Annotated in this window: 54 protein-coding genes; 29 read left to right on the top strand and 25 right to left on the bottom strand. The window is 57.9% G+C overall.

Annotated elements, in window-relative coordinates:
• Positions 1–60 precede the first annotated feature (60 nt).
• Positions 61–1,038 carry a bile acid:sodium symporter family protein gene (locus AACZ86_RS12380; RefSeq protein WP_339693021.1) on the top strand — a complete coding sequence of 326 codons (978 nt, stop codon included), beginning with the start codon at positions 61–63 and terminating at the stop codon, positions 1,036–1,038.
• Here AACZ86_RS12380 and AACZ86_RS12385 read toward each other — a convergent pair.
• Together AACZ86_RS12385 and AACZ86_RS12390 are read right to left on the bottom strand one after the other, a co-directional pair.
• Positions 1,035–1,163, bottom strand: coding sequence for a hypothetical protein (locus AACZ86_RS12385; RefSeq protein ID WP_339693023.1), 129 nt, complete (start codon positions 1,161–1,163; stop codon positions 1,035–1,037). The genes AACZ86_RS12380 and AACZ86_RS12385 overlap by 4 nt on opposite strands.
• Positions 1,160–1,522, bottom strand: coding sequence for a methyltransferase (locus tag AACZ86_RS12390; protein ID WP_339693024.1), 363 nt, complete (start codon positions 1,520–1,522; stop codon positions 1,160–1,162). Before AACZ86_RS12390 ends, AACZ86_RS12385 begins: the two co-directional genes overlap by 4 nt.
• Positions 1,523–1,723: 201 nt before the next feature.
• Between AACZ86_RS12390 and AACZ86_RS12395 the strand changes: the two genes are divergently transcribed.
• From AACZ86_RS12395 to AACZ86_RS12410, 4 genes are all read left to right on the top strand, one after another.
• Positions 1,724–2,545 carry an SDR family NAD(P)-dependent oxidoreductase gene (locus AACZ86_RS12395; protein ID WP_339693025.1) on the top strand — a complete coding sequence of 274 codons (822 nt, stop codon included), beginning with the start codon at positions 1,724–1,726 and terminating at the stop codon, positions 2,543–2,545.
• A 22-nt stretch (positions 2,546–2,567) separates the two neighbouring features.
• Positions 2,568–3,209 (top strand): DUF938 domain-containing protein, encoded by a 642-nt coding sequence (locus AACZ86_RS12400; protein WP_339693027.1) that lies wholly within the window; start codon positions 2,568–2,570, stop codon positions 3,207–3,209.
• Between the two features lie 94 nt (positions 3,210–3,303).
• On the top strand, positions 3,304–4,878 hold the full coding sequence (locus tag AACZ86_RS12405; protein WP_339693029.1) for a long-chain-fatty-acid--CoA ligase: 1,575 nt from the start codon (positions 3,304–3,306) through the stop codon (positions 4,876–4,878).
• A 130-nt stretch (positions 4,879–5,008) separates the two neighbouring features.
• Positions 5,009–5,434: a PaaI family thioesterase gene (locus AACZ86_RS12410; protein WP_339693030.1), complete on the top strand. Its 426-nt coding sequence runs from the start codon at positions 5,009–5,011 to the stop codon at positions 5,432–5,434.
• Between the two features lie 62 nt (positions 5,435–5,496).
• On the opposite strand, the gene AACZ86_RS12415 is transcribed toward AACZ86_RS12410, so the two are convergent.
• A complete protein-coding gene (locus AACZ86_RS12415) occupies positions 5,497–6,408 on the bottom strand; it encodes a LysR substrate-binding domain-containing protein (RefSeq protein WP_339693032.1) in 912 nt (303 codons plus the stop codon).
• A 307-nt stretch (positions 6,409–6,715) separates the two neighbouring features.
• Between AACZ86_RS12415 and AACZ86_RS12420 the strand changes: the two genes are divergently transcribed.
• Positions 6,716–7,045: a UrcA family protein gene (locus AACZ86_RS12420; RefSeq protein ID WP_339693033.1), complete on the top strand. Its 330-nt coding sequence runs from the start codon at positions 6,716–6,718 to the stop codon at positions 7,043–7,045.
• Positions 7,046–7,320: 275 nt separating this feature from the next.
• Here AACZ86_RS12420 and AACZ86_RS12425 read toward each other — a convergent pair whose 3' ends face one another.
• A complete protein-coding gene (locus AACZ86_RS12425) occupies positions 7,321–8,232 on the bottom strand; it encodes a LysR family transcriptional regulator (protein WP_339693035.1) in 912 nt (303 codons plus the stop codon).
• Between the two features lie 518 nt (positions 8,233–8,750).
• Between AACZ86_RS12425 and AACZ86_RS12430 the strand changes: the two genes are divergently transcribed.
• A complete protein-coding gene (locus tag AACZ86_RS12430) occupies positions 8,751–9,113 on the top strand; it encodes a teicoplanin resistance protein VanZ (RefSeq protein WP_339693037.1) in 363 nt (120 codons plus the stop codon).
• 33 nt (positions 9,114–9,146) lie between these two features.
• On the opposite strand, the gene AACZ86_RS12435 is transcribed toward AACZ86_RS12430, so the two are convergent.
• From AACZ86_RS12435 to AACZ86_RS12445, 3 genes are all read right to left on the bottom strand, one after another.
• Complete coding sequence (locus AACZ86_RS12435) at positions 9,147–10,505, bottom strand: MBL fold metallo-hydrolase (protein WP_339693039.1); 1,359 nt, start codon at positions 10,503–10,505, stop codon at positions 9,147–9,149.
• Between the two features lie 108 nt (positions 10,506–10,613).
• Positions 10,614–11,534 (bottom strand): copper resistance protein B, encoded by a 921-nt coding sequence (locus AACZ86_RS12440; RefSeq protein WP_339693041.1) that lies wholly within the window; start codon positions 11,532–11,534, stop codon positions 10,614–10,616.
• Positions 11,531–13,354, bottom strand: coding sequence for a copper resistance system multicopper oxidase (locus tag AACZ86_RS12445; protein WP_339693042.1), 1,824 nt, complete (start codon positions 13,352–13,354; stop codon positions 11,531–11,533). Before AACZ86_RS12445 ends, AACZ86_RS12440 begins: the two co-directional genes overlap by 4 nt.
• 79 nt (positions 13,355–13,433) lie before the next feature.
• Between AACZ86_RS12445 and AACZ86_RS12450 the strand changes: the two genes are divergently transcribed.
• Both AACZ86_RS12450 and AACZ86_RS12455 read left to right on the top strand, forming a co-directional pair.
• Positions 13,434–14,156, top strand: coding sequence for a glutaredoxin (locus AACZ86_RS12450; protein ID WP_339693167.1), 723 nt, complete (start codon positions 13,434–13,436; stop codon positions 14,154–14,156).
• 13 nt (positions 14,157–14,169) lie between these two features.
• On the top strand, positions 14,170–14,445 hold the full coding sequence (locus AACZ86_RS12455) for a metal-sensitive transcriptional regulator (RefSeq protein ID WP_339693044.1): 276 nt from the start codon (positions 14,170–14,172) through the stop codon (positions 14,443–14,445).
• A gap of 36 nt (positions 14,446–14,481) precedes the next feature.
• Here AACZ86_RS12455 and AACZ86_RS12460 read toward each other — a convergent pair whose 3' ends face one another.
• Complete coding sequence (locus AACZ86_RS12460; RefSeq protein ID WP_339693046.1) at positions 14,482–15,732, bottom strand: adenylate/guanylate cyclase domain-containing protein; 1,251 nt, start codon at positions 15,730–15,732, stop codon at positions 14,482–14,484.
• A 501-nt stretch (positions 15,733–16,233) separates the two neighbouring features.
• Here AACZ86_RS12460 and AACZ86_RS12465 point away from each other — a divergent pair.
• On the top strand, positions 16,234–16,818 hold the full coding sequence (locus tag AACZ86_RS12465; protein WP_339693048.1) for a PEPxxWA-CTERM sorting domain-containing protein: 585 nt from the start codon (positions 16,234–16,236) through the stop codon (positions 16,816–16,818).
• A gap of 611 nt (positions 16,819–17,429) precedes the next feature.
• Here AACZ86_RS12465 and AACZ86_RS12470 read toward each other — a convergent pair.
• Positions 17,430–19,169, bottom strand: a complete 1,740-nt coding sequence (locus tag AACZ86_RS12470) for an amidohydrolase family protein (RefSeq protein WP_339693050.1) — start codon at positions 19,167–19,169, stop codon at positions 17,430–17,432.
• 25 nt (positions 19,170–19,194) lie between these two features.
• Positions 19,195–20,118: a DMT family transporter gene (locus AACZ86_RS12475; RefSeq protein ID WP_339693052.1), complete on the bottom strand. Its 924-nt coding sequence runs from the start codon at positions 20,116–20,118 to the stop codon at positions 19,195–19,197.
• A 90-nt stretch (positions 20,119–20,208) separates the two neighbouring features.
• Between AACZ86_RS12475 and AACZ86_RS12480 the strand changes: the two genes are divergently transcribed.
• From AACZ86_RS12480 to AACZ86_RS12515, 8 genes are all read left to right on the top strand, one after another.
• On the top strand, positions 20,209–21,711 hold the full coding sequence (locus tag AACZ86_RS12480; RefSeq protein ID WP_339693054.1) for a CoA-acylating methylmalonate-semialdehyde dehydrogenase: 1,503 nt from the start codon (positions 20,209–20,211) through the stop codon (positions 21,709–21,711).
• Positions 21,712–21,879: 168 nt separating this feature from the next.
• A complete protein-coding gene (locus AACZ86_RS12485; protein WP_339693055.1) occupies positions 21,880–22,821 on the top strand; it encodes a polysaccharide deacetylase family protein in 942 nt (313 codons plus the stop codon).
• Positions 22,822–22,831: 10 nt separating this feature from the next.
• Entirely contained in the window at positions 22,832–24,073 is a 1,242-nt protein-coding gene (locus AACZ86_RS12490) for a dipeptidase (RefSeq protein ID WP_339693057.1), read from the top strand.
• A 2-nt stretch (positions 24,074–24,075) separates the two neighbouring features.
• Complete coding sequence (locus tag AACZ86_RS12495; protein WP_339693059.1) at positions 24,076–25,218, top strand: acyl-CoA dehydrogenase family protein; 1,143 nt, start codon at positions 24,076–24,078, stop codon at positions 25,216–25,218.
• A 7-nt stretch (positions 25,219–25,225) separates the two neighbouring features.
• Positions 25,226–26,269, top strand: coding sequence for an enoyl-CoA hydratase/isomerase family protein (locus tag AACZ86_RS12500; RefSeq protein ID WP_339693061.1), 1,044 nt, complete (start codon positions 25,226–25,228; stop codon positions 26,267–26,269).
• Entirely contained in the window at positions 26,266–27,048 is a 783-nt protein-coding gene (locus tag AACZ86_RS12505; protein ID WP_339693063.1) for an enoyl-CoA hydratase-related protein, read from the top strand. The genes AACZ86_RS12500 and AACZ86_RS12505 overlap by 4 nt, the downstream gene beginning before the upstream one ends.
• Positions 27,049–27,109: 61 nt before the next feature.
• Positions 27,110–27,994, top strand: a complete 885-nt coding sequence (gene mmsB, locus AACZ86_RS12510; RefSeq protein WP_339693169.1) for a 3-hydroxyisobutyrate dehydrogenase — start codon at positions 27,110–27,112, stop codon at positions 27,992–27,994.
• Between the two features lie 6 nt (positions 27,995–28,000).
• Positions 28,001–28,198 carry a hypothetical protein gene (locus AACZ86_RS12515; RefSeq protein WP_339693065.1) on the top strand — a complete coding sequence of 66 codons (198 nt, stop codon included), beginning with the start codon at positions 28,001–28,003 and terminating at the stop codon, positions 28,196–28,198.
• Positions 28,199–28,206: 8 nt separating this feature from the next.
• Here the strand turns inward: AACZ86_RS12515 and AACZ86_RS12520 are convergent, their stop codons facing one another.
• Complete coding sequence (locus AACZ86_RS12520) at positions 28,207–29,739, bottom strand: CpaF family protein (RefSeq protein WP_339693066.1); 1,533 nt, start codon at positions 29,737–29,739, stop codon at positions 28,207–28,209.
• 177 nt (positions 29,740–29,916) lie between these two features.
• Here AACZ86_RS12520 and AACZ86_RS12525 point away from each other — a divergent pair, with 177 nt between their 5' ends.
• Positions 29,917–30,837, top strand: a complete 921-nt coding sequence (locus tag AACZ86_RS12525) for a DMT family transporter (protein ID WP_339693068.1) — start codon at positions 29,917–29,919, stop codon at positions 30,835–30,837.
• A gap of 87 nt (positions 30,838–30,924) precedes the next feature.
• Here AACZ86_RS12525 and AACZ86_RS12530 read toward each other — a convergent pair whose 3' ends face one another.
• The 5 genes from AACZ86_RS12530 to AACZ86_RS12550 all read right to left on the bottom strand — a co-directional run bounded on the left by AACZ86_RS12530 (position 30,925) and on the right by AACZ86_RS12550 (position 35,833).
• Positions 30,925–31,182 (bottom strand): ATP synthase F1 subunit epsilon, encoded by a 258-nt coding sequence (locus tag AACZ86_RS12530; protein ID WP_339693069.1) that lies wholly within the window; start codon positions 31,180–31,182, stop codon positions 30,925–30,927.
• A 92-nt stretch (positions 31,183–31,274) separates the two neighbouring features.
• The gene (gene atpD / locus AACZ86_RS12535) at positions 31,275–32,720 is read right to left on the bottom strand and encodes a F0F1 ATP synthase subunit beta (RefSeq protein WP_339693070.1); all 1,446 of its coding nucleotides are present in this window, start codon (positions 32,718–32,720) and stop codon (positions 31,275–31,277) included.
• A 25-nt stretch (positions 32,721–32,745) separates the two neighbouring features.
• Positions 32,746–33,621 carry a F0F1 ATP synthase subunit gamma gene (locus tag AACZ86_RS12540; RefSeq protein WP_339693071.1) on the bottom strand — a complete coding sequence of 292 codons (876 nt, stop codon included), beginning with the start codon at positions 33,619–33,621 and terminating at the stop codon, positions 32,746–32,748.
• A 115-nt stretch (positions 33,622–33,736) separates the two neighbouring features.
• A complete protein-coding gene (atpA, locus tag AACZ86_RS12545) occupies positions 33,737–35,266 on the bottom strand; it encodes a F0F1 ATP synthase subunit alpha (protein ID WP_339693072.1) in 1,530 nt (509 codons plus the stop codon).
• Positions 35,267–35,278: 12 nt separating this feature from the next.
• A complete protein-coding gene (locus AACZ86_RS12550; protein ID WP_339693074.1) occupies positions 35,279–35,833 on the bottom strand; it encodes a F0F1 ATP synthase subunit delta in 555 nt (184 codons plus the stop codon).
• A gap of 289 nt (positions 35,834–36,122) precedes the next feature.
• On the opposite strand from AACZ86_RS12550, the gene AACZ86_RS12555 reads away from it, so the two are divergent.
• The 3 genes from AACZ86_RS12555 to AACZ86_RS12565 are packed head-to-tail and all read left to right on the top strand — an operon-like array spanning position 36,123 to position 38,385.
• Positions 36,123–36,596 carry a DUF1203 domain-containing protein gene (locus tag AACZ86_RS12555; RefSeq protein WP_339693076.1) on the top strand — a complete coding sequence of 158 codons (474 nt, stop codon included), beginning with the start codon at positions 36,123–36,125 and terminating at the stop codon, positions 36,594–36,596.
• Complete coding sequence (gene ada / locus AACZ86_RS12560) at positions 36,593–37,630, top strand: bifunctional DNA-binding transcriptional regulator/O6-methylguanine-DNA methyltransferase Ada (protein ID WP_339693078.1); 1,038 nt, start codon at positions 36,593–36,595, stop codon at positions 37,628–37,630. The genes AACZ86_RS12555 and ada overlap by 4 nt, the downstream gene beginning before the upstream one ends.
• Positions 37,627–38,385, top strand: a complete 759-nt coding sequence (locus AACZ86_RS12565; protein ID WP_339693079.1) for an isocitrate lyase/phosphoenolpyruvate mutase family protein — start codon at positions 37,627–37,629, stop codon at positions 38,383–38,385. The genes ada and AACZ86_RS12565 overlap by 4 nt, the downstream gene beginning before the upstream one ends.
• Here AACZ86_RS12565 and AACZ86_RS12570 read toward each other — a convergent pair.
• Both AACZ86_RS12570 and AACZ86_RS12575 read right to left on the bottom strand, forming a co-directional pair.
• Entirely contained in the window at positions 38,379–39,923 is a 1,545-nt protein-coding gene (locus AACZ86_RS12570) for a trypsin-like peptidase domain-containing protein (RefSeq protein ID WP_339693080.1), read from the bottom strand. The two genes, AACZ86_RS12565 and AACZ86_RS12570, sit on opposite strands and share 7 nt — an antisense overlap.
• 182 nt (positions 39,924–40,105) lie before the next feature.
• On the bottom strand, positions 40,106–42,271 hold the full coding sequence (locus tag AACZ86_RS12575; RefSeq protein ID WP_339693083.1) for a primosomal protein N': 2,166 nt from the start codon (positions 42,269–42,271) through the stop codon (positions 40,106–40,108).
• Between the two features lie 64 nt (positions 42,272–42,335).
• Here AACZ86_RS12575 and AACZ86_RS12580 point away from each other — a divergent pair, with 64 nt between their 5' ends.
• Both AACZ86_RS12580 and fsa read left to right on the top strand, forming a co-directional pair.
• Complete coding sequence (locus tag AACZ86_RS12580; protein ID WP_339693085.1) at positions 42,336–43,016, top strand: DUF4197 domain-containing protein; 681 nt, start codon at positions 42,336–42,338, stop codon at positions 43,014–43,016.
• Positions 43,017–43,155: 139 nt separating this feature from the next.
• Complete coding sequence (gene fsa / locus AACZ86_RS12585; protein ID WP_339693087.1) at positions 43,156–43,809, top strand: fructose-6-phosphate aldolase; 654 nt, start codon at positions 43,156–43,158, stop codon at positions 43,807–43,809.
• A 131-nt stretch (positions 43,810–43,940) separates the two neighbouring features.
• On the opposite strand, the gene AACZ86_RS12590 is transcribed toward fsa, so the two are convergent.
• The gene (locus tag AACZ86_RS12590) at positions 43,941–45,134 is read right to left on the bottom strand and encodes a penicillin-binding protein activator (protein WP_339693089.1); all 1,194 of its coding nucleotides are present in this window, start codon (positions 45,132–45,134) and stop codon (positions 43,941–43,943) included.
• Here AACZ86_RS12590 and rsmI point away from each other — a divergent pair, their 5' ends adjacent.
• From rsmI to AACZ86_RS12610, 4 genes are all read left to right on the top strand, one after another.
• Positions 45,135–45,974 carry a 16S rRNA (cytidine(1402)-2'-O)-methyltransferase gene (rsmI, locus tag AACZ86_RS12595; protein WP_339693091.1) on the top strand — a complete coding sequence of 280 codons (840 nt, stop codon included), beginning with the start codon at positions 45,135–45,137 and terminating at the stop codon, positions 45,972–45,974.
• A gap of 136 nt (positions 45,975–46,110) precedes the next feature.
• Positions 46,111–46,464 carry a YraN family protein gene (locus AACZ86_RS12600; RefSeq protein WP_339693093.1) on the top strand — a complete coding sequence of 118 codons (354 nt, stop codon included), beginning with the start codon at positions 46,111–46,113 and terminating at the stop codon, positions 46,462–46,464.
• A gap of 205 nt (positions 46,465–46,669) precedes the next feature.
• On the top strand, positions 46,670–47,626 hold the full coding sequence (gshB, locus tag AACZ86_RS12605; protein WP_339693094.1) for a glutathione synthase: 957 nt from the start codon (positions 46,670–46,672) through the stop codon (positions 47,624–47,626).
• Between the two features lie 21 nt (positions 47,627–47,647).
• Positions 47,648–48,250: a DedA family protein gene (locus tag AACZ86_RS12610; protein ID WP_339693095.1), complete on the top strand. Its 603-nt coding sequence runs from the start codon at positions 47,648–47,650 to the stop codon at positions 48,248–48,250.
• Positions 48,251–48,340: 90 nt separating this feature from the next.
• Here the strand turns inward: AACZ86_RS12610 and AACZ86_RS12615 are convergent, their stop codons facing one another.
• The 5 genes from AACZ86_RS12615 to hemW all read right to left on the bottom strand — a co-directional run bounded on the left by AACZ86_RS12615 (position 48,341) and on the right by hemW (position 55,330).
• Complete coding sequence (locus AACZ86_RS12615) at positions 48,341–49,489, bottom strand: diguanylate cyclase (protein WP_339693097.1); 1,149 nt, start codon at positions 49,487–49,489, stop codon at positions 48,341–48,343.
• A 363-nt stretch (positions 49,490–49,852) separates the two neighbouring features.
• Positions 49,853–50,920: a GGDEF domain-containing protein gene (locus tag AACZ86_RS12620; protein ID WP_339693098.1), complete on the bottom strand. Its 1,068-nt coding sequence runs from the start codon at positions 50,918–50,920 to the stop codon at positions 49,853–49,855.
• A 261-nt stretch (positions 50,921–51,181) separates the two neighbouring features.
• The gene (locus AACZ86_RS12625; protein WP_339693099.1) at positions 51,182–52,117 is read right to left on the bottom strand and encodes a tyrosine recombinase XerC; all 936 of its coding nucleotides are present in this window, start codon (positions 52,115–52,117) and stop codon (positions 51,182–51,184) included.
• Between the two features lie 194 nt (positions 52,118–52,311).
• Positions 52,312–54,099 carry a long-chain-acyl-CoA synthetase gene (locus tag AACZ86_RS12630; protein ID WP_339693100.1) on the bottom strand — a complete coding sequence of 596 codons (1,788 nt, stop codon included), beginning with the start codon at positions 54,097–54,099 and terminating at the stop codon, positions 52,312–52,314.
• An 88-nt stretch (positions 54,100–54,187) separates the two neighbouring features.
• Positions 54,188–55,330, bottom strand: a complete 1,143-nt coding sequence (gene hemW / locus AACZ86_RS12635) for a radical SAM family heme chaperone HemW (protein ID WP_339693102.1) — start codon at positions 55,328–55,330, stop codon at positions 54,188–54,190.
• A gap of 39 nt (positions 55,331–55,369) precedes the next feature.
• Between hemW and AACZ86_RS12640 the strand changes: the two genes are divergently transcribed.
• Positions 55,370–55,957, top strand: a complete 588-nt coding sequence (locus tag AACZ86_RS12640) for a CAP domain-containing protein (RefSeq protein WP_339693103.1) — start codon at positions 55,370–55,372, stop codon at positions 55,955–55,957.
• 93 nt (positions 55,958–56,050) lie between these two features.
• On the opposite strand, the gene rdgB is transcribed toward AACZ86_RS12640, so the two are convergent.
• Positions 56,051–56,677: an RdgB/HAM1 family non-canonical purine NTP pyrophosphatase gene (rdgB, locus tag AACZ86_RS12645; protein WP_339693104.1), complete on the bottom strand. Its 627-nt coding sequence runs from the start codon at positions 56,675–56,677 to the stop codon at positions 56,051–56,053.
• Between the last annotated feature and the right edge of the window lie 42 nt (positions 56,678–56,719).

The raw sequence follows: 56,719 nt of genomic DNA on the forward strand, positions 1-56,719 counted from the left end.
CCTCCACCATCCTGCGGATGGTCCCCCTCCCCACGGCTTCGCCGCAGGGAGGAAAGGGCGGTGATCCACCGTCTGACCAACCTCTTCGCCCTGTGGACAGTTTTGGGGACAGCCTGGGCATGGTTTGTGCCCGACCATTTTCTCTGGGTCGTCGACGGCCGCTTTCGCCCGCTCGGCCAGCCTTTGGTCAGCGTCATGCTCGGACTGGTCATGCTCGGCATGGGCCTGACACTGTCGTTCGATGATTTCAAGCGGATCACCAAAATCCCACGCTGCGTCGCAACCGGCGTTATATTACAGTTCACCGTGATGCCGTTCGCCGGGATTTTCCTCGCCACAATATTCGGGCTGGAGACCGGTCTCGCGGTCGGCCTGATCCTCGTTGCCTGTTGCCCCGGCGGCACGGCGTCCAATGTCGTGGCCTATCTCGCCAATGCCAATCTGGCGCTGTCGGTAACGATGACCATGGCCTCGACCCTGATTGCGGTCATCGCGACGCCGCTGCTGACCGGATTTCTGGCCGGAAAATATGTCGAGATCGACCAGTGGAGCCTGTTTCTCAACATGGTGTCGATTGTGCTGCTGCCGGTGATCGCAGGGGTAATGTTCAACCGGTATCTGCCCAGAGCGACGGAGAAAATAGCGGTCATTTCACCGCTCGTCTCGGTCATCGTCGTTGTCCTGATCGTCGGCGGTATTATCGCCGACAGCAAGGCACTGATCGAAGCGCATTTCGGTGTACTGATGCTGGCAATCTTTCTGCTGCATGTCTTCGGCTTCGGGTTGGGCTATCTGATCACCAGGATGATGGGCCTTGGCGTAGCTGAACAGCGGACGATCAGCATCGAAGTCGGGATGCAGAACAGCGGCCTCGGCTCCAGCCTCGCCTCAACGCCTACTTTCGCCGCGCAATTTGCCAGCCCGATGCAGGCAGCTCTTGCGCCGGTCCCGGCGGCGATATCGGCTGTCTATCATGTCGTGATCGGCAGTTTTCTTGCGGCAATCTGGCGGCGGCAGCAGACCGGCGACGCAGACTAGATCCAGCGGCGAACCCTGGCCTTATAGGCGAGATATTCGTCGCCAAATTTCGCGGCCAGATAGCGTTCTTCCCGTGCGATCACCTGGGTGCGGATGACCAGAAGCGCCACCGGCAACAGAATCATGGCCAGCTGCTGCGGAACCATAAGGCAAGGCCGAGATAGAAGAGTGCCATGCCCAGATACATCGGATTGCGGGTATAGCCGTAGATGCCCGAACTGACGATCTGGTTGCTGTGCTTCCACGGCTCGAGATTATTGCCAAGTTTTCTGAAGCGGCTGGTTCCGGCTAGCATCACAAAAATACCGGACAATAGGACAATGCCCCCGGCGGCCATGATCAAGGGAGACACCGGAATGAAGTCCGGGACCCGGCCGCTCAGACGGTCGATCAACATTCCGGTCAGCAGAAAGCCGACATAGACCAGCGGCGGTGGAAATCTGACCTGCGCGCTGTCTTCTTCGGGGCGGAAAAATTTCGTCATCAAACAAGATGATATCGTAAAACTGACGGACAGGCAAACGCTCGGTCGTCGTAACTGTGCACCAAAACTGCCCGCGCAACGACTCTGACAGAGGAATCCCGAGCAATATAATCTCGCCAATCGGCACCATAAGGCTGGCATTACCGCTTCATCGTCGGCAATAAGCTAGCAAATTCCTTCCGCCCATATCCTTTCGAAAGCATGATTATGAAAATCGACAGCAGCAGCGTAGCCTTCATCACCGGCGGAGCTGCGGGTATCGGGCTTGGCATCGCACAGGCCTTTGCCAGGCGCGGAGCGAAATTGATGCTCGCCGATATCGATCAGTCGACGCTCGATGCTGCTGCTGAAACATTGGCGGCCAATGGCGCTGATGTGGCAACCGTGGTCTGTGATGTGGCGGACGAAGCGCAAATGCGCGCGGCGGCGCAGGCGACCGTCGAGCGTTTCGGTAAAGTCCATATCGTCGTTAACAATGCCGGCGTTGCGCTGGGCGGCATGACCGGCGACATTGATCTGAAAGACTGGCGCTGGATCGTCGATATCAATCTGATGGGTGTGGTGCACGGCGTCGAAATATTCACGCCGCTGATGAAAAGTCACGGGGAGGGCGGTCATATCATCAACACCGCATCGCTGGCCGGCCACATCGCCGGTCCGGGCATGGCGCCCTATCACGCGACAAAATTCGCGGTCGTCGGCTATTCCGAAGCGATGCAACAGGAACTGGCTCCGGCCGATATCGGGGTCAGCGTTCTTTGTCCGGCGTGGGTCAAAACCAACATCCACCGTAGCGGCTTTAATAAGCCGACTGGCGGCGGCGACGAGGCCGATCCGAAGTTCAAGGAAATGAGCAAGGTGATCGATGGCGGTCTCGATCCTGCCGATATTGGCGAGTGGACGGCGACTTGCGTCGAGGACAATCGACTGTATATTTTCTCCCATCCCGAGTTCGCTGCGGGCATCGATATGCGCTATGCAGCGGTGAAGGCCGATTATGACGCAGTTCCCTTCGGGAAATGACGAGAAACAGCAGGTTCCAGCGATGACTGACCCAAAACCGTGGACCATTGATGACGCCGGCTCGAATGAACAGCGCCACGCCCCGGCAACGCTCCGCAACCGCGATGCGATTGTCGAGGTCTTGCGCGATATCCTGCCCGATCACGGCACCATTTTGGAAATCGCCAGCGGCACCGGCGAACATGCCGTCTATTTTGGCCGGACGTTTCCCGATCTGACATTCCAGCCCAGCGACCCCGATCCTGCCTGCTGCGAGTCCATCGCCGCCTGGACGAAGCGCGAAGCCGTGCCGAATATCCTGCCGCCGAAACAGCTCGATGCGCAGGCCACGACGTGGGACGTGCAAGACGTCGCGGCGATCCTGTGCATCAACATGGTCCATATCAGCCCGTGGGAATCGAGCATCGGCCTGTTTGAAAAAGCCGGCAAGCTGCTCGCTCCGGGCGCGCCCTTCTATCTCTACGGCCCCTATCTGCGCGAAGATGTCGAAACCGCTCCCGGCAATCTCGCCTTCGAACGCAGTCTGAAAAGCCGGAATCTGCGCTGGGGTCTGCGCGATGTCGCCGATATGGACGCGCTGGCGAAGAGAAACGGTTTCGTTCACGAGAGCCTGATCGAAATGCCGGCAAATAATATATCTTTGGTCTATCGGAAAACAGACTAGCTCCTCCTTTGAAAAGGAGGGGTTTATCGCCGTTCCCCTTGCCATGCCTTAATCGCCCGATTAACAAGGGCGCAAAGTAACAAGGAGCGGGCAAATGACAGAGACACGACGCTGCATGGGATCTTCCATCGCCCACTGGGCTGCGAATACCCCCGATAATATCGCGATTGATGATCCCGACGGTCTCGTCAGCTATGCCGAACTCGACAAGCGCGTCACCGCATATGCGCAGGCCTTTACCGGCGCGGGCCTTGCTAGAGGCGACCGCATCTGCTGGCTGGGCAAGAATAGCGGCCTCTATTTCACCCTGTTCGCCGCTGCCAGCCGCGCCGGCATGGTCATCGCTCCGATCGGCTGGCGTCTCGCTGCACCGGAAGTGGCCTATGTTCTGAAAGACACAAGAGCGCCGCTGCTCATCTGCGAACCGGAATTTGCCGAGATCGCAAAAAATGCGGCGCAACAGTCACCCGCTACCAAGATGATAATCTGCACAAAGCCCGGTACGGACCTGCCGAATCTGGCCGATTTTGTCGCCAATACTCCACCCGGCGATCTGACCCAATGCGACCCGGCGGAAGGCGTGCTGCAGCTATACACATCCGGAACCACGGGCAATCACAAGGGCGCGGTGCTGACCAGCGACAATCTGTTCAAGCTGCGGCCTCTGGTCGAGGACCATCCCGATCATGCATGGATCGATCTGAAACCGGGTGACAGCACGCTGGCGGTCATGCCCTGCGCGCATATCGCCGGCTCCGGCATCGGCCCGATCGCCTTTTACAATGGCGCGACGATGATGGTCATTCCCGAATTCCACCCCGACAGTGTGCTCGACTGCATCGACAAGGGGCTCAACCAGTTTTTCCTTGTGCCGACCGCGCTGCAGATGCTGGTCAACTGGCCGCGTGCCCAGGATACCGATTTCTCCAGCGTCCGGAGCGTGACCTATGGCGCTGCCCCGATCCCGCTGGAATTGCTGCGCCAGTGTATGCAGACCATGCCCAAAGCTCTTTTCTGCCAGCAATATGGCATGACCGAGACCACGGGAACCATCTGCATCCTGCCGCCCGAGGATCATGATCCGGCGGGCAATGAACGGATGCGCGGCATCGGCATCGCGCTGCCCAGTGTCGAGTTGAAGATCGTCGACGAGAAGCGGCAGGAAGTCCCGCCCGGAACGATCGGTGAAATCGCCACACGATCCGGCCTCAACATGCTGCATTATTACGACAATCCGGAGAAGACCGCCGAGACGGTCGACGCCGACGGCTGGCTCTATACCGGCGACGCAGCGGTGATGGACGAGGACGGCTATTTCTACATCAAGGACCGGGTCAAGGACATGATCATCTCTGGCGGCGAGAATGTCTATCCGGCGGAAGTCGAGAATGCGATTTTCGGCCACCCGCAGGTCAACGAAGTCGCGGTCATCGGCATCCCCGACGCCAAATGGGGAGAAGCGGTCAAAGCGGTCGTCTCGCCCAAGCCGGGCGTCACCGAGATCGACACCGACAGCATCATTGCCTGGGCCAAAGAACGCATCGCGGGCTTCAAGGTCCCCAAGACGGTCGACGTGATCGCCGACTTGCCGAGAAATGCCTCGGGCAAGATATTGCGGCGGGAATTGCGCGCGCCTTATTGGGAAGGCAATGATCGCGGAGTGAACTGAGGAGGCGCCTGCAAGCCGGGCGGCAACCAATGTTGGCTTCGGGCGAACGCTCTCGGTCGATCGACGTAATGATTCAATCTTATTCAGGACAATGGAGCGTCGTCGGAAACGACCGGCGCGGAATATATTTATGAAAAACAAAGAAAAAATAATAGAAGAGAGTAATCAACACAGCCCCAAGTTCATCCGTTTGATGGGCGGGAAGCTGGTTGATGTCGACACTGAAAAATGCGCCTGTACATTCGAATTCGATATCGGGACAGACTATTGCCATTCGATAGACATCGTCCAGGGCGGCTTTGTTACCGCCATGCTCGATGCAGCCATGAGCCACGCGATGTTCTTGCACGATCCCGATATTGTCGGCCTGTCATCGCTGGAAATAAAGACCTCATATCTGGAACCAACCCGGGCTGGAAAGCTACGGGTTGAAGGCTGGGCGATCAAGCAAGGCTATAAAATAGTCTTCATGGAAGGCCATGTTTACAACGAAGACAATGTGTTGACGGCGACAGCCAGTACGGTCAGCAAAATATCCCGCGCGCGCGCCGGCTGAGTAATTCTGGAAATATCCAATCTACGGCACGGCAATCTCGGCATGGAGGGAATCGCCGTGGATCAGACGAATTCCTTTGACCGCATCAGGTTTCGCGGATCGCTGGCGGCTTCGTTCAGGAGCCAATCGCCAAACCAGCGGATCGCACGCCTGCTGCCCGATGCATTTTTGATCGCGAGAAAATAGCTGTAAGGAGTCTCGGCGCTTTCGCCAAAGGGGCGAACCAGTCCGGATGTTCCGGACTTGAAGTTGACCATGTCTTCGAGCACCAACGCCATTCCCAAGCCGTGTTGTGCTGCTGAAACCAGCAATGGACCATTGTCATAATATTCGATCTTGCTGGAAGGCAGCGCATCCAAACCGACAGTCTTCAGCCAGTTGGGCAATATTTCCGGTAAGGCGCGGTGGATCAGAAGCGGCTGCTCTTTCAAGGCGCGCTTTAGCCCGGTGCGCGTGTCGACCAGACTTGGTGCGGTGATCGCAAAGGCGCGCTGCGGGCGCAGTTCGTGCATTTCGATCTGATGTTCATTCTTGTTGGCAAACAGGATGATGGCATCAAGACTCATACCCAGTTTCGCCATCGGCGAACCGGAGCTGTCCAGGGTCAGTTCGACTTCGGGATGTTTTTCCCTGAATTGCTGTATACGCGGCATCAGCCAGGCTGTTGCAAAGGACGGGGGAACGCCCACGGTGATCTTATATTGTTTTTCCTCGCGCAATTCTTCCAGAAGCAGTCCGAGCTTCTCGAACACAGGCTCGGTACCGATCAGCAGACGCTTCCCGGTCGGGGTGAGCTGGAATTCGTGGTGTCGCCGTTCGAAAAGAGGCTGGCCGACATAGGTTTCCAAATTCTGGATGCGCCGGCTCAACGCCGATGGGGAAAGATTCAGATCAGCCGCGGCTGCGCGTAGCGTGCCGCTTCGTGCCGTGGCCAGAAAAGCTTCAAGGGCACCGGTTGGGGGAAGCCTGCGCATTGTTACTCCTGATACTCATTACGACAGCATGATCCGTCATCAGGGACTTTATCCCTGCAAAGGGTGAATCAGGATCAGTTACGCGCTGTGTCGCGACACTAGCCGATTATATGCTGCAATGCACCATTTTTTGAGAAAAGCTTTTTCATCGCTTTTTCTTGATCTCGCGAAAGCGTCGTAGTGGTCTGAAAATATACGATAAAATGAGGTTTTGCAAAGATTGCAACGGGCCGTGCACAAGCTGCGATGGCGCTTTTTGTCTGAATCGAGAATGCTGCAACGCACAAATTCAGAAGGGAATTACATTATGAACACCGTCAAAAGCACAACCCTATTCGCGCTCGCAGTATCGGCGATCGCTACCACTCCTGCGGTGGCCGCAGAGGAAAAAGCGTCGTTTCAATTTGTCGCTCAAGAACTGCAGAGCGAAAGCAGCCGCGAACGGATGATGGTGCGCCTGGAAAGAGAAGCGCGCTCTTATTGCCGCAGCGGAAACTACTCGGTATTGCTTCCCCGCCACACTCTGAGCAAGTGCAGCGATGCAATCAAAACACAGTGGCTGACGGCTATCGACCGCGTTGAGATGAGCAGTTTCAGCGCACATGCAGGCACGAAACTGGCTGACGCCCGTCCCTAATATCTACCGCGTACCTTGGCTATTATTTTGGGCTCGGCTATATGGTGAAGCAGGCCCTTTCCGTCTCTGGCGGAGAGGGCCTGCCTGCCGGTTGCGATAATATATTCAGGCACCTTGTTGCTGACCGCGTCGAGCAGCTTCTTATGGTCTGCAGCATTCTGCGGCAGGGACGTGTCGATCGCGACATTGCTTTCATCGGCCCCAAATCCGTTGTTTACTGCGGTATATTGTGATGCGGAGGTTATCCCAGCCTTATCGAAGCGGAATGACGGCGATCAGGCTGCCTGTACCACCGACAGGCGCGAAGAGCTGCGGGCGAGCGAAAGCTGAATTTGTTCGACGACAAAATCGATAAGCGCGCGGATATGCGGCTGCCGGCGCGCTTCGTCGGTTGTCACGATCCAGCCCGGCATGGTCAGCTCCGCAATCGGCGGCAGCAGCCTGACCAGACGTCTCGTGTCATCTCCCATCAGACAGGGAAGTATCGAAGCGCCAACGCCGGAGCGGACACTCGCAATGATGCTCGATACCGTATTGGCCCGGTGCGCGATTTCCGCGTCCGGAAAATTCTCCGTCATCCAGCGACCGACTTTTCCTTCCCGATCCATCGACATGATAAGCGGATAACAGGTCACCGCTGCCAGACTGTCGGGCATGCCCAGTTTTTCCACCAATTGCTCGTGCGCGTAGAATGTTTCCTGCATGTCGAGCAGATGACGGACGATCAGCATCTCCTCTGTCGGCTTTTCCCCGAATCGAAGTGCAACGTCACATTCTCCGCGCGCGATATCCAGATTCTCGTCTGTGGTCAGGATCTCCAGTCGCAGGTCGGGGTAACGGGTGCGGAGCAGGCCGAGTGAGGGAATGATCCAGGCGTTGGCTGCGGATTCCACCGTCGTCAGTCGTACCGTACCGACAACGCGGCGAGCCTCGGCGGCTATGCCGTGAGAGAAGGACTGCACCGCTGCCTCGACCGATTCTGCTGCGGGTAAAACCGATTCTCCGCGCGGGGTAAGGGTGTAACCGGAAGGCTTGCGCACGAATAATCTGACCCCGAGAATATCTTCGAGCGCAGTGACCCGGCGGGATATTGTCGACTGGCTGACACGGAGATGTTTCGCTGCCGCGAGGGTGCTCCCCGTTCGGGCGACAGCCAGAAAATAACGCAAGTCGTTCCAGTCCAACATGGCCAATTCTCTTCAAGAACCCGGGGCTATGCGTATCTGCATAACATATTTGCAAGACTGGTGTTAGCGCTTCGATCCTGACCGGTATATTTAGAGCTCATGACGATGGCTTGATCCACCGTCGGATTGAAATCCACAGCCCTGGAGACGTGAAATGACGAAGTTCAACACCACCGCCCTGATCGGCGCATTTTTCGCGACGGTAACGAGTTTCTCGCTGGCCCTCGCATCATTCCCGGTGGCGGTTCTAACCGTATAACCGGGAAATTCCAGCTGGTGCGGCGAGCGCGGACTACCCCCGATCCGCTCCGCCGCGCCAGCTATTTTCAGAAAGGAAAATGCCATGTCCAACAACCGCGCAACATTTATTTCCGCATTGCTGGGATTTGTGGTCACCAGCGGGATGATCATATTGACGAACGACCTGATCAATTTGCAGAATCTGATGTGACGCAGGGGTGGCATCCGGTGCCCCTGCGTTAACGGGCCGGTCATCTTTCGCCAGCTAGGTGGGCAGAATGAAGACCCTGAATATATTCCGTATCCTGTTCTGGCTGTTGCTCGGCATCATCCTCGCGATATCGCTCATGCCTGCGGCAGACGCGCCGACGGTTTTTGCCTACGACAAGCTCAACCACGGTCTGGCATTTTTCACCCTGTCGCTGATGGCACGATTGCTTTGGCCGCGCACAAATGCCGCGTTCCTGCTCGTTCTGCTGATGGTCTTCGGCGGCGGCATCGAGCTTCTGCAATTTTCCATGGGATTGGGACGCGATGCCGACTGGATGGATTTTGCCGCAGATATTGTCGCGATCGTGCTTGGCTTATTGGCTGGAAAATTGTTCTGGAGCGTGAGAGGCAAGCGTTCGGTGACGGGATAAAATCCGGGAATTATCTGCCGCTAATATAGCTTCCTATTCCTCCTCTTGGGACGCTTTCCAAGGGCCCATCGAGCCCAGATAGATGTCGAGTTTTCCAAATCCCCGACTGGCCAGCCAGCCCGCTGCCACAGTCGCCCGCATGCCGCTGGCACACATCAATGTATAGTGATGCGCCTTGTCGAGCTCTTTCCAGCGTTCGTTCAATTCGCCGACATAGATATGCTGCGAACCGTCGATCGAGAATTCGCTATGTTCATCCGCATCGCGCACGTCGAGCAAGGTCCAGTCGCTGCGGCCCTCTTGCAGCCGCGTCTTGACCTCGTGCGTTTCGATCATCGGGACTTGTTCCATGCTTTTCCCTGCTGCCGCCGCCGAAACCACCCCGGTATATCCGCCGACGATATTGTCGAGCGCGATACGAACAAGATGCTCGGTTGCACTGGCAAGCTCGCTTTCGTCCGCACCGATCAGCAAAATGCTGTCTTCCTCGCCGATATACCATCCGGCAAATGCCGATATCATGCCGACCGGCAGGCTCATAGATCCGGGAAAATGACCCGAGGCAAAAGCCATCGGATCGCGCACATCTACCCAATGGGTGGCGTTACAATTGTCCAGTTCCGACAGGGTCAGGTTTTTCGGTCTTGGCACCCGCGGTGCAGGATCGCCGCCTTCCATATTGAGCCGCTCCATCAACCGGAAATAGGGCGGCTGATAATGGTTCTCGTTGATCTTCGCTTCGATAAATTCGTCCCGGCTCTGGATTTGCAGCCGGGAATTGTTTTTCCTCTCGTGCCCGACCGTCGAAAACTCCCGTTCAGCCATTCCCGATCCGCAGACCGATCCGGCCCCATGGGCGGGATAGATCATCGCCTGATCGCCGAGCGCCAGAATTTTCTGCAGGGAATCGAACAATAGTCCGGCCACTTCCCGTTTGCGCTCCGGGTAGAAATCGGTGCGGCCGACATCGCCCACGAACAGCGCGTCGCCGGTGAACACGCCGACCGCGCCGTCAGGATATTCGCTGTCATACAGCGCGAAGGCGATATGATCATCCGTGTGGCCGGGCGTTTCGATAATCTCGATCGCCAGTTGCCCGATGGCGAAGCGGTCGCCTTCACGGGCGGTCTTCGCATAAACAACGTCACCCGCCGGATTGGGACCATGATATACCTCGGCACCCGTCATGCTTGCCAAGATCGGCGCGCCGGAAACCAGATCTTCGTTGCGATGGGTCTCGAAGATATGGGTGATCTCGAGCCCTTCGGCCCGCGCGGTCTCGAGATAGATGTCGCAGTCCCGTCTCGGATCGATGACGGCTGCCTTGCCGCCGGAACCGACCAGATAGGAAAGATGGGACAGGCCGGGCGTCTTGATTTTCTTCAACAACATGATTTTTCCTCGCGTCGATCAAATTACGCGGAAACCTGACTCGGGTTCCGCCGAAAATGGGGCCGGTAGCAACGCATTTGCTACAGGATCATCGGCTCCACCAGTTGATCAAAACCAGAAACGCACGCCCACCACATAATTGGTGACGCTTGAGTCCTCACCGGCAAGCCGCGCAAAATCGCGGCTGCCGCCGAGTTTCCATTCCTGCTCGATTCCGACATAAGGCGCAAATTCACGGGCGATCTCGTAGCTGAGGCGGAGGCCGAGTTCGATATTGTCGATACCGGCGCCGATATCCAGTTCGGGAATCTCCTGAGCAGACAGGTTTATTTCGGCGCGCGGTTGCAGGATCAGGCGCTGGGTGAGGCGCTGGTCATATTCCGCTTCGATGCGCGCGGTCAGGTCGCCCTTGGTGGAGAGAAATGCCGCGGCATCAACTTCGAACATATAGGGCATCAGGCCCTGGACGCCGATCACCGCATGGGTGCGGTCGGGGCCGGTCAGGTCCTGCCGGACGCCGGCCTGCAGATCGAAAAAGGGCGCAATGGCGCGGCTGTAGATCACCTGTATTTCAGCGCTTTCAACCGGTTCGCCGAAACTCCCTTCGCCTTCGCTCTTGAACCAGAATTTGTTGATGTCGCCGCCATAATAGCCCTGCACGTCCCAGAGAAAGCCGTCCTCGCCCGCGCGCGCGCGATATTCCAGCCGGTCGCCCTGAAACCAGAAGATCTGCATATTGCCATGCTCCTTATAGAGCGCTTCGCGGGCCGGACGCATGGCATCTGCACCCCAGATCGCATCCGCCGCATTGGGCGGGCCGGTCAGGTTGTACGGGGAGGATGCTTGCGGAGCGGCTGGCGGACTGTGGCCCATAGCGCCATGGTCCATTTTTGAATGATCGACCTCGGGTGCTTCTTCCGGAGCTGCTGGCATCTGGTGCGTGCTGTGATCCATCTGGCTATGATCCTGCGCCAGTGCTGGTGTGGTTCCGATCATCGCCATCAGGCTTGTTGCTAATAGCCGCATCATGCCGCTCCTTCCGGAAAGGCAACGCTGACCGTCTGCATCATCCCGGCGTGCATATGGTAGAGCAGATGGCAGTGAAAGGCCCAGTCGCCCGGCTCGTCGGTGGTCACGTCAAACGTCGCGCTGCTGCCCGGCTGGACGATCACCGTATGCTTTTTCGGCTGGTGATGGCCCTGACCGTTGACCAGTTCGAAAAACATGCCGTGCAAGTGGATCGGGTGGGCCATCATCGTGTCGTTGACCAGCTTGACCCGCACCCGTTCATTATAGGCGAAGCGGATCGGCGCATCGCCGACAGCGCTCATTTTCCTGCCATCAAAGCTCCACATATAGCGTTCCATATTGCCGGTCAGGTGCAATTCCATCTCGCGGTCAGGCGCGCGCTTGTCATGATCCATCTCGAGCGATTTCAGCAGGCGATAGTTGAGCACCCTATGCGGCACATCGTCCAGCCCAAGGCCGGGATAGCCGGTGCGGTCCTGAGGGTTCATCGATACCATATCGATGCCGGGACCGGTCCTGACGCTCGCAGGGAGCAGTGAAGTGTCACGCATATCCATGCCGCCGCTCATATCCATCGCTGCCATGTCATGGCCGCTATGCGCGTCGGCAGGCGCGGCATGGGGCATTGCATGCCCCATGGCGGCGTGGTCCATCTTGCTGTGATCCATCGGCTCGGCTGGCTCAGTACCACCGTCACCGTGATCCATGCCCCCATGGCCCATGTCCACCATCGACAGCAAAGGCGGATCGCGCAGCGCAGGGAAGGCGGCCTTTCGCCCCGGTTGCGAGGTGAGGGAGGCCTGCGCCATGCCGCTGCGATCCATGCTCTCCGCCGCAATCGCAAAAGCACCCGCTTCGCTCGGCGTTACAATCACGTCATAAGTCTCGGCGACGCCGATCTGTAGCTCATCGACCTCTACCGGTTGTACGTTGACACCGTCTGCCTGAACCACCGTCATCGGCAGGCCGGGCAGGCGAATATTGAAGAAGGTCATCGCGCTGCCGTTGATGATCCGCAAGCGCACGCGCTCGCCCGGGCTATAGGGAAGCTCCAGCCCGTCCTCCGGCCCATGACCGTTGATCAGATATGTATAAGTAGGCGCTGACACATCGGCGATATCGGTCGGCATCATCCGCATCCTCCCCCACATCCGCCGCTCTTCCGCGCTCAACGGATAATCGTCTGTGGCACTGGTCTTCTGCATGCTGAAATAGCCTTCGGATACCTTCAGCTTCTTCATGATGGCATGCGGGTGCATCGGCGTGAATTCGCTGAGCAGGATGATATGCTCGCGGTCATATTGCACCGGATCGGGTCCTGCGGGATCAATGATCAGGGGCCCATAATGGCCGACCTGTTCCTGCAGCCCGCTATGGCTGTGCCACCAGTAAGTGCCCGACTGGCGCGGCGTCAGCGGCACATCGAAACGCGCACCCGGCCTGATCCCCGGAAAGCTGATCCCCGGCACGCCGTCAAACTGGAACGGCAACAGCAGCCCATGCCAGTGCACCGAACTGTCGACGTCCAGCATATTGTGCACCGAGAGTATCGTCTGCTCGCCCTCCTTCAGCCGGATCAGCGGGCCCGGCACCGTGCCGTTGACCGCAATCGCGTGCCCCGACCGGCCGCCGGTGGCAAAGCTGCCATCGGCGATATGCAGATCGACCTTGGCGCCGGAAAGTTCATGGATACCCTTGCGCACCGGGCCGCCCATCTGGCCCATTGACCATGCGGGCATGGGCAGGGCGGCTAGACCGCTCAGGGCGGCAAGAGAGCCGATCATGCTACGGCGCGACAGGGGAAGATTGCTTTTTATCATGCGAAATCCTATATACCCCCCATAGGTATATGACAATAAGGGTTTGACCGTGAAAAACAGAACAGCAAAACTCTACCGCATGGTAATGGACCAGCATATCTGTCCTTACGGGCTGAAATCAAAATATCTGCTCGAGCGACAAGGCTTCACCGTCGAGGACCATCATCTGACCACGAGAGCCGAGACCGACGCGTTCAAGGCGGAGCATGATGTCGAGACCACGCCGCAGACCTTCATCGATGGCGAGCGGATCGGCGGCTATGACCAGTTGCGAGTGTATCTCGGCAAGGACAGGCCGAAGGAAGAGCGCAGCGACACCAGCTACCAGCCGGTCATCGCTCTGTTCACGATGACGTTCCTGATGGCGCTGGCCGCCGCCTTTGTCTCCACCGGCGCCTGGTTCTCGATATTGACCGCCGAATGGTTCGTTGCTTTCTCGATGTGCGGTCTCGCTTACCTGAAATTGCGCGATATCGAGAGCTTCTCGACCATGTTCCTCAATTATGATCTGCTCGCCAGACGCTGGGTGCGCTATTCCTATCTCTACCCGTTCGGCGAGGGGCTGGCCGGCGTGCTGATGATTGCCGGCGTCGCGCTATGGCTGGCCATCCCCGTGGCCTTGTTCATCGGCACGATCGGCGCGGTCTCGGTCTTCTACGCGGTCTATATCCAGAAGCGCGAGCTCAAATGTGCGTGCGTCGGCGGAGACAGCAATGTGCCGCTCGGCTTTATCTCGCTGACCGAGAATATTTTCATGATCGGCATGGCGCTGTGGATGAGTTACAAGCTGCTATCTGCGTGATAAGGACGGAACCATGGCAAAAGACAATATCAGCGCGAAACTGAACCGGCTCCACCGCATCGAGGGGCAGGTGCGGGGCATCGCGAAAATGGTCGAGGAAGACCGCTATTGCATGGATATATTGCACCAGATGCAGGCGGTGAAATCGGCGCTCGCCAAAGTCGAGAGCCAGATTCTCAAGGACCACGCCGCCTGCTGCGTCAGCGAGGCGATCGCCACCGGCGACCCCGAAGAACAGCGCGAGAAATTCGACGAGCTGGTCGATCTGTTCGAGAAGATGAAGCGCTAGAAGCCGGGACTATAATCGGCGCTCCCGGTCGCCAGTTCACGCCGCAATATCGGGCTTGATCCGGTAAATCACCGTATCCCCGACTCCTTTCAGCGCGATGGTTTCGGGCGAGTCAAATTCGTGACTTCCGGTGCACTGGAAGAAGGTGGCGGCTGACACCGCTATCCCGTTGGGCTCCGCCGCGCCTTCGATCCGGCTGGCGATATTCATCGTATCGCCCCAGTAATCATAGGCCAGCCGGCTTGTCCCGACCACGCCGCCGACGACCGGCCCGGAATGCACGCCGACCCGCAACTGGATGTCGATCCCGCTTTCTGCGGCCCGGCTCTGCATTTCCGCAATCACATCTTTGGCAAAGCTTACCGCATCTTTGGCGCCGGAGCCGTCGGAAGCGGTACCGCCGCAAACCGCAAGGTAGCAATCACCGATGGTTTTGACTTTCTCGATGCCATAGCGGGTCGCGCATTGGTCGGCGATCAGGAAAAACCCGTTCAGCTGCTCGACCAGATGACCCGGCGAAAGCTGCTTGGAAAGTTTCGAGAAGCCAACAATATCGATGAAAACCACAGAGATATCGGAGAAGGAATCGGCCACCACCTCACCCGCGCGCAGCCGCTGGGCGACCGCTTGCGGCAAGACATTATAGAGCAGTTTCTCCGTCTTCTTGCGTTCCTGGTTGAGCTCCTGGCGAGCCACATACATCGCCCGCGCCCGGCGATCGGCTTCCCAGTTGGAGAAGATCGCGAACAGCAGGAAAAAGCTGATGTTGACGATGGTATGATACATCTCGTCGACGTCGATGCCGTGGCTGTCCATATAGGCGATGAACACCCCCAGCATGCCGATCGCCCAGATCGTGAACAGCCGTACATTGGCGACAAAGGCAACGCTGGCGATGAAATAGATCAGGCCAAAGTAGACGACGGATATCTTGGTAATATCGAGGTCATTGGCCGCCGTGGTACGAACCAATACGGTCATCAGCACGGCCGCTGCGATCGACATGCAAATGAACGGCAAGAGATCCAGCCACGGTTGCTCGATATAAAGGCGGTTGGTCGTTGCAAATATCGCCAGTGCGAAAAAGCCGACGATCGCCATCGTCGTGATATTGAAGGTCGCAAAGGCCTCGTTCGACGAGAAGACCGGGGTCAGCATGAAGAAGCCGAGGAAAATCAGCGGGCCGAGAATGAGCACAGCCCGGGTCGCCTTGAGCCGCGACGCGCGCTCGTCATGCACATAGTTCAGCTCGTCTTCGGCCTCGGCAAAATGATTGATAAATGCCATATATATCCCCCCGGATGAAACGGTCGCTGGTCGGAAAACCGCCAGCGGCAAAGCCTGAAATCCGGCCCTTCTGTCACAGGGCTATAGAGCGCTACTGTTAACCAGTGGTTTTTTTGGATGAATTCTTTCCGGGCAGGGGGAACGGAAGGGAACCAATTCCACTTTGGGCAGAAAAGCGGACATTGCGGATACGGACACTGAATGGCGGCTAACGCCCCAATAGTGGTCTTTGGAGACTTAATCGGTGCATTCCGAAAGCCGTCATTCGTTCAGTGCGAGCCACCTCTCACAACTGACCAAAGCATAAAGCCCGCTGGAAGCGATTCCGGTGGTTTTTTCACATCATGCTACAACTTGCAGTTGTCCCATAATGGCACGAATCAGAGAATTTTGAGGGCCCAGTTGTAATGTCCTTAATGTTGAATTAACAATCACAGAAGGATTGCATCATCTAATACAAATTCAGGAATCACTGAACGTATCTTCGAAAGGCCCAAAATCATGAAAAAGCTACTTTTAGCTACCGCAGCATCATTGTCATTTGTCGCTACAACGCCAGCAAATGCTGCCGATTTTATCTTTACGTTCAGCACCGATACCGGTGATTCTGGAGTTACAAATGGTATTGCCGGAAGTGTCACTGGTCGAATCTTAGGTCTGACAGACAACGCCACTTCGTCAGCAACTCAAGTTTTTGTCGACTCATTTAGCGCTGGCGCATTTACCGGAACTCCCACGGATGTAACTGTTTGGACAAATCAATTTGAGAACAGCTTTACTCTCGCCAATGGTGTTATAACAAGCGGCTCTTTTTGGGCTGATAGAGGTGTAATTGGAACCAACTTCGATCAGCTTTTTATTAATGTAGCTTTGGGTTACGCCAACGGTAACACCAATTATGCATCTGTAGGTGTGAACAACGATACCAGTATTTGGAACAATCAAGGTCTTAACGGAGTGTCGTTTCAATCTTTAGGAGCCGTCCCAGAACCTGCAACATGGGCTTTCATGATCTTTGGCTTTGGTGCCATTGGCGGTGCGATGCGACGTCAGCGCAAAGTCAATCTGAAGGTTAGCTACGCTTAGGCTAAACAATCGATTTACTTAAAAACCCTGTCAGAGCAATCTGGCAGGGTTTTTGTTTGCTCGCTGGCACCGATTGACATGCTTTTCTGCGACCCTTGCCTTCGGGCTGAGCAGATCACAGCTTTGCATCACGGCATTGCACATTGGTCTTTCCTACACTCAACCCAATCGTCTACTTTCGCTTGGCTCTTTGACAATCTGGACAAGACTGCGGCGATATCGCCCGCTCATCTGAACCAATCGGACCAGTTGAACCCCACCGTTTCAAAGATTACACTCGGCGCCTTGGTGGCGGAGAGATAGTACCGGAAGACTGCGGATTTGGGCAGAAGTTTACGGAAAACAAAAGGGTGTGTTTGTGTAAAGTTTAATTGTGCGCGCGCTTGAGGGTTTCGCGTGGCGCAAAAGTCGCTAGCTTCGCTGGCTTGCGGCTCGATAGGCTCAGGACGAACGGATTAGGGGGCACTCGTCATCCTGAACTTGTTTCAGGACCTCGGGCGGCGGTGCGCAATCTCAAGGGGTCCTGAAACAAGTTCAGGATGACGATGCTGTCCAGCTTGCTCGCGCCAAACACTTCGACAGGCTCAGCGCGAACGGTGTTTGCAGAAGCACTATTCCGCCGGGAACCAGCGCCCCTCGAATATCACGCCCTTGATCCCGACTTCGCGCAGTTTCGCCGCGCCGCCCACATAGGGGTCACGGTCGAGCACGGTGAAATCGGCTTTCTTGCCGGTGGCAATACTGCCGACCATCGCGTCCAGACCGATCACCTGCGCCGCCTCGACGGTGATTGCGCGCAACGCCTTGTCGAGCGAGAGCCGCTCTTTCGGCGCCTTGACATTGCCGTCGAGTGTGATCCGGTTGCTCGCCACCCACGCGAGATAGAGCGGATCGATCGGTGCCATGTTGAAATCGCTGTGCAGGCCGAGCGGAACATTCTTGCGCTCGAGCGAACCGAGCCGGCTCATCTGCGCGGCGCGGTCGGGGCCCATGCCGGTCTTCGCGTAAGCATCGCCGAGGATGCGGATATAATTGGGCTGGGCGGAGACATAGAGGCCCATATCGCCGATCCGCCGGTTCTGCGCTTCGGTCGAATAGCCGAGATGTTCCATGACGATATTCTGGCCGTTGCGGAGGGCGAGCTTTTCGGTGATGTCGAGCACCACATCGAGGCCACGATCGCCGTTCACATGGGTGTGCAGGTTCCAGCCAGCGTCCCAGAAACGCTCGGTCTGCTTGAGCAATTCCTCCGGCTCGGTCAGCCATTTGCCCTCGTGACCGTCGCTGTAACCGGGCGGGTTCATCTGCATATATTGGGCGAAGAAGGCGCCGTCGGCGAACAGTTTGACCCGGTTGGAGAAGAAGAATTTGCTGCTGTCATATTTGGCTTTCATGTCCTTGAGCCAGACATTGGGATCGCCGGTGACCAGCGGCGCAACGGGGATCGCGAGAATGCGCGACGGCGTGGTCGGCTGGTCATAGAGGCTCTTGAACAAAGCCGACTCCATCGCCGGTCCGCCGAAGCCGCCAAAGGCCAGATCGGCGCTGGTGGTGACACCATTTTCGAGCATCATCTGGCGCATGTCGGCCAGACCCTGCTGCACCTTGGCCGGCGAGAAGAGATAGGGACGGAGCATTTCGATGCCGTTGAACAAGGCGGTCTCGTGGATGATGCCGCTGGCATAATCGGCATGGCCGGGATCGATATTGGGCTTGCTGAACGCCGCGGTGAAGGCCGCTTCGTCGCCGATGCCGAGCAGGGTCAGCGCCTTGCTGTTGGCGATGATCTCGTGGAAGCTGCGCTGCCAGATCACCACCGGCCGGTCGGGCGCGATGCGGTCGAGTTCGGCACGGTCCATGTCGCCGTGGAACAGCTTGTGATGGCCCCAGGTGATGAACAGGGCGTCGTCGCTCTTCGCCATTTCCGCGCGCAGGCGCTCTTCATATTGCGCCTTGCCGCGGGCCGCGGGATAGGTCTTGCCGGGGAGCTGCCACTCCTCGGGACTGATGAACGGCATCGGCAGCATCATGATGGTCTGCATCGGATGGACATGCGGTTCGATGAAGCCGGGCATCAGGAACTGCCTGGCAAACTGCCGGTCGACGGTGACCTCCCGGTCCCTCGTCCATGCTTCCAGATCTTCCAATGTCTGGCCGAGGCCGAGGATGATACCGTCGGCGGTCGCGACATAGCGGGCCTCGGGATAGCCGGGCTCCATGGTGATGATCTTGGCTGCTTCGAAGATCGTCACTTCGGGATAGGGGAGGGGAGCGGGTCCCTCTTCGGCCTGCGCGTCGGCAGCAAATAGCAGCGTCAGCGCTGCCCCGATGGACGATATGAATTTCAGCATGTCTCTCTCCCTATTGCGGGAGTGATTATGCGCTCGGCTCCGCCTTGGCAACCGTCAGCTTGCTCGCCTTCACATGTTCGCGCCAGGCAATGAACAGGCCGGATCCGATGATGACCGGCGCGCCGAGCCAGATCGACAGGCCGGGATATTGGCCGAAGATGACGATGCCGAAGAAGGTCGCCCAGATCAGCGAACTATAGTCCATGGGCACGATCGTCGACACCGGCGCGAAGCGTAGCGACTGGGTGATGCACAGCTGCCCGAGAGCGCCGAAAATGCCGATGCCAAGCAGATAGCCCCAGGTCTTTGCATCATGCCCGCCACCATAAATGAAGGCGAAGACGGTAAGCGCGGGCAAAGTATAGACCGAGAACCAGAATATCGTGACAACGCTGGTTTCGGTTCGGCCCAGCATGCGGATGACCATGGTAACCGCCGCGGTGACCAGAGCGCCGCCAAGGGCCACGGCGGCACCGAAGGCGGGGATCAGCGATCCGCCGGGCTGGACCACGATCAGCACGCCGACAAAGCCGATCAGGATTGCCGACCAGCGCCGGATGCCGACCTTCTCGCGCAAGAATATCGCGGCAAACAGAGTCGCGAAAATGGGAACGGTGAAGCTGATCGTCGTGGCATCGGCCAGCGGCAGCAGGGTCATCGCCCAGAAATTGAGGCCCATGGCAAAAATGCCGAGACAGGAGCGCAAGATATGGAGCTTATGCTTGTTCGAGACGATGGACGGCCAACCTTCCCGGCTCCGCATGATCAGAAAGCAGATCAGCGGCATGGCAATCAACTGGCGGTAGAACAGGCTTTCGGTGACATGCACGCCTTGCTCGCCGGCCAGTTTGACGAAGGCAAACATGACGGCGAGCGAGAGCATCGCGGCCAGACGCGTAAGGATTCCTGCCATCGGCCGGTTCTGTCCGGCGGCACCGTCATTGCTCATGCAATATTGCCATAAAAGATAGGGGAAGAGCGGTTGTGCATTGTTGCGGTAAATAGCATATAGCGCGCAAATGCAATCAGGAGTCTTTCAATGCGCACTGTAACCCATGTCTTGGCTTCCGGAGGAACCGCAGCAGCGTCCCGCCAGAGCGATATTTTTGATCCCAATAATGGCGGTATCCAGGGCAAGGTCGATCTCGGCGATGCAGCGGTGCTCGACAAGGCGGTAGAGGCTGCGCTTGCAGCGCAACCGGCCTGGGCCGCTACCAACCCGCAGCGTCGGGCACGCGTGTTCTTCAAGTTCAAGGAACTGGTCGAAGCGCATATGGACGAACTGGCCAATCTGCTGTCGATCGAACATGGCAAGGTGATCGCGGATTCCAAGGGCGATATCCAGCGCGGACTCGAAGTGATCGAATTCTGCTGCGGTATTCCGCATGTCCTGAAGGGCGAATATACCCAGGGTGCAGGCCCCGGCATCGATGTCTATTCGATGCGCCAGCCGATCGGCATCGGCGCCGGCATCACTCCGTTCAACTTCCCGGCGATGATCCCGATGTGGATGTTCGGCCCGGCCATCGCGACCGGCAACGCCTTCATTCTGAAACCGTCTGAACGCGATCCGTCGGTACCGGTACGACTCTGTGAACTGATGCTTGAAGCCGGATTGCCAGAAGGCATTTTGCAATGCCTGCAAGGCGACAAGGAAATGGTCGATGCCATTCTTGATCATCCGGCCATTGGCGGCATCAGCTTTGTCGGTTCCTCCGATATCGCTCACTATGTCTACCAGCGCGGCGTTGCAGCCGGCAAACGGGTCCAGGCAATGGGCGGCGCGAAGAACCACGGGATTGTCCTTCCCGACGCTGATCTCGATCAGGTCGTGAATGATCTGTCGGGCGCTGCCTTCGGTTCGGCTGGCGAACGCTGCATGGCTTTGCCGGTTGTCGTTCCGGTGGGTGAAGAAACCGCAGACCGTCTGCGCGAGAAAATGATTCCGGCGATGGCGGCCCTTCGGGTAGGCGTATCGACCGACGAAGAAGCCCACTACGGACCGGTGGTTAATCCGGCCCACAAGCAACGCGTCGAGAATTGGATCCAGACCGGCGTTGACGAAGGTGCCGAGCTCGTCGTCGATGGCCGCGGCTTCTCGCTGCAGGGTCATGAAGATGGCTGTTTCATCGGACCGTCCTTGTTCGACCATGTCACCACCGATATGGAAAGCTACAAGGAAGAGATTTTCGGGCCCGTCCTGCAGATCGTCCGCGCCAAGAATTTCGAGGAAGCGCTCGCGCTGCCGAGCCAGCATCAATATGGCAATGGCGTCGCGATCTTTACCCGTAACGGACACGCCGCCCGTGAATTTGCCAGCCGCGTCAATGTCGGCATGGTCGGCATCAACGTGCCGATTCCGGTACCGGTCGCCTATCACAGCTTTGGCGGATGGAAACGCTCGGCATTCGGCGACACCAACCAGCACGGCATGGAAGGCGTGAAATTCTGGACCAAGGTCAAGACCATTACCCAGCGCTGGCCCGACGGCACTGCCGATGGCGGTAACAAGGATGCCTTTGTCATTCCGACCATGGGGTAAATGCCCGGTAAGGCTTGACCGCAACAGAGTTCCAAATCAGGACAAGTCTCCCGAAATGCTGGAAATCCCGGCATTTCGGGCGGACATGATTATCATGACTGTCCAGCCAACATCATTTTCGGTGCCGCGTTGCTAGCGCTGTCGCCACGGGTGTTCTTGCCATCATTGTTGCTGGCAATCATTTTGTTCGCTTTCTGGCCTACGGAAAACGCGACAAGGGAGACGGTGCCTCTGCCGCAACCCGTTGCGACGTCAGACAAACGCATAGCCTTCAGTTTCGATGATGCCCCGCGCGGCGCGGGTGCTTTTCTGGAACCGGATGAACGGCCGAGATTACTGATCGAGGCATTGCAAACCGCCGGTGTCGAGCAGGCGGCCTTTTTCATCAATCCGGGGCGAATTACCGCTCATGATAACGACGCCGCCGATATCGCCGCTTATGCCAAAGCCGGCCATGTTCTGGCCAATCACACAGCCAAGCACAACAAGCTTTCTGCGGTCTCGGCCAAAGCATTTCTCGCCGACATCGATGCGGCCGAGAAATGGCTCAAGGGCAAACCCAACTACCGTCCCTGGTTCCGCTTTCCGTTCCTCGACGAGGGGAGAACAAACAAGGCAAAGCGCGATGCCGTGCGTACGGGTCTCAAGCAGCGCGGGCTGATGAACGGCTATGTTACGGTCGACGCATCGGACTGGTATCTGGAGGATATGGCGATCTCGGCGGCCAGGGCGGGTAAGCTCATGGACTGGAACGCCTTGCGCGACCTGTTTGTAGAATCCTATGTTGAGTCGGCTGAGTTTTCCGATGATCTGGCGCGGAGAACGCTCGATCGAGCGCCGGTCCAGATGATATTGCTGCACGAGACCGATCTTGCCGCAATGTTCGTTGATGACCTGGCCGCCGCGCTGAAACGGCAAGGCTGGACCATCGTTTCTGCCGATGAAGCCTATCGCGATCCGATTGCCAATATGGAGCCGGATGTCGATTTTGCCGATGGCACCCGCACGCAGATGCTCGCCGCAGAGCGCAATATCGGCAATCGCTGGTACAAGCGCAATGATCAGAAACTAGCGAAAAAGCTGTTTGCCGAGAGGGTGCTGCGCGACTAGACCTTGTCGCATGAAAACCATTAACATCGTTCGCAGCCTCACCCTTGCTGCCGCCTTGCTCGGCGCTGCCTCGGTACAGGCGCAGTCACCCGATCAAATCGCGCAAGACGTGCTCGCCAAAAACCCGGTGATCGACGGGCATAATGACGCGCCGGAACAGATTGCCGAGCGGTTCGCCAGCGATTTCTCGCAATTCGATTTTCGCAACACGCTACCGACCACCGGGACCGGTTCAAAGGTGATGCACACCGATATCGCCCGGCTCCGGCAAGGCGGAGTCGGCGGCCAGTTCTGGTCGGTCTGGATCGACCCGGAATTACCGGAATTTGAGGCCGTTCAGCGGGTGATCGAGCAGATTGATATCGTCCACCGGCTGGTCGATACATATCCGGATGATCTGCAACTCGCCCTGACCGCTGATGACGTGGAATCGGCCCTGCAAAACGGCCGTATCGCTTCGCTGATCGGTATGGAAGGCGGCCATTCGATTGGCAATTCGCTCGCCGTGTTGCGCCAGACCTATGCGCTCGGCGCACGCTATATGACGCTGACCCACTGGAAGACGCTCGACTGGGCCGACAGCGCGACCGATGCGCCAAAAAGCGATGGTCTCTCCGAATTCGGTGTTTCCGTCGTGCACGAAATGAACCGGCTCGGCATGATCGTCGATATCAGCCATGTATCCGAAGCGACGATGAATGATGCGCTGGACGCGACCCGCGCACCTGTGATTTTCAGCCATAGTTCTGCCGATGGCGTAACCAGCCACCCCCGCAATGTGCCGGATGCGGTGCTAAAGCGGCTGCCGGCCAACGGCGGACTGGTGATGGTAACCTTCGTACCCTCTTATGTCAGTGCGGAAAACCGCGACTGGGACGCTGGACAGAAGGCCGAAACAGCGCGCGCGGCAGCACTCTATCCCGGAGACGAGGCCGCACGTGCAGCCCATCTGGCGAAATGGAATGAAGATAATCCGATGCCGCCGGTGACCGCAAAGGATATCGCCGACCATATCGATCACATCCGCGATGTCGCCGGTATCGACCATATCGGCCTTGGCGGCGATTATGACGGAATCAGGTTTACGCCCGACGATCTCTCTGATGTGTCGACCTATCCAGTGCTATTTGCCGAACTGGCAGGGCGAGGATATAGCGCCGCTGACCTTGCAAAAATCGCCCGCGGCAACATATTGCGGGTACTGCAGGGCGTCGAATCCACAGCCGCGCAAATAGCGAAGAAACAGAAATAGATATGACCCAATTTTCCCTGACCGAAGACCAGCTCGCCATTCAGGAAATGGCGCAGAAATTCACCGCCGACGCGATCACGCCCTTTGCGGCCGAGTGGGACGAAAAGCATATATTCCCGCGCGATACGATCAAGCAGGCGGCCGACCTCGGCTTTGGCGGTATCTATGTGTCCGAGGAATCGGGCGGCATCGGTCTCGGCCGGCTCGAATCGGCGATCATCATGGAAGCCATGGCTTATGGCTGTCCCTCGACCAGCGCCTTCATCTCGATCCATAATATGGCGTCTTGGATGATCGACATATTCGGCTCGCAGGCGGTGAAGGACAAATATCTCCCCGATCTCGTGCCGATGGAGAAAATCGCCAGCTATTGCCTGACCGAAGCCGGAGCGGGATCGGACGCGGCCTCGCTGAAGACCAAAGCTGTTCGCGACGGCGACGACTATATCGTCAACGGTTCGAAGCAGTTTATTTCCGGCGGCGGCGAGAACGAGATTTACGTCACGATGACGCGCACCTCCGATGACGGTGCCAAAGGTGTGACCTGCCTGGTCATCGAGAAGGACATGGAGGGTGTCAGCTTTGGCGCAAATGAAAAGAAACTCGGCTGGCATTCGCAACCCACGGCTCAGGTCAATTTCGACAATGTCCGGGTACCGGTTGAAAACCGGGTCGGTGACGAGGGCGAGGGCTTTCGCATCGCCATGGCCGGTCTGGATGGCGGACGCTTGAACATCGGCGCATGTTCGCTTGGCGGCGCGCAGCGTTGTCTCGATGAAGCAGTGAACTATACCAAGGAGCGCAAGCAATTTGGCAAGGCGATCAGCGACTTCCAGAATACCCAGTTCATGCTCGCCGATATGGCGACGGACCTCGAAGCGTCGCGGGCGCTGCTCTATCTCGCCGCCGCCAAGGTCACCGAAGGCACGCCCGACAAGACCAAATTTGCCGCAATGGCAAAGCGGCTGGCAACCGACAACGGCAGCAAGATCGTCAACGACGCGCTGCAACTCTTTGGCGGCTATGGCTATTTGCAGGATTATCCGATCGAGCGCTTCTGGCGCGATTTGCGCGTGCATAGTATATTAGAGGGTACCAACCAGGTCATGCGTATGATCGTTTCGCGCGAATTGCTGCGCCAATAGGAAATTTATGACAGAAGATCTCATTATCAGAAAAACCGGTCGGGTTGGCCATATCAGCCTGAACCGGCCCAAAGTCATCCATTCGCTCAACCTCGACATGTGCCTTGCGATGACCGAGGCACTGCTCGCATGGCGGGACGATGACAGCGTGGAAGCGGTTATCCTCGACCATAGCGAGGGCAGGGGCTTCTGCGCCGGTGGCGATATCGCGATGCTGCGCGAATCCGGCATGACCGACGGCAAGAAAGGTCGCGAGTTTTTCTATCACGAATATCAGCTCAACCATCTGCTGTTTGAATATCCCAAGCCGATAGTCGCTTTCATGGACGGCATCACCATGGGCGGGGGCGTCGGAATTTCGCAACCGGCCAAATATCGCGTGGCCACCGAGCATACCCGATTTGCCATGCCGGAAACCGGAATCGGACTATTCCCGGATGTCGGCGGCGGTTGGTTCCTGTCCCGGCTCGAAGGCCGGTTAGGACAGTTTCTCGCGCTCACCGGTGCGCGGCTGGATGGCGCCGAGTGCAAGGAAGTGGGTATCGCTACCCATTATCTGCCATCGGAAGCTCTCGAAGAAGCCAAACAACGGATTACCGAAAAGCCCGATCGTATCGACGGCATATTGGGGCAGCTTTCGGGCAATATTCCCGAAGCGCGGATCGCCAGGAATCTCGACAAGATCGACAAGTTTTTCGCCTCCGACCGTTTCGAAGATATCCTCGCCGCACTGGAAGCCGACGATAGCGACTGGGCGGCCAAGGAGCGCGATACGCTCGGCACCAAAAGCCCGCAGACTTGCAAGGTGGCGCTGCGCCAGCTCAGGGAAGGCGCGGCGATGAACAGCTTCGCCGATGAAATGCGCAACGAATATCGGATCGGCTATCATGTGCTGGTGATGCACGATTTCCTCGAGGGCGTGCGGGCACTGATAATCGACAAGGATAATGATCCGAAATGGAAGCCGGCGACGCCCGAAGAAGTGACCGACGAATGGATTGATGCGATTTTCGCACCCCTGCCAGCCAATGAAGAATGGAAGCCCCTATGACGTACGAAACAATTCTTACCGAGAAAAAGGGTGCGGTTACCCTGATTACCCTCAACCGGCCGCAGGCGCTGAACGCATTGAACAGCCAGGTGCTGGATGAACTGATCGATGCTTTCGCCGCTTTTCAGGCAGATGAGACGCAAAACTGCGCCGTATTGACGGGTTCAGGTGACAAGGCTTTTGCCGCTGGCGCCGATATCAAGGAAATGTACGACAAGTCCGCCGCCGACTTCTATCTCGAGGATTTCTTCGCCAAGTGGACCAGCCATATCGTCAAGACGACCCGCAAGCCTTGGATTGCGGCGGTCAACGGCTTTTCGCTGGGCGGTGGCTGTGAACTCGCGATGATGGCGGATTATATCATTGCCAGCGACAAGGCGAAATTCGGCCAGCCGGAAATCAAGCTGGGTGTTGCACCGGGCATGGGTGGCTCGCAGCGCCTGACCCGCGCGATCGGCAAGGCCAAATCGATGGAAATGTGCTTGACCGGCCGGATGATGGATGCTGAAGAAGCCGAACGTTCCGGTCTTGTAGCCCGCGTGGTTCCGCATGATGATCTGCTCGATGAAGCTCTGAAATCTGCCGCGCTTGTCGCCTCGATGCCGCCGATGGCCGCGCAGGTGAACAAGGAAATGGTCAATTCGGCATTTGAGAATAATCTCGAGCAGGGTCTGGTCCACGAACGGCGTCTGTTCCAGATCCTGACCGCTACCGAAGACAAGAAAGAGGGCATGGCTGCCTTCATCGAAAAACGCGAAGGACAGTGGAAGGGACGCTAGGAATAGCTGCTTCTACCTTGCAAGGCCGCTGGCTTTGTTTTGCTGACAATCACTGGAGACTATAATGAAAATCGGATTTATCGGCCTTGGCAATATGGGTGGCGGCATGGCCGCCAATCTTGCAAAAGCGGGGCACGAGGTGCATGCTTTTGACCTGTCCGGCGAAGCGCTCGCGAAAGCCGGTGAAGCCGGCTGCCATCCGGTCAGCGACGCTGCACAGGCGGTCCAGAATATGGAAGCTGTGGTCACCATGCTTCCGGCCGGTACTCATGTCCGCAAGGTCTATGAATATGAGATCATCATCAATGCCAATCCGGGCACCTTGGTGATCGATTGCTCGACCATCGATGTCGACAGCGCGCGCGATGTTGCCACGATGGCGGAAGCCAAGGGCCTCGTCCCAGTCGATGCCCCTGTATCCGGCGGCATTGCGGCGGCCAATGGCGGAACATTGACCTTCATGGTCGGCGGCAGCGACGAAGGCTTCAAACGCGCCGAACCGATCCTGTCCGACATGGGCAAGGCGGTGATCCACGCCGGCGGCAATGGTGCGGGACAGGCGGCGAAAATCTGTAATAATATGCTGCTTGGCGCGTCGATGATCGCGACCTGCGAGACGTTCAAGATGGCGGAGAAGCTTGGTCTCGACCTGCAGACATTCTACGATATCTCCTCCAAGGCGTCAGGACAGAACTGGTCGATGACCAGCTATTGCCCGGTCCCGGGTGTCGGTCCGCAAAGCGCGGCAGACAATGATTATGAAGGCGGCTTTGCTGCTGCCTTGATGCTGAAAGATCTGCGTCTGGCGATGGAAGCCGCGCAAAGCGCCGGTGCGGATGTGCCGATGGGCGCAGAAGCAGCGAAACTCTACGAGAAATATGCCGAAACTGAAGGGCAGGGCGGCAAGGATTTCTCCGGCATCATCAATATGCTGGCCAAGGGCTGACCTTCAATGCCGCCGCTGTGGATGGTAATGTGCGGTCTGTCAGGGACAATCGCGGTGATTGCAGAGATCGGCAACCGGCGGCGCAACAATCGCCGCGACATTGAAGATGTCGGTTTCATGCCGTGGTCAACAATCACCGCTTTGGCATTGTTGACCTTCGGCATATCAATAGCCTTCGGTCTCGGATTTATCTCGACCGACTAAGCCGCTGATTACAGGCAGGCTTCCAGCAACGGCTGGTTGAAGCCATATTGACGCGCCTTGTCGAGCGTATAGGGACGCAGGCCGGCGGATTGATATTCGCCGATGATCTTGCCGTCTGCATCCTCATCGATATATTGATATTTGAACAATTCCTGGGTCACGATCACGTCGCCTTCCATCCCGATCACTTCGGTAATGTTGGTCGTACGACGCGAACCGTCGCGGAGACGTTTGACCTGGACAATCAGATCGACCGATTCCGCAATCTGCCGGGAAATCGCTTCCTTCGGAATCTTGATGTCGCCCATCAAAATCATATTCTCCATACGGCCGAGACATTCGCGCGGGCTGTTGGCGTGAAGCGTACACATGGAGCCGTCATGGCCGGTGTTCATGGCGGCGAGAAGGTCGAAACATTCCGCGCCACGAATTTCGCCGAGGATGATCCGGTCAGGACGCATACGCAGGGCGTTCTTCACGAGATCGCCGATGGTGATCGCGCCTTGGCCTTCAAGGTTCGGCGGGCGGGTTTCGAGCGGTAGCCAGTGCGGCTGCTGCAAGCGAAGCTCGGCAGCATCCTCGATGGTCAGCACGCGTTCGCCCGGATCAATCATCTTCGACATCGCGTTGAGCATGGTCGTTTTACCCGAACCGGTACCGCCGGAGATAACCACGTTAAAACGGCAGGCGCCGGCAATCTTGAGCACGGTGCACATTTCTTCGGACATCGAACCGAAGTTTTTCATCATGTCGAGCGTGATCGGCTTTTCGGAGAATTTACGAATCGAGATCGCGGTGCCCTTCAGGCTCAGCGGTGGCACGATAACGTTCACACGAGAACCGTCCTTGAGACGGGCATCGGCAAGCGGTGTGGTCTGGTCGACACGACGACCAACCTGGTTCACGATTCTTTGGGCGATCTGGAACAGATGTTCCTCGTCGCGGAACTGGATCGGCGCGATTTCAAGCTTACCCTTGATTTCGATATAGGTCTGTTCGGGGCCGTTGACCATGATATCCGAAATATCCGGATTTTGCAGAAGCTCTTCCAATGGTCCGAAACCGAGCAGTTCGTCGACCAGCACTTTTTCCAGGGCAAATTGCTCGCGCCGGTTGAGTGTCAGTTTAAGCTCGGTCAGCACTTCCATGATGATCGGGCGGAATTCCTCGGTCAGCTCTTCCTTGTTCAGGGTCGCGGCCGCTTCCGGATCGACGCGCTCGAGCAGGCGAGGGAGCACCTGTTCCTTGATTTTGTGGACGGAGGCACCGAAGCCTTCTTCCTTGTCGCCACCGTCGGCCAATGGTTGCGAGCGTTCGGAAAGCCGCGCCATCGCGTCATTCGGGTCGGTAGGCGCCGCCGGGGCTGGCGCGCCTTCGCCGGGGAGCGGTATGGATTCGATCGGAGGGAATTGATTGCCACCGAGATTATCTTCGGGGTTATCGGATTTGGCGGTTTTCTTGCCGCCGCCATTCATCGGCTTAGCGACACCAAAGGACGACTTTCCGCCGCCCAGTCCATTTTTCTTGCCAAATGCGCTCATGCTGTTCTGTCCGATTTAACTAATATCACAAGATACATGCCCTCTTTCCCCGAAAATGGTTAATAAACCGGAAAATTAGTTTGATTGGATTGGGATGGCTAAAAAAATCTATCTATTTGAGGCTTGTGCAGCGGCTGGCAGCCACTAAGCCCGGGGAAATGCACGAGAGACGTAATTTTGCAGGCTGATCATTCAACCGAACGGAAAACCGCAGCGGGCGGCATCACGTTGGCGCTGGTGGCATTTGCCGGATTTCCGCTGGGCGATGCGATAATCAAGTCCATGGCTGGCGACTGGCCTGCTCCGGCGGTAGCGGCCCTGCGTTTTTCGATCGGCGCGCTGGCGCTGGCCGTGATTCTGTTCCTGCGCGAAGGGCGTCGCGGCTTTCAGGTCAACCGTCCCTGGCTTCATATGGCTCGCGGATTTTGCCTGTTTGTCGGAACGATTACTTTTTTCTCGGCAATATACATCATGCCGCTCGCAGATGCGGTCGCGATATCATTCATCAACCCGATCCTGACCGCATTATTTTCGGGCTGGTTCTTGAACGAGAAGATGCCGCCGCGGACCTGGGGCGCGACGATCATTGCCTTTGCCGGTGTGCTGATCATGTTGCGTCCCAATGTCGCGGCCTTTGGCTGGGTGGCCATTTTACCGCTGATTTCCGCCTTTTCCATGTCGACCATGCTGATCCTCAACCGGATGGTATCGAACCAGCGGTCGATATTTGCAGCGCAATTTTACATTGCTTTCTGGGCGGCAACATTTCTGGTCATCGCCAGTGTGATCGGGCACTGGATGGTTCCGGTCATGACCGTTCCGGGTGCCCCGGACTGGGATGTTATCCTGCGTTGCATGCTCGTGGCTCTGACTGCAACCGGCTGTCATTTCCTGCTCTTCATGGCAACGATGCGCACGACGGCGGCGGCCATTGCGCCGATCGTCTATATCCAGCTGCTGATCGCCACAGCAATCAGCATTTTCATATTCGGGGACCCGATAGACGGGACCGCAATGATGGGTGGATTGTTGATTGTTTTCAGCGGGTTGTTGCTTTGGCGCAGCGAGCGCAAGGCGACCACCGTGCTGGAGGCATAGGCTCAGTCAGGACGCCTATCCCGAGGCCCTGCCAAGGCAGAAAATGATGACAGAAGTGGTTCGACTAGCCGACCACGAACGGCTCGGTCAGGAAATGGCTTCGGCGAGAACCGTCAGGCCCTTGTCATTCACTTCGGCAAAGCCGCCCTGGACGGAAATCGTTTCCGGCGCTCCGCCTTCGGTGGCGTAGATGACCAGATCGGCATCGCGGATCGTCGACATGACCGGCGCATGATTGGCGAGCACGCCAAAATCACCCTCGGTACCGGGCACTACCACCATGAAAACATCATCCGACCGGACGAGCTTTTCAGGGGTTACGAGTTCGAAATGTAGGTTTGCCATTATAGTACCTTTATACCGTTGGTCCTGAGCTCGCCGGAGCGCGTCTGTCGAGTATCCGCGCTGTTCGGCGGCCCAGTGCCAATGGATGTAGCTTAGGCCGCTTCAGCAGCCATTTTTTTGCCTTTTTCGACCGCTTCTTCGATTCCGCCGACCATGTAGAAAGCGTTCTCTGGAAGGTGATCATATTCGCCTTCGACAACCGCCTTGAACGATTTGATCGTGTCTTCGAGATCAACGAACTTGCCCTTGATGCCGGTGAAGACTTCAGCAACGTGGAACGGCTGCGACAGGAACTTCTGGATCTTGCGGGCACGTTGAACGACCAGCTTATCTTCCTCAGAAAGCTCGTCCATGCCGAGAATGGCAATGATGTCCTGCAAAGACTTATATTTCTGCAGGGTTTCCTGAACAGCACGGGCCGTATCATAATGTTCCTGGCCAACAACCCGTGGTTCGAGAACACGCGAGGTTGAATCGAGCGGATCAACAGCAGGGTAGATGCCCAGCTCCGAAATCGCACGGTTCAAAACGGTGGTTGCGTCCAAGTGGGCAAAGGAGGTTGCCGGTGCAGGGTCGGTCAAATCGTCGGCAGGAACATAAATCGCCTGAACCGATGTAATCGAACCCTTGTTGGTGGACGTGATACGTTCCTGCAACGCACCCATGTCGGTCGACAGGGTAGGCTGATAGCCCACAGCCGAAGGAATACGGCCAAGAAGTGCGGACACTTCCGAACCAGCCTGAGTGAAGCGGAAGATGTTGTCGATGAAGAACAGAACGTCCTGGCCTTCAACGTCACGGAAATATTCCGCCTGGGTCAGACCGGAGAGAGCCACACGAGCACGCGCTCCTGGAGGTTCGTTCATCTGGCCGAATACGAGAGCCACTTTCGAGCCTTCCGACTTTGGATTGCCGTCGGCATCCTTGGCGATAACGCCAGCGTCGAGAAATTCGTGATAGAGATCGTTACCTTCGCGGGTACGCTCACCAACACCGGCGAAAACGGATGTACCGCCATGGCCTTTTGCGATGTTGTTGATCAGTTCCTGAATAAGCACGGTCTTGCCCACGCCGGCGCCGCCGAACAGGCCGATCTTGCCGCCTTTTGCATAAGGTGCGAGCAGATCGACAACCTTGATACCGGTAACCAGAATTTCATTCTCGGTTGACTGGTCGACAAAAGCAGGAGCTTCCGCGTGAATTGGGGCAGTGGTCTTGTTGCCGATCGGGCCGCGTTCGTCGATTGGCTCGCCGATCACGTTCATGATCCGGCCAAGCGTTTCAGGACCAACAGGCATCATGATCTGCGAACCGGTGTCGGTTACTTCCTGACCGCGGGTGAGACCTTCGGTCGCATCCATTGCGATGGTACGAACCGTGTTCTCGCCGAGATGCTGAGCAACTTCCAACACCAGCCGGTTGCCGTTGTTGCTGGTTTCCAGAGCCGAGAGAATTGCCGGGATCTCGCCGTCAAAGGTTACGTCGACGACAGCGCCGATAACCTGAGAAATGCGGCCTACATTTTTGGTTTTTGCCATTTTTACGTTTCCTTGCGTACGTGCTTTAGAGCGCTTCAGCGCCAGCGATAATTTCAATCAATTCGGTGGTAATCGCGGCCTGACGGCTGCGGTTATAGACGATGGTAAGGTTGTCGATCAGTTCGCCGGCATTGCGGGTCGCATTGTCCATGGCGGTCATCGACGCACCCTGTTCCGACGCGTTATTTTCCAGCAATGCGCCGAAAATCTGGGTGGTCAGGTTGCGCGGGAGCAGCGCGGCGAGAATTTCTTCCTCGTCCGGCTCATAGTCCACAGCGCCAGCGGATTCGGCGATAGCGCCATCCTGAACCGCTATCGGGATGATCTGCTGAACCGTGGGTTCCTGCACCAATGCGGATTTGAACTTGCCGTAGAAGAGATGGGCGACGTCAAACTTGCCCTCTTCGACCAGCGCAGTCAGGTCCGCAGCAATTGCCTTGGCTTCTTCATATCCCGGCGCTTTGACAACCGATGTGTCGAAATGCTTCAGGATCTGGCCGGGGTAGAAACGCTTGATGATCGGGATGCCCTTGCGGCCAACCATGTAGAACAGCACTTTGTGACCTTCGGCGAGCAGCTTTTCGGCCTTGAGCCGCGCTTCCTTGACGATATTGGCATTGAACGCGCCGCACAGGCCACGGTCCGATGTGGCGACGACCAGAAGATGGGTGTCCCGCTTGCCGGTGCCAGCCAAAAGTTTCGACGAATTTTCGTCGATCGAAACCTTGGAGGCGAGGCTCGCCATCACTTTTTCCATCTGGCTGGCGTAGGGACGCGCAGCTTCCGCAGCCATTTGCGCCCGGCGCAGCTTGGCCGCTGCGACCATCTTCTTGGCCTTGGTGATCTTCTGGGTCGATTTAACCGACGCGATCCGATCTTTCAGTTCTTTAAGACTAGCCATTTCGTTCCTTCAATTGTCATTCCCGCCAATGCGGGAACCCAGTTCCATAAAAATGTCGCTTCGCGGCTTTTCTATTCGCTGGACCCCGGATCAAGTCCGGGATGACAGTTTCTCCTTATACGAACGTCTTGCCAAATGCCGCCAGTGCCGCTTCGAGAGCTGCCTTGGTATCATCTGCCAAATCACCGCTTTCACGGATCGTTTTCAATATGTCGGCATGTTCGCTGCGCATATGGGCAAGCATCGCTGCTTCATAACGCACAACGTCGGTCGCTGCGACTTTATCGAGATGCCCGTTGGTACCGGCATAGATCGACGCGGTCTGTTCTTCGAACGGCAGCGGCGAAAATTGCGGTTGCTTCAGCAACTGGGTGAGACGTTCACCACGAGCCAGCAATTTCTGGGTCGACGCATCAAGATCGGAGCCGAATTGCGCAAAAGCCGCCATTTCGCGATATTGCGCGAGATCGAGCTTAATCGAACCCGAAACCTTTTTCATCGCCTTCGTCTGAGCGGCAGAACCAACACGGGAAACCGACAGACCCACGTTAATGGCAGGACGGATACCCTGGTTGAACAGGTCGGTTTCGAGGAAGATCTGGCCGTCGGTGATCGAAATCACGTTGGTTGGAATATAGGCCGAAACGTCACCAGCCTGGGTTTCGATGATCGGCAATGCGGTCAAGGAACCGGAGCCATTGGCTTCGTTCATCTTCGCGGCACGTTCGAGCAAGCGACTGTGGAGATAGAAAACGTCACCAGGATAAGCTTCACGTCCTGGAGGACGACGCAACAGCAGGGACATCTGGCGATAAGCCACAGCCTGCTTGGAGAGATCGTCATAAACGATACAGGCGTGCATGCCGTTATCGCGGAAATATTCACCCATCGTCACACCGGTATAAGGCGCGAGATACTGGAGAGGTGCAGGCTCGGAAGCGGTTGCGGCAACCACGATCGAATATTCCATCGCACCATTTTCTTCGAGGCTCTTGACGATCTGTGCAACCGTCGAGCGCTTCTGGCCGATGGCGACATAGATGCAATAGAGCTTCTTGCTCTCGTCCTTGCCGGCGTTGACTGTTTTCTGGTTGATGAACGTGTCGATCGCGACAGCGGTCTTGCCGGTCTGACGGTCACCGATGATCAGTTCGCGCTGGCCACGGCCAACAGGAACGAGAGCGTCGAGTGCTTTCAGGCCGGTCTGGACGGGTTCGTGAACCGACTTACGCGGGATAATGCCCGGTGCCTTGACTTCCACACGGCTACGCTGCGTGGTTTTGATCGGGCCCTTGCCATCAATCGGATTGCCGAGACCGTCAACCACACGACCGAGCAATTCCTTGCCGATCGGAACGTCCACAATCGTGCCGGTCCGTTTAACAACGTCACCTTCCTTGATTTCAGCGTCAGAGCCGAAGATCACGACGCCGACATTGTCAGCTTCGAGGTTCAGCGCCATGCCCTGAATACCGTTGGAGAATTCAACCATCTCGCCGGCTTGCACCTGATCGAGACCGTGGATACGGGCGATACCGTCACCGACGGCAAGCACGGTTCCGACTTCGGAAACCTGGGCTTCATTGCCAAAATTGGCGATCTGGTCCTTGATGACCTTTGAAATTTCTGCGGCGCGAATATCCATGTGTATCTTCCTTTAGCCCTTCATGGCCTGCGATAGGGTGTTCAAACGGGTTTTAATCGAGCTGTCGATCATCTGGCTGCCGATTTTCACGACGAGCCCGCCCAATATGGACGGATCAACGGCGGTGGAAACGCTAACATCGCTTCCCACACGTTTCTTGAGCTGCGCCTTGAGCGCATCAATCTGCTTTTCATCCAGGGGATGAGCCGAGGTAACTTCTGCGGTGATTTCGCCGCGATGGTCAGAGGCCAATGTGGAAAAGGCGCGAATGACGGCAGGGATCTGGTCGAGCCGGCGATTGGCCGCGAGCACGCCGAGCGCATTGGTCGACAGCTTGTCGAGGCCAAGGGCCTTGGCCGTGGCTGCAATAGCCTTGCCGGCATCATCGCGGGAGACAACCGGGCTGCTGGTCAGCGCCTTGAGGTCACTCGATTCGGCCATGGCCGCGCTCAATGTCGCGAGACTGGCCTGCACCGCGTCGATGCTCTTCTTTTCTTTTGCGAGCGCGAACAAAGCCGTGGCGTAACGCCCCGCTAAACTCGCTCTAATGCCGCTGGAATGATCCACGCGTTTGCTTCTCCCTGACCGTAAGCACGGTCTGAAAACCGTTGATGAAATGGTCCGCTTAATGGCCGGAAATCCTGCGATTCCGCCCACGGATGCGCGGCGTCTAGCAACCATTTTGCTGCGATGCAAGATGGCTTGGGGAATCATTTTTCCGGAAAGCCAAACCAGCAGTTTTCAGCGGCTTTGAATTGTTCCGCCTATGACTATTAGCTTTGAACGCAAGATACGGGAAGCCGTGTGGGGCGCGGTGATTTAAATCCACTGCAACTTCCAGCATTGGAGACTTTCCATGACCTATCAAATCACCGGATTGAGCCCGGATATTGTCAAACCCTTCGAGGGCGCAACCGCAGAAGAACTCTCGGCGATGGGCGCGGTGCCGATGACAGCGACCGGCAAACCCGGTTTTCCCTGCCGCATATCTCTGGAGGACGCCGAAGCGGGGGAAGAGCTGATTCTGTTCCACCACATGTCCCACGATGTCGATTCTCCCTATAGGAGCGCTTATGCGATATTTGCGAGAACGGGACTGGCAGCCGCGGCGCAATATACGGATGCCATTCCGCCGGTATTCGATGGCCGAACCCTGGGAATGCGGGCGTTCGGTTCGGACGCGATGTTGAAAACGGCGAAACTGTCCTTGCCCGGGGATGCAGACCGGTCGATCCGTGAGCTCTTTGAACTGGACGAGGTTGCCTATATAGATGTGCATAACGCAGCCCACGGATGTTTCGTCGCGCGGGTGGAGAGGTTTGAGCCGTGAACCATCAGATAGTAGATAATGTTCAAGCATGGACGGCCGTGCAGGCCCGCGACCGCAGCTTCGACGGGAAATTCGTTACGGGTGTCCTGAGCACCGGCATCTATTGCCGCCCCTCCTGCGCCGCCCGCCACCCGAAACGCGAAAATGTCCGGTTTTTTACGACAGCAGAGCAGGCAGAGGCAGCAGGCCTGCGCGCCTGCTTGCGCTGCCTTCCCAATGATGTGGCGCGGGACGAAGCAGCGGTGAAGACGGTCATTGATGCGATCCGCATGGCCGAGAGCGCACCGGCGCTTGCCGCGCTTGGCGAACTGACCAGCTACTCGCCGACTCACCTTCAACGGATTTTCAAACGTGAAACCGGATTGTCACCTGCCGCTTATGCGCGGGCGGTGAGAAGGGAACGGGTCAGGGATGCGCTGGATAGCGGTGCATCGGTAACCGAAGCGATTTACGACGCGGGTTATGGATCGGCGTCGCGTTTTTACGAGGAACAGAAAAAGGGCCAGAAGATGGGCATGAAACCGGGAGTCTGGAAAAATGGCGGGGCAGGAGTGACGGTGCGCTGGGCCATTGTCGAAACCTCGCTCGGCGCGATGATGGTCGCCGCGACCGACAAGGGCATCTGCTGCCTGTCGTTCAACGAGGGCGAGGAAGAATTGCGGGACCGCTTCCCGAAAGCGGACTTGCGGGCCGGCGGCGATGCTTTCGCCAAATTGCTCGCGCAAGTGGTTGCTCAGGTGGAAACGCCGGGTCGCCCGCACAATATCCCGCTCGATGTCCAGGGCACCGCCTTTCAGGAAGCGGTCTGGCAGGAGCTGCGCAAAATCCCCGAAGGGGAAACCCGAAGCTATGCCGATATCGCGATGGCGATCGGCAAGCCGAAAGCGGTTCGTGCTGTGGGTAGCGCCAATGGCGCCAACCATGTCGCCGTCCTGATCCCCTGCCACCGGGTGGTGCGTAGCGACGGTACCATGGGCGGCTATGCCTATGGGCTGGAGATAAAGACGCGTTTGCTGGAAAAGGAAGCGAAATGAACCAGAAAATACAGGAATTCGGTGATCTTCACGTACCGGGCGATCCCTTGATATTGGTCAATATCTGGGATGCCGGCAGCGCCAAAGCGGTTGCGGCCGCCGGTGCAAAGGCCCTGGCGACGGGCAGCTATGGCGTAGCCGGTGCCCAGGGCATCGCCGACGGCGAGGCCTTCCCCCTCGATGACGCGATTATCAATCTCGAACATATTGTTGCAGTGTCAGATCTGCCGGTAAGCATCGATATGGAAGCCGGATATGGCGCGGATGCCGGTGCAGTCCGCCAGTCGGTGCAACGCGCTTTTGATGCAGGCGCGAGCGGCATCAACATGGAAGATCGCATGCCCGGAGAAAACAGGCTGATTGCACCAGAGGTCTTTGCCGAACGCGTGGCCGCCGCCGCTTCAACCGGAATTTGGGTCAACGCCCGATGCGACGTTTTCCGCGGCCAGTCGGCAGAGACCGATGGCGATGCCTTGGTCGCGCAGGTTCTCGAGCGGGCAAAAATATATGCCGACGCCGGGGCAGGGAGCCTGTTTGTTCCGTTTCTGAGCGACAGAAAATGCATTGGTGCGATTTGCGATGCTTCGCCTTTGCCGGTCAATATATTGCGCTCGTCCGACGGCCCGGGTGCCGCAGAATTGGCCAGCCTGGGTGTGGCGAGGATCAGCCACGGGCATCAGCCGTGGGCAGCAGCGATGACTTGGCTGACGAGCCAGGCGGAGAAGGTACTAGGCGGCGAAGAGCCTGATTATTGAGCGACTTTCTTGCACTCGTAAACCAGACTCTCGTTCGCCTGAGACGGCAATTCCGCTCTGATCGCCTTCACCATATCCTCGATATCGGCTAGCGCCTCGTTATCCTTTGTGCAGGCCCTGTTGCCATATTTTGCGCGAATTTCCCGGGCCTTGATCATCTGGTCCAGTCCCATCAGGTAGCGTTCCTCGGTAAACTCGCTGCGATCCGGCTGGAAACTGCTGATGGTGATCGTCTGCTCCTGATTGGGAACGAATATCCGTGACCATTTGGCCCCGTCGCGGCCATATTGGGTGCGGCCGTTGACGCAGCCGCCGTCGGCCCATTCGAGCGGCATTTCATTCTGCTGCGACACGGTGATCCGGCTCCGGTTCGGGTTGATCGTGCATTGATATTGGCCCGATGTGACGATTGTTGCTTGTTGGGGCGCAGCCTTGTCACCTTTTTCCTGCAACGCAGCAGCCACGCGATCATCTATTTCGGTGAAATCCGGGCGGGACAGGAAAATGAAAACCGCGCCAAGCAGCAACACGGCCGCGCCGCCAGCCGCCGCTATCGCCGGGTTGCGCTTGCCCTGAACCATCAGAATACCTGCGGCGCCCGCAGCGAGCAGGGCCAGTACGAGCATCAGAGCGGCTAGGGCCATCCGGTTTTCGCGCTCGGCGATGATGTCCTGCGATATGCCTGTGCGCAATTCGGCCTCGGCACGCTGGCGCTTTTCCGCTTCCGCATTCTTAGCCGCGTCCACTTGCGCGCGGGCTGCGGCTTCTCGTAGCTGTTCTTCTTGACTGATCTCCGCAGCGGACCGGCACGGCGTCGCCGTCGATCCCACTTTCACGCCCGCCTTGCGCAGGAAGCTCAAAATCTCGCGCGCCGATACAGCAAAGCCGAATTCCGCATCATTACCGTCACTGATGGACCCAAAGCTGTTCGCCCCCAGCACCCGGCCGCAATTGTCGATCAGCGGCCCGCCGCTGTTGCCCGACGCAATCGGCGCGGTGTGTAGGATCGTGTCGAATTGCTTGGTTGTGCGACCACCGGAAACCGTGCCGGTGGTCTTGACCGGCGACATCGGGTTGATCAGGTCATCCAGATCAAGTCCCTGCGCCCGGTCGACAGAACCGGGATAGCCGATCGCCACCACATCGGCGCCATCGGCAACCTGGCCGCCAAAAATCGTCAATGGCGGCAGTCGTCCGCCATCGAGTACCTGAATGAGCGCCAGATCGTTGCCGGGCGAATAAGCGATGATCTTGCCACCATAGCTGGTGCCGCCCTGCGACGGAATGATGCCGATGACCACGGAGCTTTCCTGCCGCGCGATCTCTACGACATGGGCGTTGGTGACAATCTTGTCCGGAGCAACCACGAAACCGCTGCCATGACCGACAAAGGCAACCTTGTCTCCATCCTTGGCCGCGAGCACGACCCGGACAACCGAACGGCTGGCGGCGCTGATATCGGTCGGATCGGCCTGGGCGGGGCCGGTGACCAGGGTTGCGGTAGTGATTGCGACGAACAGGAATAGCTTTTTGATCATGGATTGGCTCATGCTTTAATTCGGGAGGATTTTCAAAGGACTTTTGAACTTCTCTTCGCCCCTCCTTTTCAAAGGAGCGGTCAGGGTGATTGCGTGCGCAAGCGAGCCTGCGTGACATCGAGGCAAAACCGGCATCGGGCCGGTTGGACATCTCCGACCCAATCCCTCATTGGCTCCGGAAATCAAACAAAACTATAGGGATCAACATCGACCCCGACCCGCACCGCGCGCGGCCATTCCAGCTGTTCCAGCCATTCGCGCATGATATTCTGCAAGTCGACCGACCGCAGCGCGTGGACCAGCAACCGGTGCCGGTGCCGTCCGCGCAGCATCGCCAGCGGAGCAGGGGCAGGGCCGTAAACCGAAAATCCGTCGAGCTTGGGAGCGGTCTGGCCGATCAGGCGCGCCGTTTCCATCGCTTCCTTATTATCCTCGGACGACACGATGATCGCAGCCCAGCGGGCGAACGGTGGGGCAAGAGCCTGTCGTCGCGACTCAATTTCGGCGGCGTAAAAGCCTTCGCGGTCATTCTTGATCAGCGCCTGGATCACCGGTGCGTTGGGCATCCGGGTCTGGACATAGACACGCCCGGGCTTTTCCGCCCGTCCCGCGCGCCCGGCGACCTGGGCAATTTGCTGGAAACTGCGTTCGGCGGCGCGCAGGTCGCCGCCTTCCAGCCCGATATCCGCGTCGACAACGCCTACCAAGGTAAGATTGGGGAAATGATAGCCCTTGGTCACCAGCTGGGTGCCGACGACGATATCAATCGCTCCGGCTTCCATCTGGTGGACGAAATCGGCGGCTTTCTGCGGCGACCAGATCGTGTCCGAAGTGACGATCGCGGTCCGGGCCTGCGGGAACAGCATCTTGACTTCGTCGCAAATCCGCTCGACCCCGGGACCGCAGGCCACCAGACTGTCTTCGTCACCGCATTCGGGACATTTTTCCGGGATCGGCATGACATGGCCGCAATGGTGGCAGGCGAGGCGGCGGGTCAGGCGATGTTCTACCATCCAGGCCGTGCAATTGGGGCAGTCGATCCGGTGGCCACAGGTGCGGCAAAGGGTGAGCGGCGCAAAACCGCGCCGGTTGAGGAACAACAGCGATTGCTCGCCGCGCTCGAGATTTTCCTCCAGCGCGTTCACCAGCGTTGGTGCGAGCCAGCTTCCGCGCGGCGGCACATCCTCGGTAAGATCGAGCGCCTCGATATCGGGCATCGTCGCCCCGCCAAAACGCGCCGGCAGTTCGAGCAGTTCGTAATTGCCCTGCTCGACCTGATGGCGGCTCTCGATCGCTGGCGTAGCGGAGGCCAATATGACCGGAATCTTCTCGTATAGGCCGCGCATGACCGCGACATCGCGGGCGTGATAGCGGACGCCGTCTTCCTGCTTGAAGCTGGTCTCGTGCGCTTCGTCAACGATGATAAGTCCCAGATTGGAGTAAGGCAGGAACAGGGCGGAGCGCGCACCGACGATGACCTTGGCATTGCCCTCGGCCAGCGCCCGCCAGTTTTTCTTGCGTTCAGACTGTTTCATGCCGCTGTGCCAGGCGAGAGGCTCGGCCCCGAACCGCGCATGGAACCGGTCGAGAAATGGCTCGGTCAGCGCGATTTCCGGCAGCAGCACCAGCACCTGCTTGTCCTGACGCAGGGCTTCGGCGACCGCTTCGAAATAGACCTCGGTCTTGCCCGATCCGGTTACGCCGTCGAGCAGAAAGGGTTTGAACTCCGATGCACGCACCGCCTCGATCAAGATATTGCTGACATTCTGCTGATCATCGCTGAGATCAACCTTGTCGAAATCGGGCAAGGGCTTGGCACTGGTGGCAAACGGGGAAACGTCTTCCCGGTCAAACACGCCCAGCTTTTCCAGCCCCCGGACTACCGCGATCGATACACCGGCCTTATTGGCCAGTTCGCTGATCGTCCCTTGCTCGCCGATCAATTTTTCGAGCGCCTGTTCACGCTGCGGCGTTATCCGGTCCGGAACCGAGCCGTTCAGGCGGTACTCGCTGATCGGGCGATTGTCGGCAAAGGCGGCTCCGCTGGAAAGCACCATCCGCAATACCGATGCGGGAGAGGCAAAATAATAAGCCGCCGTCCACTCGATCAGTCGCCGCAATGGTGCGCGCAACGGCGGTACATCGCGAAGTTCGAGCAAGGGACGCAATTTCTTCGGGTCGATTTCCTCCACCGGAAAACTCTCGGCCTCCCACACGACTCCGGGCAGTTTGCGCGGGCCAAGCGGTGCCATCACGATCGAGCCGGGTTCGACCTGCATGCCATCTGGGACACGGTAATCGAGCGGGCCCAGAGCGGCATTAAGGAGGAGTACACGAACGCGATTCATATTCGTGCTATAGGCAGCTTATCATCATCCGTCATTCTTGCTTTGACGAAAACAGGAGAGAGTAATGATCTATCATCGCAGATCAATTTTGGGCTTTGGCGCTGTCGCCGGATTACTGGCGCTTCCCGGCTGTTCAAGCCTTCCGGGCCTCAGCCTCACCGAGGCCATAAAACGGCTTCTCACCCTGTCCTCGCAGAACGCCTTCGCCGAACTGCTCCAGCCGAACGGTTTCTTCGACAGTCAGGTGGCAAGGATTGCGGTTCCGGATTCGCTAGGCGGATCGCGGGTGACCAGCGTCGCAACTGCCCTGTTGCGCTCCAAGCCGATTCAGGACCGTCTGCTGAAGCAGGTTAACCGGGCGGCAGAAACGGGTGCCGAACTTGCCGCTCCTATCGTCGCGGAAACCATCCGCAACATGAGCATCGCCGACGCAGCCGCAATCATCAATGGCGGACCGCGCGCCGCCACCAGCCTGTTGCAGGGGCAGCTGGGCAACACCTTGGTCGACCGGATGCTGCCGGGCGTCGGCAACGGGCTGAGGTTGTTTGACAACGAGATTATCAATCTCGTGCTGTCGCAAGCCACCAATGTCGATTTTTCCAGCATCAGCCGCGATGTGACCAACAAGGTCAGCGACGCCATCTATCGCTCGATCGGCGCACAGGAAGAATCGATTCGGGCCAATCCGCGGGCGACAAATGATCCCTTGCTCATTGCCGTGCTGGGCGTCGGAAAGGCATTTTAGCGGCATTTTATCCCGCAATTTTTCCCCAATCTATCCACAGCTTTCTGTCAGGAAAGTGGGGGCCGCAGTTTCACGCCTCGCGGAAAGCGGATAGGCAAATCGTAACAGCCGCCTTTTTCCTATTTCTGGAGCCAGACCGATGAAATTCTTTGTAGATACAGCCGATACCGCGGAAATCGCCGACCTCGCCGCGACCGGCATGGTCGACGGCGTCACCACCAACCCGTCGCTGATCAAGAAATCGGGTCGCGACATCATGGAAGTGACCAAGGAAATCTGCGGCCTGACCGACGGACCGGTTTCTGCAGAGGTCATCGCGCTCGATCACGAAACGATGATGAAAGAAGCAGAAGTTCTGCGCAAGATCGCCGACAATGTCTGCATCAAGGTGCCATTGACGATCGACGGGCTGAAAACCTGCAAGGCGCTGACCAGCGAAGGCACGATGGTCAATGTCACATTATGCTTCTCGGCCAATCAGGCTCTGCTCGCGGCCAAGGCCGGCGCCAGCTTCATCTCCCCGTTCGTCGGACGCCATGATGACAATGGTCTCGACGGCATGACGCTGATCGAAGACATCCGGCTGATCTACGACAATTATGCCTTTGACACGGAAATCCTGGTCGCTTCGATCCGCCACCCCATTCACGTGCTCGAGTCAGCCCGCATCGGCGCCGATGTCGGAACCATGCCGCCCAATGTCATCCGCAACCTGTTCAAACATGTGCTGACCGACAAGGGCCTCGAAGGCTTCCTGAAGGATTGGGAATCAACCGGCCAGAACATCGGTTGAGCTTATCCGCAATGAATTCGTCATCCTGAACTTGTTTCAGGACCCTTTGAGATAGCGCGCTACCGTTGGAGGTCCTGAAACAAGTTCAGGATGACAAAGCCTTTTTCAAAAATCGATGATGACGAGTTCTATCAAAAACCCTTGGGTGCCGGATCAACCACGACAAAGCTGCCGCTGCGGATTTCCTGAACTTCGAGAGCGCGTTCCGAAACTCCATCTGCCTTGAACCGGAACACGCCGTCGAGGCCGATGAAACCGCCCTTGTCGGTCAGCTTGTTGATCGGGAAGGGTGATCCGACTTTCCAGTCGCGCGCAACTTTGACCGTCAGCAATACCGAATCATAGCCGAGGCTCGACAGCCGAAATGGGGCCGTGCCATAGCGGGCGCGATATTTGTCGGCATATTGCTTGTACAGACTATCGGAAACGCTGGCGAACCAGGCCCCTCTTATCGAGGGCGCACCGGCCAGATTGCTGCTGGTGTTCCACAGGTCGGTGCCGAGAATTTTCGCGGTTTCGCTGGCATTCTTGCGAATATAGGGAGCGGCCTTGATCGCCATGTCGCCATTGTCGGCTATCAGGACTGCTTCGAAATCGCCATTTTGGGAAAGTTTTCTGGAAGCGGCTTCCAGCGACTTGGCATCACGATTGAAAGTCTGGATCGAAACCACCGTGCCGCCGGCATCCTTGACGCTGCGCAGCATGGTGGACGACGCGCGCTGTCCGTAAACGCCATTGGGAACCAGCGCCGCGAAGCGCGACATGCCTTTTGACTTGGCATATCCCACGACCCGGTCGATCGATTGCGACGGGATATGACCGAGAATGAAGACATTATTGCCCGCAACGCCGCTGTCATTGGAAAAACTCAATATCGGTACGCCGGCCGGACGGGCGATATTCGCCGTCGCGACAACATTGTCGCTGAGCAACGGGCCGATGATCAGCTTGTTGCCGTCGCGGATGGCGCTTTGCGCTGCTGCGGTCACACCTTTGGCGGTGTCATAGCTGGTCATGCGGATATTCTCCGCCTTGGTGTCGAGCAGCGCCATGGTCGTCGCATTGGCGAGCGACTGGCCGATGCCGGCATTCTTGCCGGACAATGGCACCAGCAGGGCAATACGGTGATGTTTCTGGTCGTCGGGCAGTCCGGCAGTCACCGGTGACGGTGTCGGCGTGGCTGCCGGCGGTGCTTCTGCTCCGCGCGGGACGACCGTTGCGCAGCCTGCGAGAAAGACAAAAGCCGAAACGCCGGTCCACTTCAAAAAGCTGCGCCTTCTGCTTTGATCTTGTCCTTGATACACCTTGTCTGCCATGACCGTCATATGTCTGCTCCTACCCAACCCGGTCTCTATATCGTCGCCACCCCAATCGGCAACCTTGGAGATTTGTCCCGCCGCGCCGAGGAAACCCTCGCTTGCGCCGATATCATCCTGGTCGAAGATACAAGAGTTACTGCCAAACTATTGAATCATATTGGTAAAAAGACGAGAATGATGGTCTATAATGACCATAAGTCGGCGACTGATCGCGATGCTATTTTGGACGCGGTGCGATGTAAAATTGTCGCACTGGTCAGCGATGCGGGGACGCCCTTGATCTCCGACCCCGGCTACAAGCTGGTCCGCGACGCGCAGGCGGCGGACCTTTATGTCACGACAATTCCCGGCCCAAGCGCCGCGATCGCGGCATTGACGCTGTCCGGATTGCCCAGCGACCGGTTTCTGTTCGAAGGTTTTCTGCCCAGCAAGACCAAGGCGCGGAGCGAATCTCTTGCCGCGCTGAAGACGCTGAATGCCAGCCTGATCTTTTACGAGAACGGCTCCCGGCTTGGCGCGATGCTGGCCGACTCGCTGGCTGTGCTCGGCGACCGCAAGGCGGCGGTTGTCCGTGAAATTACCAAAAGATTCGAGGAAGCCGTAGCCGGTTCGCTGAGCGAGCTTGCCACCCGCTATGGCGCGGAAAAACCGAAAGGCGAGATCGTCGTGATCATCGGCCCGCCGGGCGCGCCGGAAGCGGCCAGCGAAGCGGATATCGAGGCAGCGCTGCGCGAGGCTTTGGAGCGGTTGCCTGCCTCGAAGGCAGCGGGCGAGGTAGCGCGGATATATAACACCGACCGCAAGGCGCTTTATGAACTGACCAACCGCTGGAAGTCGGAAAAATGAACGCTTACGCGCCTCACACCGTTCGTCCTGAGCCTGTCGAAGGACCTCCATCGGCTATAAGGTGCTTTGACGGTCCAGGTGCTTCGACAGGCTCAGCACGAACGGTATTTCCAACATCACGCACGGTATCCAAAAAATGAAACGCGAGGCGGCCGAGAAGCGCGGCCGTCAGGCCGAAAAGACCGCGGCCCGCTTCCTGCGCCTGAAAGGCTGGCGGATATTGGCCGAACGGGTGCGGACAGCGCGCGGCGAGGTCGATCTGGTCGCCAAACGCGGCGGGCTGGTCGCCTTTGTCGAGGTGAAGGCGCGGACCAAGCTGGAGGATCTGGAACAGGCGATCGATCTGAAACGGCTGCAGCGCGTCGCCGATGCCGTGGAAATACTCTATCCGCAATATTGCACCAAGGGGGAAGACGCCCGCATCGACGTGATATTGGTTGCGCCGAGGCGCCTGCCTGTTCACTTGCCCAATGTGTGGCACGGGTTCTGACGCGCCACCGACGGAGGGCGGATCGAACTTTCTCTTTCCCCCGATAAACAAAAAGGCCCTTCGACAAGCCGGGGACGAACGGTTAGAAACACGTCTCCCCCGTTCGTCTCGAGCGAAGTCGAGAGACGCTTGCCGCAATGCCAATGTGTCTCGACTAGGCTCGACACGGACGGTAAGCGGGTTCGAAAATGTCTAAGGAATGCAAATGACCCTGAAAATCGCCGTACAGATGGACCCGATGGAGACCGTGAATATCGCGGGAGACAGCAGCTTCGCCCTGATGCTCTCCGCCCAGAAGCGCGGCCATCAGATTTTCCATTATGACGTAAAGGGCCTGACCCTGCAGGCCAATGGCCGCCTGACCACACCCGCCCATCCGGTGACAGTGCAGCCAGTAAAAGGCGATCATTTCACCTTCGGCGATCCGGTAAAGCTGGATCTCGGCAGCGATGTCGATGTCGTGCTGATGCGTCAGGATCCACCGTTCCACGTCGGCTATATCACCGCGACCCATTTGCTCGAGCGGATCGAAAGCGAGACCTTGGTGGTCAACAACCCCGTTTCTGTCCGCAACGCGCCGGAAAAAGTCTATGTGCTCGATTATGCGCAGTTCATGCCGCCGACCCTGATCACCCGCGACCTCGACGAAGTGCGCGCCTTCCAGAAGGAGCATGGCGGCATCGTCGTCAAACCGCTGCACGGCAACGGAGGCAAGGCGATCTTCCTGGTTCCGGAAGACGGCAGCAATCTCAGTGCTCTATTCGAGGTATTTAACCAGACCTGGCCGGAACCGCATATGGTCCAGCCCTTCCTCCCCGAAGTGCATCAGGGCGACAAGCGCATTGTGCTGATCGACGGCGAATATGCCGGCGCGATCAACCGCAAGCCGGGCGAAGGCGAATTCCGCAGCAACCTCGCGCAGGGCGGCTATGCCGAAGCGGCGGAACTGACCGAGCGCGAAAAGGAAATCTGCGCGGCGATGGGGCCTGACCTGAAACGGCTTGGCCTGATCTTCGTCGGCATCGACGTGATCGGCGGCAAATGGCTGACCGAAATCAACGTGACCTCGCCGACCGGCATTGTCGCGATCGACAAGTTCAACGGCACCGATACGCCGGGCATGATCTGGGACGCAATCGAGCGACGGCTTGCGGCGCAATAGACCCGCGCCGGACAGCACAGCATGAGCAGCTGGGTAACAGACCTGATCGAACAGGGCGGCTATTGGGCAATCGCATTGCTCATGGCGCTGGAAAATATCTTTCCGCCGATCCCGTCCGAGCTGATCATGGGGCTGGGCGGCGTCGGCGTGGGGCAGGGGACATTCCACCCGGCATGGCTGGTGCTGGTCGGCACCATCGGTTCGCTGGCCGGCAATTATGTCTGGTTCATGGTCGGGCGCCACTGGAACGAGGATGATCTGCGCGCCTTCGTCCGCAAACATGGCCGCTGGCTGACACTCGACGTCGAGACGGTCAACCGGATCGACCGGATTTTCGACGACCATGGTCAATGGGTGGTATTTTTCGCGCGTTTCATTCCCAATATCCGCACGATGATTTCCGTGCCCGCAGGCCTGTTCGGCATGTCCCACAAACGCTTCATCCTTGCGACCAGCGCCGGGGCGGCCGTGTGGAACAGTGCGTTGGTGTACGCAGGATATACGCTTCAGCAGAATGTCGAGAATATCGGACAATATCTGGGCCCCGTGTCACTGGGCGTGATCGGGTTGCTGGTCGCGGTCTATGTCTGGCGGATTATTTTCTGGCGGCCAAAGGAAGGTTGAAGCGGGGAATGTTCTGCTTCCGGCAAATGGCTGGCTGAGAACAGCGCCGGACGACAGAATGATTTTGTTCTTCGCTATCGTCCTGATTATCTATCGGGCCGCCAGTTCAATCTGGTTGCGGCCGGAAATCTTCGCCCGATACATAGCCTTGTCCGCTCGAGCGATGCCGACAGCCAGGTCCTCTTGATGATCCCATAATGAAACGCCGAAAGAGCCGGTCACGCTCAGCCCGTCCGGCCATTTCGGATCGGCTTGGGCGGCAATCCGGACACGCAGGCGTTCCGACACGGACGCTGCGGCCTCGATCGGGCATCCGACCAGAGCGATGATAAACTCCTCGCCTCCCCATCGCGCTGTCGCTTCGTCGCAGCGTGCGGACAGGTCATCCGGTCTTGTAACGCTATCGATAATTTCCGCAGTGGAAACCAGCACCGCATCACCGGATTCGTGACCAAAATTGTCATTTATCGCTTTGAAATGATCCAGATCGACCAGGATGAGAGAAATCGCCGCTTCTGGCTGTTCCTGGCGAAGCTCCGACAGTTTTGACTGGAATGCGCGGCGGTTAAGCAGGCCGGTCAGGCTGTCATGTCTGGCGAGATAATCGGACTGTTGCAGGGCATCTTCCAGGTGGAGGGCAAGCCGTTCATTTTGCAGCTCGTTGACAAGCGCGGCTCTGACTTGTTTCGATTGCTCTTTCGTAATCCAGATCAAGGTTGGTGATAGAACCAGAGAGACAACCAACGGAACCGGTCCGAGGACATCATAGAAATACAAGGTTTGTGGAAACAAGGTCACGAAAAACCCTGTGACCGCGGCGACGCTAATGCTCCAGACGGCGGTGGTCAGCATAGCGGAAATTGTGATGGTAACGATCAAGGTTACACATATGAGCAGCGGCCCGGGCCCGCTTCCCAGATGGGCCACGACCGGTAGCATCATGAGCCCCCAGACGGCCCCAGTAAGTCCTTTCAGGAAGACAAATAGTGCAAAGGGGAGACGGTTAGGCTGACGGGCATCCAGCTTGCGCTGTAACATCCTGTTGACCGCTGCGACGACGCGTTGGAGAACAGCTTGAACCGCGATCAACAGCCACATCAGTTTTTCATTGCCGATGCCCACGACCCCGAAGCCGATCAGCGCCGCTGCGATCAGCATGGCTATCTGACTGGAATTGCCGATAGAAAGCACCCGACCCAGCATGATGCTGTGGATCTGGCTTTCGTCAATTTCAGGCAAATTCAGCGGCGTGGCATTAGCCCTGTATTCTGCTGGCGCAGTCATTTTCATAATGTGACTCTGACTTGGAAAATCCCGTCAAAATATTTAACGGCAGAAAACCGACAGTCTTAACAGGGCAATGCAAACGTCCCGTTAACATCGTCAGCAAAAATTGTTGTTAGCTGCCAGATATGCGTTTTAGCCTGCCCGGGGATGCGCGCTGTTACATATAAATATCGGCAAAATGTGCGGTGTAGGTTGTGCAGACCTCCGTCGCGCTCAGGCTAGCATGGCCCGGAAATTTCGCGAAAAACTCTAAAAATCAGCGCTGTCCGGGCATTTCCATTGAAGCAGCACTGTACACAATATCGTCCCGATTATCTATCGGGCCGCCAGTTCAACCTGGTTGCGACCGGAGATCTTGGCCCGATACATAGCCTTATCCGCTTGGGCGATGCCGACGGCCAGGTCCTCTTGATGATCCCATAACGAAACGCCGAATGAACCAGTCACGCTCAGCCCGTCCGGCCATTTCGGATCCGCCTGGGCTGCAATCCGGACGCGCAGGTGTTCCGATACCGACGCTGCAGCCTCGATCGGGCATCCGACCAGAGCGATGATAAACTCCTCGCCGCCCCAACGCGCCGTCGCTTCGTCGCAGCGTGCGGACAAGTCATCCGGTCTGGTGACACTATTGATGATATCCGCGGTGGAAACTAGCACCGCATCACCGGTGTCGTGACCAAAATTGTCGTTTATTCTCTTGAAATAATCCAGATCAATCAGGATCAGGGAAATTGCCGCTTCCGGTTGTTCCTGGCGAAGCGCCTTCAGTTTTGACTGAAATGCGCGGCGGTTAAGCAGGCCGGTCAGGCTGTCATGTCTGGCAAGATATTCAGACTGTTGCAGGGCATCTTCGAGGTAGAGAGCAAGACGCTCATTTTCCAACTCGTTCACAAGCGCAGCTCTGACTTGCTTGGAATGCACATCCGTCATCCAGAATAATGTTGGTGGTAGAACCAGAGTTGCGACCAGTGGAAGCGGTCCGAGAATATCGTAGAAATACAAGGTCTGCGGAAACAGGGTCACGAAAAATCCTGTGACCGCGGCAATGCTTATGACGCGGACGGCAGCCGGCATCAATGCGGAAATTGTGATGGTAACGATCAAAGTGATGCATACGAACAGCGGCCCGAGGCCGTGTCCAAGAACCTCGGCGACCGGCAGCATCATGAGGCCCCAGACGGCTCCTGTCAGTGCTTCCAGCCCGACAAATATTACAAACAGAAAGCGGCCAGGTTGATTCGCATCCAGCTTGCGCTGCAACATGCTGCTGACCATAGCGACGATACATTGCAGAACACATTGAACCGCGATCAAGCTCCACATCAGCTTTTCCGTGCCGATGCCGATGACCGCAAAGCCCATCAGCGCTGCGCCGATTAACATCGGTATCTGACTGGCAATACCCATTGAAAGCACCCGGCTCAGCAAGATGCTATGGATTTTATTCCTGCCAATCTCGGGCAAATTTAATGGCGTTGCATTTGCCATATACTCTGCTGGCGCGGTCATTTTCATAAATTGGCTCTGATTATTAAAATCTCGTCAGGAGATTTAACGGCAGAAAGCCAATATGCTTAACGGGAAAATGCAAGGGTCGCGGCGACCTGACCATCCTGGATTGTTGCTTGTTGTCGCAAATGCGGCTTACCTGCCCCGGGGATGGGCATTCTGATAGACGTCCAGCAAATGCGCCGTATCGACCGCCGTATAGACCTGTGTGCTACTCAGGCTCGCATGACCCAGTAACTCCTGCAGGCTCCGCAAATCTGCACCGCCTGCCAGCAGATGCGTCGCGAAACTGTGCCGTAAGGCGTGGGGCGTGGTGGTGTCGGACAGGCCGAGCTTGGTCCGCGCCTGCTGCACTACCCGGCGGACCAGATTGGGCGACAGCGGCCCGCCGCGCTTGCCGCGGAACAGCGGCGAGCCGCCGATATTGTCATTCTTGCAGCGGGCGAAATCCTGGGCAATCGGATAGGGGCACAAGTCGATATAATGTTCGATCGCCTCTCGCACCTTGGGCAGCAGCGGAACGATCCGGACCTTGCTGCGCTTGCCGGTGACCCGCAATGTGTCGGAGAGGGGCAGGGCATCGCCGGTCAGGTCGAGCGCCTCGCTGATCCGCAGGCCAGAGCCATAGAGCAGCAGCAACACCGCCCAGTCGCGCGCGCCGATCCAGTCCTCGCTGGCGCTGTCCTGTGCGTCTCCGGCCAGCGCCAATATATCGTCTGGCGAGACCGGACGCGGGACGCCGCGCTTGACCTTGGGTCCCTTGATCTTCGGGATTTGCGCTTCATCCCCGCCGACATGTTTCAGGAAAGCGCGCAAGGCCGACAATTCCCGCGCGGCGCTGTTGTTGGTCAGGCCGTCTCCGCGCCTGTAGGCGAGATAGGATCGGATATCGGCCTGTGTTACCGCCTTGACTTCGTCTGCCCCGACACCGCCGCCAATATGCTCCGCCAGAAAGGCACAAAAACGCTCCGCCGTCGTCACATAGGCCCGCACCGTATGCTGCGACCGCCGCCGGTCATCGCGAAGATGGACGGAGAAGGCGTTGATAAGGGCGTTTGCTGTATCGGTCATACACTCCGTTCGTGCTGAGCTTGTCGAAGTACGGTGGTTGCCACCCTTCGACAGGCTCAGGGTGAACGGAAATTGTTTAGCAGACTAGGAATCAAAACCCAAATACCCTCTTCCCGAGGGAGAGGATTACCGTGTCCAATTCCGCTCCCCGCAATGACGGCAATGTGCTCCGCGTCAAGTGCGGAGCACGCGCTCTACAACCGATATTCACCCGACAAAATCTTCGCATGTTCCGCCTTGGTCAGCTCCGCATAGCCCTCCACATCCGGTTTGCAGAACCAGATCGGGTCTTTGATCTTGGTAACGTCAAAGCCCTCCTTGACCAGCTCCACCTTGCGATATTTGAACGTGCCGGTGGTCTGCGCCTCCGGCTCGATCCGGATGAACAGGGGCACGGCATAAGGCGGCATTTCCGCAGCCAGAAAGGCGCGCAGCCCGGAGATATCGAAATCATCCGCCACGGTCAGCGAGGCCATGCCGGCGCGGCCGTCGGTGCCGGGGACTTCGACGCCATAGACATTGGCGGTCCTGATCCCGGGATATTGCGACAGCACTTCGGAAACTTCGTTGGTCGCGACATTCTCGCCCTTCCAGCGGAACGTGTCGCCGATCCGGTCCTTGAAATAGATATAGCCGGAACGGTCGCGGCTCATCAGGTCGCCGGAGCGGAACCAGGCATCGCCTTTCTCGAAAACGTCGCGCAGGATTTTCTTCTCGGTCGCTTCCTTGTCCTGATAGCCGGAAAAATCGGACGGGCTGTCCTTGAAGATGCGGCCGATCAGTTCCCCCGCCTCATCCCAGTCCGCATTGATGCAGAAGCCGTCCTCGCCGCGCACCGGCTGTTCTTCGGCAATATCGAATTTCACGATCCTGGTGTCGCCAAACTGTTTTTCCAGATATTTCGGAATCCGGCCGACCGCGCCGATCTTGCCGTCGAAATTCATCAGAAAGATATTGCCCTCGGTCGAGCCGTAGATTTCAAGCAACTTGGGCACCTGGAAACGGTCGACAAATTGCTGCCAGATGTCCGCCCGCAGGCCGTTTCCGATACCGACACGCACCTTGTGGGCGCTTTGTTTGGGATGTTCCGGCTGGTTCAGCAGATAGCGGCACAATTCGCCGATATAGACGACCACCGTCGCGCCATAATCGGCCGCATCATCCCAATATTGCGAGGCGGAGAATTTGCGCCGCAAGATCGCCGAAGCGCCGCTCAGCAAGGCACCGCCCATGCCGATAAAACCGCCCGTCACATGATAGAGCGGCAGGGTAATGTAAATGCGGTCCTCCGGTGTCAGCGGGCAGGTCGAAATGGCGATGCGGAAACTGCGCCGGGCGCGGGCATGGGAAATGCGCGCCGCCTTGGGCAGGCCGGTGGTGCCGGAGGTATAGACATAGAGGAACAGGTCCTTGCCGGTCATATGGGCGCGGTGGCTCTGATCGGGGCGATCATCGGGCAGGGCGGCCAGGGCGCTGTTGAGGTCCTGACCAACTTCGCCGTCCCAGTCCCACAGCGCCGGTGATCCGTCCAGCTGGGCAGCTATATGCGACACGCGCGGCGCCAGATCCGCGGTGGTGATCACTGCTTTCGTATCGACGATGTTCAGGCAATGGGCGAGGCCGGTGCCTTCGAGATTGCTGTTGATCAGCGCGGTGACGATCCCGACCTTCGACAGGCCGAACCAGGCGGCGACAAAATCGGGCGCATTCTCCATGAACAGGGCAACCGTATCACCCGCCTGATAGCCCTGCGCCAGCGCCCAGTGCGCGATCCGGTTGGCGCGCGCCTCAAACGCCGCATAGGTCACCGTGGTGCCTTCGAAATGAAAGGCGATATTGTCCGGATAGCGGTCGATCGTGGCTTCGATATCGTCGGTGATCAGGATGGGAGCGTCGGCGTCAATATCCTTGACCTGCGCCATCACATTTTTAAGCGACCGCGTGAATTGGACCTCGCGCTTGATGACGCTGAATATTCCCATGGTTTCTCTCTCCTCAGACCTGCGGAGAGTGTGGCAGCTATGCCGATAATATTCAACGCCCCTTGAGCGATAGAAAATGGTTGGGATTTCAGATGTCTGCGATGATCTTTGGCAAGAGCGCATCAAGGAGCGGCATGCCCTTTGGCGAGATTGTCAGCCGCCCGGCTGAGGCGTCGAGCAGGCCCAGTTGGGAGAGATGGTCCACCGCTTTCTGATCGACGAGCTGGGTAGCTAGCAGCCCGGTCTTCTCTGCCAGCGCGGTCAGATCGACGCCTTCGGCCAGCCGCAGCCCCATCATCAGCGCTTCCATCGCCCGCGTCTCCGGTGACAGCGGCTGTTCGACCTTCAAGCCGTTGCCGTTGCGCTCCACGGCAGAGAGAAAATTCTCCGGCTTCTTGTGTCGCTCGGTCGCGCTGTCCAGCCGCCGCCCGTGGGCGCCGGGTCCGATGCCGACATAGTCTTCATAGCGCCAGTAGGTCAGATTATGGCGGCTTTCCTGACCGGGCTTGGCGTGATTGCTGATTTCATATGCGGGCAGGCCGGCTGCGGTCATGATGCTGCGATTGAGTTCGAACAGATCGGCGCAATGGTCATCGTCAGCCGGGATCAGCTTGCCGGTCCGCACCAATGTCTCGAACCGCGTGCCGGGCTCGATGGTAAGCTGATAGAGCGAGAGATGGCCGGTGCCGAAGGACAGCGCGCGCCCCAGTTCTGCTTGCCAATCGGCCAGCGACTGGCCGGGGCGGGCGTAGATTAGGTCAAAGCTGACCCGGTCAAAGGCCCGCTGTGCGGTATCGAGAGCTGCGAGCCCTTCATCGACATCATGCGCGCGGCCAAGAAATTCGAGCGTCTGGTCATCCAGCGATTGCAGGCCCAGCGATACCCGGTTGACGCCCGCTCTGGCCAGATCGTGAAAATTCGCCGCCTCGACCGAGGAAGGGTTCGCCTCCAGCGTGATCTCGATATTGTCGGCAAAGCCCCAATGGCGTTCTGCAGCCGTGATCAATGTTTCCACCAGCCCCGGCGGCATCAGCGAAGGCGTGCCGCCGCCGAAGAATATGCTCGAAAGCTTGCGCCCCGGTGTAAGCGCCGCTTCATGCGCCATGTCGGCGAGCAAGGCGCTCTGCCAGGCGGCTACATCGACTTGATCGCGAACATGGCTGTTAAAATCGCAATAGGGGCATTTGGAGACGCAGAACGGCCAGTGGATATAGAGGGCGAGAGGCCCCATATCACTCCTGTTCAGATTTTCCGTTGTAGAGGCCAGTTCATGCATATATTTCGCGCCCTTAGCCCGATCCTTCTAATCACGCCAGCCTTTGCCGCCTGTTCGGCCGGGACGTCGCACAATCCGGCGCCGACCACGGTGGTTGAAACCCGCACCAGCATGGAGCCCGAGCCACGCGGCGAAAGCCGGCTGCAAAATGCAATGATGCGAGCGCATAATGACGCGAGGGTCAAGGTAGGCGCGCCGAAACTGGTCTGGAATGACGAGTTGGCCAAGGACGCTGCGGTCTATGCTGCTTCTCTGGCCCGTACCGGTAAATTTGCCCATGACCCGCAGGTCGGCCGCAGTCCGCGACAGGGGGAGAATCTCTGGATGGGAACCCGCGACGCCTATAGCTATGGCGAAATGATCAGGGCCTGGGTCGACGAGGACCACTCTTTCAAGCGTGGCCTGGTCCCGGACAACAGCACCACCGGAACCTGGGGCGATGTCGCCCATTATACCCAGATCATCTGGCCGACCAGCCTGCGCGTCGGTTGCGCGGTGGCGAGCAATACGCGCGATGATTTTCTGGTCTGTCGCTATAGTCCGGCCGGGAATATCGTCGGACGCGATCCGTTGCAGGGGTGATTTGCCGTCATGCCAGCGGAGGCTGGCATCCAACCCGCCTATGTGAGTCTCATCGCCCTTGGTTTAGGCCCCAGCCTGCGCTGGGGTGACCGACTAAAAACAAGTCTCAACCAGTTTCCGGAACGCATCCGCCCGGTGGCTCATCGCTTGTTTTTGGGCCGGTTCCAATTCCGCAAAAGTCTGTTCAAAGCCGATGGGCTGAAACACCGGATCATAGCCGAATCCCAAAGTCCCGCGCGGCGGCCAGACAAGATTGCCCTCGATGCGCCCCTCGAAAACCTCGGAATGCCCATCGGGCCAGGCCAGCGCCAGCGTCGCAACAAAATAGGCGCTGCGATCGACATTCGGCCCTTGTTCGGCCAGCTTTCCCTCGACCTTGCCCATCGCCATATACCAGTCACGGCCCGGCTCGCCCTCGAAGCTTTGCCGTTCGGCCCAGTCGGCGGTGTAAACCCCCGGCTTGCCGCCCAGCGCCGCCACGCACAGCCCGCTGTCATCCGCAAGAGCTACGCAATCCGCGCCCTCGGCACTGGCGCGCGCCTTGAGCAGCGCATTTTCGGCGAAGGTGGTTCCGGTTTCTTCCGGTTCCGGCAGATCGAGATCGCCGGCCGACACTGGCTCGATGCCATAAGGCTCGAGCAACGCCCGGATTTCCCGCACCTTGCCCTGGTTATGGCTGGCGATCACGAGGCGTCCGGGTGCGAGTTTGCGGTGGGTCATTCTATTCCCTCATTCGTCACCCCAGCGAAGGCTGGGGCCCAA

Source organism: uncultured Parasphingorhabdus sp., from assembly GCF_963975735.1.
Classification (GTDB): Bacteria; Pseudomonadota; Alphaproteobacteria; order Sphingomonadales; family Sphingomonadaceae; genus Parasphingorhabdus.

What these genes read in the sequence shown, in the direction of transcription:
- AACZ86_RS12385 (WP_339693023.1), bottom strand. Translation starts at nt 1,163, where the DNA reads ATGATTCTGTTGCCGGTGGCGCTTCTGGTCATCCGCACCCAGGTGATC.
- AACZ86_RS12390 (WP_339693024.1), bottom strand. Translation starts at nt 1,522, where the DNA reads ATGACGAAATTTTTCCGCCCCGAAGAAGACAGCGCGCAGGTCAGATTT.
- AACZ86_RS12395 (WP_339693025.1), top strand. Translation starts at nt 1,724, where the DNA reads ATGATTATGAAAATCGACAGCAGCAGCGTAGCCTTCATCACCGGCGGA.
- AACZ86_RS12400 (WP_339693027.1), top strand. Translation starts at nt 2,568, where the DNA reads ATGACTGACCCAAAACCGTGGACCATTGATGACGCCGGCTCGAATGAA.
- AACZ86_RS12405 (WP_339693029.1), top strand. Translation starts at nt 3,304, where the DNA reads ATGACAGAGACACGACGCTGCATGGGATCTTCCATCGCCCACTGGGCT.
- AACZ86_RS12410 (WP_339693030.1), top strand. Translation starts at nt 5,009, where the DNA reads ATGAAAAACAAAGAAAAAATAATAGAAGAGAGTAATCAACACAGCCCC.
- AACZ86_RS12415 (WP_339693032.1), bottom strand. Translation starts at nt 6,408, where the DNA reads ATGCGCAGGCTTCCCCCAACCGGTGCCCTTGAAGCTTTTCTGGCCACG.
- AACZ86_RS12420 (WP_339693033.1), top strand. Translation starts at nt 6,716, where the DNA reads ATGAACACCGTCAAAAGCACAACCCTATTCGCGCTCGCAGTATCGGCG.
- AACZ86_RS12425 (WP_339693035.1), bottom strand. Translation starts at nt 8,232, where the DNA reads ATGTTGGACTGGAACGACTTGCGTTATTTTCTGGCTGTCGCCCGAACG.
- AACZ86_RS12430 (WP_339693037.1), top strand. Translation starts at nt 8,751, where the DNA reads ATGAAGACCCTGAATATATTCCGTATCCTGTTCTGGCTGTTGCTCGGC.
- AACZ86_RS12435 (WP_339693039.1), bottom strand. Translation starts at nt 10,505, where the DNA reads ATGTTGTTGAAGAAAATCAAGACGCCCGGCCTGTCCCATCTTTCCTAT.
- AACZ86_RS12440 (WP_339693041.1), bottom strand. Translation starts at nt 11,534, where the DNA reads ATGATGCGGCTATTAGCAACAAGCCTGATGGCGATGATCGGAACCACA.
- AACZ86_RS12445 (WP_339693042.1), bottom strand. Translation starts at nt 13,354, where the DNA reads ATGATAAAAAGCAATCTTCCCCTGTCGCGCCGTAGCATGATCGGCTCT.
- AACZ86_RS12450 (WP_339693167.1), top strand. Translation starts at nt 13,434, where the DNA reads ATGGTAATGGACCAGCATATCTGTCCTTACGGGCTGAAATCAAAATAT.
- AACZ86_RS12455 (WP_339693044.1), top strand. Translation starts at nt 14,170, where the DNA reads ATGGCAAAAGACAATATCAGCGCGAAACTGAACCGGCTCCACCGCATC.
- AACZ86_RS12460 (WP_339693046.1), bottom strand. Translation starts at nt 15,732, where the DNA reads ATGGCATTTATCAATCATTTTGCCGAGGCCGAAGACGAGCTGAACTAT.
- AACZ86_RS12465 (WP_339693048.1), top strand. Translation starts at nt 16,234, where the DNA reads ATGAAAAAGCTACTTTTAGCTACCGCAGCATCATTGTCATTTGTCGCT.
- AACZ86_RS12470 (WP_339693050.1), bottom strand. Translation starts at nt 19,169, where the DNA reads ATGCTGAAATTCATATCGTCCATCGGGGCAGCGCTGACGCTGCTATTT.
- AACZ86_RS12475 (WP_339693052.1), bottom strand. Translation starts at nt 20,118, where the DNA reads ATGAGCAATGACGGTGCCGCCGGACAGAACCGGCCGATGGCAGGAATC.
- AACZ86_RS12480 (WP_339693054.1), top strand. Translation starts at nt 20,209, where the DNA reads ATGCGCACTGTAACCCATGTCTTGGCTTCCGGAGGAACCGCAGCAGCG.
- AACZ86_RS12490 (WP_339693057.1), top strand. Translation starts at nt 22,832, where the DNA reads ATGAAAACCATTAACATCGTTCGCAGCCTCACCCTTGCTGCCGCCTTG.
- AACZ86_RS12495 (WP_339693059.1), top strand. Translation starts at nt 24,076, where the DNA reads ATGACCCAATTTTCCCTGACCGAAGACCAGCTCGCCATTCAGGAAATG.
- AACZ86_RS12500 (WP_339693061.1), top strand. Translation starts at nt 25,226, where the DNA reads ATGACAGAAGATCTCATTATCAGAAAAACCGGTCGGGTTGGCCATATC.
- AACZ86_RS12505 (WP_339693063.1), top strand. Translation starts at nt 26,266, where the DNA reads ATGACGTACGAAACAATTCTTACCGAGAAAAAGGGTGCGGTTACCCTG.
- AACZ86_RS12515 (WP_339693065.1), top strand. Translation starts at nt 28,001, where the DNA reads ATGCCGCCGCTGTGGATGGTAATGTGCGGTCTGTCAGGGACAATCGCG.
- AACZ86_RS12520 (WP_339693066.1), bottom strand. Translation starts at nt 29,739, where the DNA reads ATGAGCGCATTTGGCAAGAAAAATGGACTGGGCGGCGGAAAGTCGTCC.
- AACZ86_RS12530 (WP_339693069.1), bottom strand. Translation starts at nt 31,182, where the DNA reads ATGGCAAACCTACATTTCGAACTCGTAACCCCTGAAAAGCTCGTCCGG.
- atpD (WP_339693070.1), bottom strand. Translation starts at nt 32,720, where the DNA reads ATGGCAAAAACCAAAAATGTAGGCCGCATTTCTCAGGTTATCGGCGCT.
- AACZ86_RS12540 (WP_339693071.1), bottom strand. Translation starts at nt 33,621, where the DNA reads ATGGCTAGTCTTAAAGAACTGAAAGATCGGATCGCGTCGGTTAAATCG.
- atpA (WP_339693072.1), bottom strand. Translation starts at nt 35,266, where the DNA reads ATGGATATTCGCGCCGCAGAAATTTCAAAGGTCATCAAGGACCAGATC.
- AACZ86_RS12555 (WP_339693076.1), top strand. Translation starts at nt 36,123, where the DNA reads ATGACCTATCAAATCACCGGATTGAGCCCGGATATTGTCAAACCCTTC.
- AACZ86_RS12565 (WP_339693079.1), top strand. Translation starts at nt 37,627, where the DNA reads ATGAACCAGAAAATACAGGAATTCGGTGATCTTCACGTACCGGGCGAT.
- AACZ86_RS12570 (WP_339693080.1), bottom strand. Translation starts at nt 39,923, where the DNA reads ATGATCAAAAAGCTATTCCTGTTCGTCGCAATCACTACCGCAACCCTG.
- AACZ86_RS12575 (WP_339693083.1), bottom strand. Translation starts at nt 42,271, where the DNA reads ATGAATCGCGTTCGTGTACTCCTCCTTAATGCCGCTCTGGGCCCGCTC.
- AACZ86_RS12580 (WP_339693085.1), top strand. Translation starts at nt 42,336, where the DNA reads ATGATCTATCATCGCAGATCAATTTTGGGCTTTGGCGCTGTCGCCGGA.
- fsa (WP_339693087.1), top strand. Translation starts at nt 43,156, where the DNA reads ATGAAATTCTTTGTAGATACAGCCGATACCGCGGAAATCGCCGACCTC.
- AACZ86_RS12590 (WP_339693089.1), bottom strand. Translation starts at nt 45,134, where the DNA reads ATGACGGTCATGGCAGACAAGGTGTATCAAGGACAAGATCAAAGCAGA.
- rsmI (WP_339693091.1), top strand. Translation starts at nt 45,135, where the DNA reads ATGTCTGCTCCTACCCAACCCGGTCTCTATATCGTCGCCACCCCAATC.
- AACZ86_RS12600 (WP_339693093.1), top strand. Translation starts at nt 46,111, where the DNA reads ATGAAACGCGAGGCGGCCGAGAAGCGCGGCCGTCAGGCCGAAAAGACC.
- gshB (WP_339693094.1), top strand. Translation starts at nt 46,670, where the DNA reads ATGACCCTGAAAATCGCCGTACAGATGGACCCGATGGAGACCGTGAAT.
- AACZ86_RS12610 (WP_339693095.1), top strand. Translation starts at nt 47,648, where the DNA reads ATGAGCAGCTGGGTAACAGACCTGATCGAACAGGGCGGCTATTGGGCA.
- AACZ86_RS12620 (WP_339693098.1), bottom strand. Translation starts at nt 50,920, where the DNA reads ATGTTAATCGGCGCAGCGCTGATGGGCTTTGCGGTCATCGGCATCGGC.
- AACZ86_RS12625 (WP_339693099.1), bottom strand. Translation starts at nt 52,117, where the DNA reads ATGACCGATACAGCAAACGCCCTTATCAACGCCTTCTCCGTCCATCTT.
- AACZ86_RS12630 (WP_339693100.1), bottom strand. Translation starts at nt 54,099, where the DNA reads ATGGGAATATTCAGCGTCATCAAGCGCGAGGTCCAATTCACGCGGTCG.
- hemW (WP_339693102.1), bottom strand. Translation starts at nt 55,330, where the DNA reads ATGGGGCCTCTCGCCCTCTATATCCACTGGCCGTTCTGCGTCTCCAAA.
- AACZ86_RS12640 (WP_339693103.1), top strand. Translation starts at nt 55,370, where the DNA reads ATGCATATATTTCGCGCCCTTAGCCCGATCCTTCTAATCACGCCAGCC.
- rdgB (WP_339693104.1), bottom strand. Translation starts at nt 56,677, where the DNA reads ATGACCCACCGCAAACTCGCACCCGGACGCCTCGTGATCGCCAGCCAT.